Origin of the sequence: Paenibacillus sabuli, from assembly GCF_014705605.1 — a bacterium.
In the GTDB taxonomy this organism is placed as follows: Bacteria; Bacillota; Bacilli; order Paenibacillales; family Paenibacillaceae; genus Paenibacillus_D; species Paenibacillus_D sabuli.
Genome location: NZ_JACXIZ010000012.1, coordinates 111956 through 169626, shown reverse-complemented (window position 1 = coordinate 169626; position 57671 = coordinate 111956). Strand labels below are relative to the sequence as shown.

Sequence of the window (57671 nt, the reverse complement as noted above, 5' to 3'; positions counted from 1 at the left end):
ACGGCGATGCGCGTGCAGCCGCCCTCGGTCTCGATCTTCACCTTGATGCGGCCAGGCCCCTCCTTCTCCTTGATGCCGTGATACAGACTGTTCTCGATCAGCGGCTGCAGCACCAGCTTGACGATGCTGTGCACCCGGACCGCCTCCTCGTCGTAAGCCCAGACGACGTCGAATTTGTCCTCATAGCGCGTCTTCTGAATCGCGATGTAGCTGCGCGTTCTCGCAATTTCCTTGTCCAGCGTGACGATTCGGCCCGGTGTGTCGAGCGAGTAGCGCAGCAGATCCGACAGATCCTCGAGCATTCGGTTCGCCTCGTTGGGCCGCCGCGTCAGCCCCATCACCTTCCAATTGATCGTCTCCAGCGTGTTGAACAGGAAGTGCGGATTCATCTGCGACTGCAGCGCCAGCAGCTCGGCGGCCTGCAGCCGGTACTTTTTCTCCGAGAGCTGGACGTTCAGGTAGCTCTGTTCGATGAAGTTGCGCGTCATCGTCTGAATGATGTAATTGTACTCGTCGTCGCGCGCACTTGGCGCGGATGGCCCCTGCGGCAGCGGCAGTCCTTTCTCCGCGGCCTTGATGATGCCGATCATCTCCCGGATATGGCGCAGCGAGCGGCGTGTCAGGTAATACGTCAGCGCCAGCCCGAGCAGGAACGACAGCAGCACGACGTAGATGGTGAATTCGCTCAGCCGGAAGGTGACCGGGTTCATCGCCTGCTCCGGCACCAGCGAGACATAGCGCCAGCCCTCGTACCGTGCGGAGGCGAGCTGCGCGCCGGCATAGGCGCCGTCTCCCTGACGCAGCGCGAACGAGGCGTCGCCGCCATCGACAAGGCGCTGCAGCGCCTCGCCGTCCACGCCGTCCAGCGGTCGATTCTGGAACATCACTTGCCCGCGCTCGTCCAGCACGAGCAGCAGCTGCCCCGGGTACGTCTCGTAGGCGCGCAGCAGCCGTTCGATATATTCGGTATAGATATTGAGCACGATGACGCCGAACGGCTCGCGCATCACGCTCGAATAGAGCGGCTTATAGATCGTCGTCACCGCGATCGGTTCCTCGAACGAATAGCGTCGAATCTGCCGCGCCTCGGTCCAGATCGCGGCGTCCGCGCCCTGGTGCGCCTCGAAGCTCGCCAGCCACGACATGTCGTGGAATTCGACGAAATTTGCCAGTCCGGTGCCGCTGGCGAGCAGTTGGTCGTACGGATTGCGCACGTACACATAGATCGATTCGATGTACGGTCTGGCATTGGCCGGCGCGTCGAGGTAATTTTGCGTCGCCTGCAGCACCCGCTTGTTCTCCAGCGTCACCTGCTGGGTGCGCAGGATATCCTCGAGCCGGTACAGCACCTCCACATTGTCGAAGCTGACGCCGAGCGCGTCGATCTCATTGAAGATCAGCTCGATATTGCGGTCCATCTGACTGAACAGTTGCATCTGGTTGCGGCTGATCTCGGCCTCGTTGTAGCGCTTGGTGACGACGATCGAGAGCGCGCCGAGCACGATCGTCGGGATGAGCAGCGGGATCAGGAAGAGGGCGAGGTTTTTCAGGAAAAATTTTTTGCGCATGCTAATTTCCGGACCCCTCGTAATTGTTTCGGTATTCGCGCGGACTGACGCCGTGCACCTTTTTGAAGGTGCGCGTGAAATTTTTGGCGTAGCTGTAGCCGACCATTTCGCTCACCTCGTATGTTTTGTAGCGAATGTCCCTTAGCAGCTCGGCCGCCTTGTTCATCTTGACCGCAGTGACATAGTCGGAGAAGTTCTCGCCAGTCTTGTCCTTGAAGTACTTGCTGACATAATGCGGATTCATATGCACGACTCGCGCCGCTTCCTCCAGCGTCGCCTTGGCATAATGGGTCTCGACATACTCGCGAATAGCCGCGATGACCTGTTCGTTGAAGCTCGCAGTCGGCGCCGCCGACGCCTCGCCCGCGCCGCGGGCCGCGGCTTCGTCCAGCTCCAGCTTGAGCGAGGAGAAGACGTCGAACAGCTCGCTATATTTGGTCGGCTTGACGATATAGCTCTTGACGCCGTAGGCCATCGCCTGCTTGGCGTACTCGAAGTCCTTGTAGCCGCTCAGGAAGACGACCTTTGCGCGACTTTTGCGTTCGTGCAGACGACGCGCGACGTCCAGCCCGGAGAGGACGGGCATGCGGATGTCGCACAGCAGCACGTCGACCTCGCGAGTTTCGAGGAAGTCCAGCGCCTGCTTGCCGTCCGCACACTGGCCGACCAGCTCGAAGCCGACCTCGTGCCACGGGAAGTATTGCGACAGCCCGCTTCGAATTTCTTTTTCGTCATCGACGAGCAGCAGCGTGTACACGCCCGACACCTCCGGATCGTAGCTTATTGACAGTGCAATCGTTTTCACCAGCATAAGGGATAACCTGACGTTTGTACAGGCGCGCAGATCCTCCGGTACGATCATTATGCCTCCAGTTTTGACATCGAGCGCAACTTCGGATACCTTTGTCCGAAAAGCCTGAATTTCGGATACCTTTCGTCATGCTGAATGCCTTTTCACGGCATGGAAGCGGATTTATAGTTAGAGACAATCACATACAAGGGGGTCATGGAGATGACACATCAACGAATTTGGGCGGGCGCGCTCGGCGCGGCGCTGCTGGCGGGCGCGCTGGCCGGTTGCTCCGGCGGCGGAAATGGCGGCAGCGGCGAAGCGGACGGGCCGGAAGAAGTAACGCTGCGCTTCTCCTGGTGGGGCTCGGAAGTACGGCACAAGGCGCTGCTGGAGGCCATTGATCTGTATATGGATAACAATCCGCATGTGACGATCGAGCCGGAATACGGCGGCTTCGACGGCTACTACCAGAAGCTGGTCACTCAATTTGCAGGCGGCACCGCGCCGGATCTGACACCGCTGTCGGTCGACTGGATCGACGAGCTGGCGGTGAAGAGCGAGCTCGTCGTCGATCTGTACACGCTGGACGAATACATCGAGTTGGACGCCTTTGACGCCGACTTTCTGGAACGCTACGCCGTATTTGACGGCAAGCTGGCCGGTCTGCCGATGGGCGCCAACGGCATGGTGACCCTGTATAACCGCGAGTTCCTCGAGCGCTTCGACATCCCCGAGGATACGAAGTGGGACTGGGAGACGATTCACGAGATCGGCCGGCGCGTGCACGAGGAGGATCCGAATGCGTACCTGCTCGGCATGTTCGACTACCGGACCTTCCTGCAGCCGTTCGTCAACCAGCGGACGGGCAACGACTGGATCGTGGACGATCAGACGCTCGGCTTCGACGCGGCCGTGGTAGAGGAGGCGTTCGCCTACTACCAGCAGCTGCTGGACGACGGCGTCATGCAGCCGGTCGAGGAGAGCAGTCTCTATCCCGATCTGGCGGAGAATCTGCAGTGGCAGGAGGGGAATATCGGCATGATGTTCACACTCGCCTCGACGATCGCCAAAGTCAAGTCGTATACACCGGACCTGGGCGTCAGCATGTATCCGGTGCCAGACGACGCCAAAACGTCAGCGGTGCTGGTCAACCCGAGCAATCCGCTGGCCGTCAACAAGGCCTCCAGGCATCCGGAGGAGGCGGCCAAGTTCGCGGGCTGGCTGCTGACCTCGCCGGAGGCCGCCGCGATCCTCAAGGACGTCTATAGCGTACCGGTCGTGCAGGCCAATGCGGATCAGCTCGTCGCAGACGGCGCGATCGATCCGACGGTCGCCGAGGCAGTCGAGATCGCGATGAGCAATCCCGGCAATCCCGTGAAGGGGCTGAGCAACAATCAGGAGCTCAATCAGATTGCCCAGGATCTCCTCGAGCGCGTCGCCTTCAAGCAATTGTCGCCGGAGGAAGCGGCGGCGGAGATGACGGCGCGACTGAACGAGAAGCTCGGCAGCATGCAGTAAGCAGCGAAGGATGTGAAAGAAAATGAACAACCAACCGGCAGCAGGCGCCTCCGCGTCGCCGCGGCTGCGGCTGCCGCGGAAGCGGCGCGCGAAGGGACAGCGCATCGGTCTCCTCTATATTAGCCCGTGGATACTGGGCTTCATCGTGCTGACGCTCGTGCCGTTCGTCGCCTCGCTGATCTATTCCTTCACGGATTACAGCATGGTGCGGGAGCAGCGGTTCGTCGGGCTGGCTAACTACATCGAGATGTTCACCAAGGACCCGGATTTCTATCAGTCGCTGCGCGTGACGCTGCTGTACGTCGTGATGGCCGTGCCGGCCAAGCTCGTCGTGGCGCTGCTGGTCGCGATGCTGCTCAACCGCACGATGCGCGGCATGGGCATCTACCGCACGATCTACTACTTGCCGTCGATCCTCGGCGGCAGCGTAGCGGTCTCGGTGCTGTGGCGCTTCCTGTTCATGCGCGAGGGCATGGTCAACGAGGTGCTGTCCTACTTGTCGATTCCGGCGCTCAATTGGCTCGGCGATCCGCAGCTTGCGCTGTTCACAATTACGCTGCTGCCGGTGTGGGAATTCGGCTCCTCGATGGTGCTATTCCTGGCCGGGCTCAAGCAGGTGCCCAGGGAATTGTACGAGGCCTCGCGTGTGGACGGCGCGGGCAAGGCGCGGGCGTTCTTCTCGATTACGCTGCCGATGCTGACGCCGATCGTGCTGTTTAACCTGATCATGCAGATGATCAACGCCTTCCAGCAGTTCACGGCGGCCTTCGTCATTACGGACGGCGGGCCGACCAAGGCCACCTATCTGTACGGGCTGATGCTGTACGACAACGCCTTTCAATTTTTCAAGATGGGCTACGCCTCCGCGCAGTCGTGGGTGCTGTTCGTCATCATTTTGGCGTTTACGCTGATTCTGTTCAAGACGTCGAACCGCTGGGCGCACTATGAGGACGGGGGGGACGGACGATGACGCTCAAAAAAGCCGGATTTTTTCTCCTGCTGTCGATGCTCGGCCTGCTCTTCCTGTACCCGCTGCTCTGGCTCGTATCCGCCTCCTTCAAGCCCAATAACGAAATTTTTTCGTCAATCGGGCTGATCCCGTCGGAGATCGTGTGGGGCGCTTATGAGCGCGGCTGGGAGGGGGTGGGGCGCACGAGTTTCGGCCGCTTTTTCACCAATACGTTCGTGCTCGTCGTCCCGGTCGTGCTGATGACGATGTTCTCCAGCCTGATCGTCGCCTACGGCTTCGCCCGGTTCAACTTTCCGTTCAAGAAGCTGTTTTTTGCGCTCATGATCTCGACGTTGATGCTGCCGGATGCGGTCGTCATGATCCCGCGCTACATCCTGTTCCGCAATTTCGGCTGGCTTAATTCGTATCTGCCGTTCTACGCGCCGGCGCTGCTCGCCGTCAACGCCTTCTTCGTCTTCCTGATCGTCCAGTTCCTGCGCGGCATTCCGCGCGATCTTGACGAGGCTGCGGTGATCGACGGGTGCAATTCGTTCGGTATCCTCACGCGGGTGCTGCTGCCGCTGGCGACGCCGGCGCTGATCTCGGTCTGCATTTTTCAGTTCATCTGGACGTGGAATGAATTTTTTACCGCGCTAATCTACATCAACAGCGTCTCGAAATACACGGTCGCGCTCGGTCTGCGGATGGTGCTGGACAACGAGGGCGCGGTCAACTGGAATCAGGTCATGGCGATGTCCGTCGTCACGATCGTTCCTTGCATCGCCGTGTTTTTCATGGCCCAGAAATACTTCGTGGAAGGGATTTCAACGACCGGTCTAAAAGGGTAAAATGGAAGGGAGACAAGTCCGCTCGCATGCGCGCCGGTAAGGCGCCCGACATGCGAGCGGACTGCGGCGTTCTAGATGAAAACGAAACGTGGTGCCCAAAGGCGGACCCGCCGGTTCGCCTTGGCACAATCGAGCAGGGAAAGGGAGAGGATGCATGGAGGCAACACGCAAGCAACCGAATGTGATCGTATTCTTCACCGATCAGCAGCGCTGGGACACGACGGGGGTTCACGGCAATCCGCTCGGGCTGACGCCGAACTTCGACCGGATGGCGCAGATGGGGACGCATCTGGAGCACGCCTTCACCTGTCAGCCGGTCTGCGGGCCGGCCCGCTCCTGCCTGCAGACCGGTCTGTACGCCACGGAGACCGGCTGCTTCACCAACGGCATTCCGCTGCGCCGGGACCTGCCGACGCTGGCCGGCTACTATAATGAAGCCGGATATGAGACCGGTTACATCGGCAAGTGGCACCTGGCCTGCACGCGCACCGAGCCGGTGCCGGAGGAGCTGCGCGGCGGGTACAAGCACTGGCTCGCCGCCGACGCGCTGGAGCATACGTCCGACGCCTATGAGACGAGGCTGTACAATGAAGCGAACGAGGCGGTGCAACTGCCGGGCTACCGCGTCGACGCCTTGACCGATGCGGCGATCCGCTTCATCGACGGGCAGCAGGACAATCCGTTCTTCCTGTTTCTGTCGTTCCTGGAGCCGCATCATCAGAATCACCGCGACGATTACCCGGCGCCGGACGTCTACCGCGACACCTACACGTCGCGTTGGACGCCGCCCGACCTGGCGGCGCTGGGCGGCACCGCCCCGCAGCATCTGGGCGGCTACTACGGCATGGTGAAGCGGCTCGACGAGGCGCTCGGCCGCGTGCTCGACGCGCTGCGCAGCCTGCAGCTCGATCAGGACACGATCATCTTGTTCACCTCCGACCACGCCTCGCACTTCAAGACGCGCAACGGCGAGTACAAGCGCTCCTGCCACGAGAGCTCGATCCGCGTGCCGACCGCGCTGTACGGGCCGGGCTTCACCGGGCGCGGCCGCGTCAGCGAGCTGGTCAGCCTCGTCGACCTCGTGCCGACGCTGCTGGACGCCTCCGGCATCGAGGTGCCGGACCACATGCAGGGCCGCTCGATGCTGCCGCTCTTGCGCGGGGGGGATGCGGATTGGCCGCAGGAGGTATTCGTGCAGATCAGCGAATCCCAGGTCGGGCGGGCGATCCGCACGAAGCGCTGGAAGTACAGCGTCAGCGCCCCGGATGCCGATCCGGTGCGGGATGCGTCTGCGCCGCGCTACGTGGAGGAATTCCTGTACGACCTGTATGCCGACCCGTACGAGCTGACCAATCTGGCGGGCTACGCCTCGCATCGCGAGGTGGCGGACGTGCTGCGCGAGACGCTGATCCGGCGCATGACCGAGGCTGGCGAGGCCGCGCCGGCCATCGAGTCGGCTCCGCCTGTGGCGGCGGGCCAGCGCAAGGTGCCCCCGCACGAAGTGCGGGGGTAGGGGAGGGCTGGAGCATTCCGGAAGAGATCGGGGCCACCTGCAGCATTGCGCTTCCTCGATCCCGATGGCATTCATCGCTTCTTGGCCCCGTTTGGCATGAATCAGATGGATAAAGATTTAGCGTATACTAGTTCTGGCTGATTCATTAGAGGTGGGAAAGGTTTCCCACGCGCTTGCCCAGAAGCAAGTTAACAGAGATCAGGATACGCCGCCCTGCTATGATTCAGCCACCTGAAGGATTCCCGAGAGGGAATCCTTTTTGCTGTGGCGGCCCCCCATCCCGCCACAGCTTGACACGCTCCTTCATGTAGGCCGAGGGCAGGGAGCCGGTCACTTCCTTGAATACCTTGTTGAAATACGACTGCTCGCAAAAGCCGAGAAACTCCGATACCTCGCCGACGTTCATCTGCGAATTGCTGAGCAGGTCGCAGGCGGCGGCGATGCGAATCTGCCGAATGTAGGCGGTGACGGTCTGGCCCGTCGCCTGGCGGAACATCCGGCTGATGTGATTGGGCGTGCGGTCGGCGAGCCGCGCCAGCTCCGCCATCGGGATCGCCCGCCGGTAGTTGGCCGCGATATGGCTCTGCAGCTGCGAGACAAGGCGGTACGCCTTGTCCGGCTGCTGCGCCTGCGGATCGGTCTCCTCGCAGACGATCGCCAGCATCTCCAGCAGGATCGCATGGCACAGCGCCTTCGCATAGGGCGGCTTGCGCAGCCAGTGCTGGGCGAGCAGGGAGAAGCGCTGCTTCATGTAGTCGGCTTGCAGCAGACGGCTGTACCGAGGCGCATCGCCGGGGGCGAGCAGGGGCAGCGTCTCACCATCCCCCGCGTACGTATAATGCGCCACATACATCTCATGCGCCGCAGTTGACGGCGGCGCCGCGCGCATGACCCCGACGGGCACATGCAGCAGGTCGCCCTTCTCCAGGCGGTAATCGCGCCCGCCCGCGCAATACAGCATCGTTCCTTTGGTCACGAGCAGCAGGATCGCATTGGGCGCCCGTCCCTCGGGGACGTGCCAGCCCGGCTCGCACTGTTCATAATAGATGGCCACCGGCTCGATCATTCCGCGCACCTCCATTTTTCTCCGACGATATTTTCTGACGATAGATTTTCTCTAATGATAGAATCCTTCAAAAACTAATAGTGAGGCTCATTGAGCCATACTCCGCTATTCTCTAAGATTAGTATAGAATACGACGGAGGGAGATGCATCTACAATATGTCATCTATATTCCAATTACGAAAGGCCAGGGTCGGGGTCGTCCATATCGGCCACGCGCCGTACTGGCCGCAATTCCCCGGTCTCAAGGAGGAGCTGCAGGGCTATGGCCGCATCTTCGAGGATATGCTCGGCGAGCAGGAGGTCGAGCTCGTCTCCGGCGGCTTCGTGGACAGCGTCGAAAGCGCATTCGCGGCGGCCGCGCGGCTGAAGGGCGAGGATCTCGACCTGCTCTTCTGCTTCCTCACGACCTACGTCACGTCGTCGTCGGCTGCCACGGTCATCCTGAATGCGGGCGGGGTGCCCGCCGTGCTGGTCGCGCTACAGCCGCTGGATAAGCTGGACTACAGCCGCACCACGACCTATATGCAGCTCGCCAACGACAACATCTGCGCCCTGCCGGAGATCGGCGGCGTGCTGCGGCGCGCCGGCCGGCCGGCGGCGGGGATGATCGTCGGCACGCTGCGCGGCGATGAGCGCGCGACCGCACAGATCGCCGCCTGGTGCCGTGTCGCCCGCGCGACTGCGGCCTTCAAGCGCGCCACGATCGGCTACCTCGGGCACACGTACGAGGGCATGTACGACATGAATTCCGACCCGACGGCGTTCACGGCGACCTTCGGCAGCCATGTGCGGATGCTGGAGATGGACGATCTGGCCCAGCGCGTCCATGCCGCCTCCGAGCAGGAGATCCAGGCCAAGCTGGAGCAGATTCACAGCGTCTTCACCATCGCCGATCCATTCATCGACCCGGTGACACGCCCGGTTGCGCCGGAGCATCTGGCATGGGCGGCCAAGGTCGCGGTCGGGCTCGACCGGCTGGTCGCCGATTACGGGCTGACCGGGCTCGCGTACTATTACAAGGGACTGGACGGCAATGCATTCGAGCGCATCGGGGCGAATATGGTGCTCGGCAACTCGCTGCTGACCGGCAAGGGCGTGCCGCTGTCCGGCGAGGCCGACCTGAAGACCTGTGCGGCGATGCTGATCATGGACCGGCTCGGCGCGGGCGGCTCGTTCGCCGAGCTGCACCCGTGCGACTTCGCCGACAACGTCGTGCTGGTCGGTCATGACGGCCCGCACAACATCCAGATCAGCGAGGGCCGGCCGATCATCCGCGGGCTGGAGCTGTTCCACGGCAAGGCCGGCTCCGGGCTCGGCGTCGAATTCAGCATCAAGACGGGGCCGGTGACGCTGCTGAGCCTGTCGCAGAACGAGCACGGCCGCTACCGCATGGTCGTCACGGAGGGCGAATCGGTGGCGGGAGCGATCCCGCAGACCGGCAATACGAACACGCGCTGCAGCTTCGGTCGTCCGGTGGCCGAGTTCGTCGAGCAATGGTGCGCAGCAGGACCGACGCATCACTTCGCGCTCGGCACAGGGCATGTCGCGGCGCAGATCGCCAGTGTGGCTAATATTATGGGAATCGAGGTGTGTCACGTATGAATAGGAACGGGGAAGTCGACGTCACCAGGCCGGGCAGCCGGGCCGGACGCGACCGGGCGGCAGATCGGCGGCTGCGGCGGGTGACGCTGGAGATGAGCCTCAAGCCGTTCCGCAGCCTGACGGACGAGGCGATCGAGGCGGTATGCGAGGAGGCGTTCCGCCAGTGGGCGCCTTTGCTGGACATGGCGGATACGGCATCCGTGCTGCTGTGGACGGCCGACGGCAGCGAGATTCTCGTCTGGGACGGCGAGCTCGGCCGCGAGCTGGAGTGGGGTCGCTACATCGGCTTCGCCAACGAGTGGACCTTCGACCATATCACGGATGGCAAGCGCGACCGCAAGACGGCGATCCTGTACACGCCGGAGCCGGCGCGCTTCACGTATCGCGACCTGCAGCGCGTGATCGCCGCGCTCAAGCGGGTCGGCCGCGCGCGTTGCGGCATCCCGGTGGAGGTCGGCGCGACATTCGACGCGGGCCCGGAATTCGCCTATTCCGACTTCAAGTACAAGGACCACCCCGAGATCAACCGGGCCGAGCTCGGCGGCCGCCCGATCGGCCTGCGGGCCAGCTACACCGTCGTCTGCCCGTGGGCGACGCTGCATGCGGACGATGTCCGCTACGCTGCCTATCCGGACGGCATTCCCGAGGGGACGCCGTTCGGGGAGTTCCTCGGCGGCCAGTGCGCGAGCTTCCTGCCTGCGCTCGGCTTCGACTATATCTGGTTCTCCAACGGCTTCGGGCTGTCGTACTTCCCCTGGACGTATCTGGGGGCTAACTATGACGGCACGAACATGCCGCTGGCCGATCGCGCGGAGCTCTCGGGCAAGGTGCTCGGCTTCTGGGATGCCTTCCACGCCGCCTGTCCGGACACGCGCATCGAGGTGCGCGGCACGAACTACGGCACCGGCATGGACCTGGCCAAGGACTGCATCCCGATACGCGAGCTGTACGAGCGGGGCTACCTGGCCTATCCGCCGCCCAATTCGCCGTGGGGCGCGCTCAATCACGACTTCGGCCTGGAGCTGACCGGCTATCTGTCGCGCATCGCAGCGCTGCCGGGCGAGACGTATCCGTTCCGCTATTATCCGAACGACCCGTGGTTCTGGCAGAATCCGTGGACCGATCTGTATGACCGCCAGCCGCATGATATCTACCTGCCGCTAAGCGTGGCGCGGCTGGATGCGGAAGGGCAACCCCAGGCGCCGGGCATCGTCGAGCTGCTCACGATCGACACAGAGTACGGCGAGCTGCCCGAGGATACGGCGCTGGAGGTGTCGGCGCATGTGCGGCGGGCGCTGCGCGATTTTCCCGATGCGCCGGGGCTGATGACCTGGGTCTATCCGTTCGACGAACTGCATGATGCAGCGGCCGCTACGCCGCCGCAGACCGGGTCGATCTTCTTCCACGACTGGTTCATGCGCCATGCGATCAACGAAGGCTTGCCGGTATCCGGCTGTATCAGCTCGGTGCACGCCGCTCGCTTGCTGGAGGCGGGGATCATAGCCGGGCGAGACGCAGGCACGAGGGATTCGGAAGGCGCGGAAGGTATGGGGGGCGCCGCGCTCGCGGAGACGATCCTCGTCGTCGCCACCAGCTGGCTGCGCGGCGACGACGCGCAGCGGATCGCCGACTGGGTGGCCTGCGGCGGACGTGTACTGCTGTACGGTCCGGTGCGGGATGCGGCGCTGGCCGAGCTGCTCAATGTGCGGCAGGTCGAGCCGCTGAGCGGCGAGGGCGAGCTGACGATCGACGCGCAGACCGACGAGATCGCGGGGGGATCGTCGCGCGAGATGCGCATCGACCATCGCCCGCTCGTCTCCGACGGCGGACTGGGCGAGCTGTGTGCCGATGCGGCTGATCCGCATACCCGCATCCGGGCGCGCGTCGCGGTGCAAGGGCAGGAGCGGCTGTTCGCGCTCAGTCGCTCGCTGCCGCAGTGGCAGGGAGGCGCCGTCTGCTGGCTGCGCGGCTCACTGCCGCTGCAGGACGGCATCGTCACGCATCTGCCGGTGCGCCAGGATGCCGCCCTCGGCGACAGCGCGGTCGTGGCGCGCTATTTGCTGCAGGACTTCGGCTACACGCTGCTGCAGACCAAGGCGGACGCCGCTTCCCCGTCGGCGATGCTGCTGGCGCCGCGCCGGGCGGGCGCGCAGCGGCTCGTCGGCTCGAGGCGCGACACGTCCGTCTCCTTCCGGATGCGCTTCCCGGAGGGGGTGCCGCTGCCGACGGGTATGACCGCGCTGGCCGGTCCGGGCGCTGCCGAGCTGGCGCTGGACGGCGCCTTCGCCAAGGAATGCCGCGTGTTCGTCGATCAGCCGGAGCCCGCGCTCGTCACTTGTCGCGAGGCGGCGCCCGATCCGACGCGTGCCAAGCGCACGCTCGGCGAGCTGCCGCAGCGCAAGCTGGTCGTGAGCGGGCTGAGGGAGGCGCGGCTCACGGTGGCGTTGCCGCCGGAGGCTGCGAGCAGCGGACGCGTAGAGGTCGCGCATGGGGAGACGGAGCTTGATGTGGCGGGCTGTATTCGTCGCGGCTTCCTGCAGCTTGCGGCCATCAGCGGGACAATCGAGATCGTCTGGTAATCGGAATACGGCGCATTAGCAGACCAGAGCGCATGCAGGACATGATTGCAAGTCATGTCCTGCATGCTTTTTTGTCGATTTACTCATTCAAAACATGACACAAAATAATTGATTATAAAGACCCGGTTTCATTCGTATAACTTTAATTAAGTAGGTCTAAAGTTTTATTTTCGGGAATAAATTAAGCTAAATTTCAAATATATGGAATGTTATTTTCTCCATTAATGGAAGCTTGTATAGGGGATGTATAGTTGATCTATTTATCCTAGCGAATAGCATTGAAATTTGGCGAGTCCGGGAAGGAGCGATGTCAAGCAGAGCGGGCCGATCGAAGCAGCAAAGGAACAGAAACAAGGTGCAAACCCGTGAACTAAAGGGCAGGATGGGGCAGGGAATTAAATCTTTTTGTGTAAGGAGTTGTTGAGAAATAATGGAATCAAAAGTTTGGAAAAGCGGACTAATCGGGCTGTTGTCGTTTTTGCTCGTGTTCGGAGGCTTCCAGTCGCTCGTGCCGACGAAAATGGTCGAGGCGGCACCGCCATCGCTGACACTGCCGGATGTGAGCTACAGGGAAAGTGCAGGGCTGGTGCCGGTTGCGCCTAATTTCGCATTAAGCGGCGAGGGGGTATTCGCAGGCGGTTTCATGGAATTTGCCCTGCAGGACGCGCGTCCCGGCGAGTCGCTCTCGCTCGCTACGGTAGGCCAAGCCGTCTACACGAAGGGCGCGGTGTCAATCGTGAACACGACGGTCGGCGAGGCGGTCTATCTGGGCACCGGCAGCGGCGCCAAGCCAATCGGCACCGTATCGCCGTTAGGCGGCGGGGATGCCGGGTATCGCATCGATTTTCTATCGTTGGATGAGATTTCAAGTCCGCAGCTGATTGTCAACGGCGACTTTGCCAGCGGCACGGCGGACTGGACGATTCACGATACCGCGGTCGAACTGGGCGCGCTTGCGTCCAAGACGCTGGGCAATCCGGTGTCGATGGTGTCGGTCGGCTCGGAATATCGCATCAGCGGTACCGATGGCAACGGGCAGCCGTATTCGTTTATCTCCGACATTAATTATTCGAGGGAAGGCGTGGATCGGACATCGACCTTCACGGGGTCCCACACTACGCAAATTTCAGATGGTGCGCTGAAAATGGAATCGAACGGGAATGTTTCCGGCTCCAACAATGTGCAGCCTTACGGCAGCGCCTTCGGCCCGGAAGCGATCAGTCCGGTATTTACCGCCGGAGCGGGTGCCGCGCTTGCCTTCGATTGGAAAGCGGTTGGGGGAAGCGATAATTATGAAGTCTACGGCTTCCTGGTCGACGCAGGCGGTCAGCATACTGAGCTCATGTACGGTCGCGGCGATGTGCGCAGCGATTTCCTCACGGCATACGGTACAGTACCGTCGGATGGCAGCTACCAATTCCGCTTTGTAGCGGGCTCCTACGACGAGACCGGCGGCTTGGCGCTGGGGGCGGCGCTCTATGTGGACAATGTCCGCGTGTATGAGGACGTGCCGACCGACGCTGTGCTGGAGCAACTCGCCGCGCTGGTACGTTATGCTAACGTCGAGAGCTTCGACAACTTGACTGCGCCGGAGCGCTCGCGCACGGTGGCGGTCACGGTGCAAAATATCAACGGTCCTTCGGAACAGGACAGCCAGAGCTACGACATCGAACTGCTCGGTCGACTCAAGCTGATCGATGTAGCCGTCGATATGGCAAGCCCCGATCAAGCGCTGCTGACGTTCAATGCGTCTGTGGCAGGCGCGGGCTTGACGGTCGGTGAGCCGATTCCGGGCATGCTGATCGGAGGCCTGCCGGTGGTCGTGAATGCCGTGAACGGCGACCAGGTCAGCGTCACGCTGGGCGGCCCGCTCCAGCCCGGAGACGAGATTGCCTATACGGCAGACGGCGAAGTCGCCGAAGCGGGCGACCCAGCGAACACGCTGGGCGACATTGACGGCAATTCGCAGCCGACCTTCACAGTAACGGAGGACCCGCTGCAACTGGTCGAGGTCGAAGTGGAAGGCTCGACCCCGGACGAAGTGACTCTGGTCTTCAACCGCCCGATTGACGGCGACAGCCTGGATCTGTCCGGATTCGCCATCAATGGACTGACGCCGCTGGGCGCCCCGATCAATCCGCTGTCGGTGGACGGCAATCGCGTCGTGCTCAAGCTGGATCAGCCGTTGGGCGCGGGTGAGCTGGATGTGCGTTATGACAGCGGCGACGGTCAGGTCGGCTCGGCGTTCAATCCGGCTACGAATCTGCTGGGCGATATCGGCGCGGGCGATCAAGCCGGCATCGGCAAGAGCAATACGATCGAACCGCTCGAACTGATCAAGGTGTCGACTGATCCGACGGACGATGCGCAGCTCAAGCTGACGTTCAACAAGTCGCTGGCTGCTGGCGGTCTGACGCCGGGCGAGGCGCTGGACGGCTTCACGGTGGGTGGCAAGCCGGTAACGCTGGTCGGCGTCAATGAAGCAGGAGACGAGCTGATCGTCCGTCTGGACGAGCCGTACCAAGCCGGCGATCAACTGGCCTATGATGCGGACGCCGGCGATGCGACGGATGCGGCGAATCCGAACAATAAGCTGGGCCCGATCACGGCGACGGACATCCCGATGGTCAGCGGCAAGCTGACGGGCTTCGGACTCAGTCAGGGCGGCGAGGCGCTGCCGCTGGAGCCAGGTTTCGAACCCAATACGAACGACGGCTACGAGACGGCTGTGCCGAACGGCGTAACGGATGTAGCGATTGCCCCGACGCCTTATAACTCGGACGATACGGTCACCGAGGTGCTGCTGAACGGGGTGGCGGTTGATCCTGCGGACGGCGGCTGGGACAATGTCGGCGAGCTGCAGGAAGGTCCGAATGCGATTACGGTCAACGTATACGACAAGGATGATCCTGCGATCGTACTCGACAGCTACACTGTAACCGTATGGCGCGCTACGGGCAGGTTGGTCGACCTGGAGCCGTCCGAAGGCACGCTGAGCCCGGCATTCGACGCCGATACGATGGAATATACGGTCTATGTGGGTGAGGACGACAGCAAAATGACATTCACGCCGACCGCGCTGGACCCGGAGGCGACGATTACGATCAGTGTCAACGGTGACGTCGAGACGACGGTCGACGATGCGTCCGCCAGTCGGGAATTGCCGCTGCGCGAGGGCCGCAATACGGTTGTCGTGACAGTGACAGATCGCTTCGGCGAGATTGTCGAGACCTACACCGTCGCAGTCTTCCGTGACAGCCCGTATGTGGCGCCAGTCGGTCCGCGCACGGAGACCATTACCGTGGATGTCGTGATCGGGGGCGATGATGCGGCAGATATTGCGAAGGTCGACATTACCCGCACGACGCACCCCGGCGGACGGATTACCGATGAAGTGACATTCACGCCTGAGAAGGCGCAGGAGACGGTAGACAAGGCGGTCGATACCGGTCGGGACCTGGCGCGGATCGTCATTCCGGATCCGGCTGACAAGGTCGACGAGACGACGGTCGACGTGCCGAAGGCGGCTTTTGACATTCTGATCGAGCAACAGGTCGATCTGGAGATTTATAATGACAATGCTGTTATTCACATTCCGTACACGTCGTTGATTGGATTGGAAGAGGACTTCTACTTCCGCCTTGTACCGGTGAAGGATCCGCAGGAGCGCTCGGAGGCAGAGGAGCGTGCTCGTACGGAGCAGATCGTTCGCGATCTGGCACAGGATGAGCAAGTGGAGGTCGTGACGCGACCGATGACGATCGAGACGAACCTCAGCAGTCGCGCTGTCGTATTAACGTTGCCGCTGAAGGACGTCGAGCTGCCGGCGGATGCGGCGGAGCGCGAGGCGTATCTGGCGGAGCTGGCGGTGTTCATCGAACATTCCGACGGCGAACTGGAGATCGTGCGCGGCAAGGTCGTAACGATGGCGGACGGCGAGCTGGGCTTGCAATTCGACATCAACAAGTTCAGCACGTTCACAATCATTCATCTGGCCGTCGAGGCGGACGGTGTGCATGAGCCTTATATCAACGGCTACCCGGACGACAGCTTCCGTCCTGGCGGTCATGCAACGCGCGCCGAGATGGCGGCTATGCTGACGCGGTTGGGAGCGGCTGAGCGCGGAGCGGCGATCAGCTATCCGGATGTCGCAGTCTCGCATTGGGCGTCACTTGATATTGCCGCCGTCACTGAGGCCGATCTGATGAGTGGCTATCCGGACGGCAGCTTCCGTTCGGAAGGGGCAATCACGCGTGCCGAGATGGCAGCGATTGTCTACAATTATTTAGCGCTTCGCGAAGGCGGGGACGCTGGACGATTCTCGGATGTGCCGGACGCCCATTGGGCGAGCGGCATCATCGCGGCGGTCGAGGAGAGCGGCCTGATGAGTGGCTATCCGGACGGCAGCTTCCAGCCGGGTCGCGCGCTGACGCGTGCCGAAGCTGTCACGATCCTCAATCGGATGTTCGGACGCGGCCCGCTGCACGGCGTCGACACCTCGAGCTGGCAGGATGTGTCCACGACCCATTGGGCCTTCGCCGATATCGAGGAAGCCTCGCGCGATCATGCGTATCTGCTCCGTACTGAGGGCGGAGAGACGCTAGTGGCCGAATAATTCAAGGTTGGAGTAGCTAAGGGTGTCTTCCGTGCCGCATCATGCGGCGCGGAAGACGCCCTTTTTTGAAATTATAGAACGTATATGTTTTCGCCTATCCTTTTCTAAATTTCTCGGAACGAAACGGGTTGCGCCGTAAAAGGCGGCTTGCCCGTTTCACCTTGTCTAGTACGTGCCCGTCTTGCCCGGTACGAAGCGCGCCGCGCTGTCGAAGCGAGGTCGGATCAGGGGGCGTGACCGGGGCCGCGGGGCTGCTTGCGGGATATGGTACACTGGAGGCTGGGACCAGTCGAAGGGAGAGATCGGATAGATGACGAATATGGAAATGACGCCACGCGCCTATGAGGGCGATTATCAAGGGGAGAAAGCCGTCTGGCTGCAGGCCGGGGGTTACGAGGCGGTGCTGCTGCCGGAGATTGGCGCCAATCTGATCGCGCTGCGCGATCTTGCGCATGGCGCGCAGTTGCTGCGCGAGCCGGGCGCGGGCGAGATGACGGCCTTCAGGGAGAAGCCGTTTGTGCACGGCATCCCTGTGCTTTTTCCGCCCAATCGGTTCGAGAACGGCAAGTTCCCGTGGAACAAGGCGACGTACAGCTTCCCGGTGAATGAGGAGGCGACGGGCAATCATCTGCACGGCTTCCTGTACGATCAGGCATGGACGGTGGAGGGGTATGGCACGACGCCGCAGGAGAGCTACGTGACCGTGAACCTCCGCGTCGATGAGGCGCACCCGGTCTACCGCCACTGGCCGCACCGCTTCACGATGCGGCTGCGATATGCGCTAAGCGCCGACGGATTGGCGCAGCAGGTGTTCATTCGCAACGAGGGCGAGGCGCCGATGCCGTGCCTGTTCGCCTTTCACACGACTATCAACGCGCCCTTCGCCTCAGGCAGCACGGCCCGCGACTGCCGCGTCAAGCTGACGATCGGCGAGCGCTGGGCGCTGAATGAGCGGATGCTGCCGACCGGCATCAAGCAGCCGCTGACGGCCGAGGAGCAGGCGCTGCAGGGAGAGGGCGTCTATCCGTTCTTCGCGGCGATGGACAATCATTACACGGCCCGCCCGCAGAATGGCCGCAATCGCATGGAGCTGACCGATACCCGGGTCGGCCGCACGCTCGTCTACGATGTCGGCACGTCGTACAAGCAGTGGATGATCTGGAACAACTTCGCGACTGAGGGCTTCTTCTGCCCGGAGCCTCAGGTCAGCCTCGTCAATGCGCCGCATGTCGATCTGCCGGCCGAGGAGATCGGGTTGTTCAGCCTGGCGCAAGGCGAGATCTGGGAGGAATCGGCGCGTCTGTATATGAAGTGAGCGGCGGAAGCGAGTGAAGGGAGTAAGAGGGAGCGTCAAGTCGAAAAGAAGCCCATGCGGGAGCGGCCTGGACGAAAGGCACCCGTATGGAAGGAAGCAAGGAGGCTGACATGCAGCGATTAAGAGACACGCTCAGACGCATACATGGCAAAGGCTACAAGGCGTACAAGGACATCGCCGGCACGTACCGCGGCGACGGATGGCTGCTGCACATCGACCATGTGCAGGGCGACCCGTTCGCGGCGCCGTCGCGCGTGCGCCTCGAGCTGACCGGCGCAGGGGCGGGCGTGGAGGCGGCGTGGCTGTCGACGCCGGAGCGGCGCGTGGCGGCGAGCGACTACGCCGCGCGCTGCGTGGCCGATGCGCTGCGCGGCGGCGTTCGCCGTACCGGCGGGCACGGCCGCAGCGGCGAGGTGACGATCGATCGTCCGGGCCAGGAGGCGCTGGAGCGGACGGCGGTCGTGATCGCGACGGATCGCATCGACGTGCGGCTCGCGGTCGGGCTGCCGGCCGCCGGGCGCTCGGTGCTCGGCTCGGCTGCCGCTCGGCTGCTATGCGACGAGCTGCCGGCCGCCGTCGCGGGCGCGCTGCGGGGGCTCGATCGGCGGCGCATGACGGAGCGGCTGCAGCTCGCGGACCAGCAAGCGGCGATCCGCGCCTGGCTGCGGGAGCAGGACTGCGTCGCCTTCGTCGCCGACGGCGCGGTGCTGCCGCGCGAGAGCGGCGCGGGCAATCGGCCGCTGCGCGGCGCGGAGGTCGTGCCGTTCCGTGCGCCGGACGAGCTGGCGGTCCGGATCGAGCTGCCGCACCGGCAGGATCCGCTGCGCGGCATGGCGATCCGGCGCGGCGTGACCTTGATCGTCGGCGGTGGCTATCATGGCAAGAGCACGCTGTTGCAGGCAATCGAGCGCGGCGTGTACAATCATGTGCCCGGCGACGGACGCGAGTATGTCATCACCGACGAGACGGCGGTCAAGATCCGCGCCGAGGACGGGCGGCGCGTGGAGTGTGTCGACATCTCGCCGTTCATCGGCCAGCTGCCGCTGGGCAAGGACACGCGCCGCTTCCGCTCCGAAGACGCGAGCGGAAGCACCTCGCAGGCCGCGGGCATCGTCGAGGCGCTCGAGGTCGGCGCGCGCACGCTGCTGATCGACGAGGACACGAGCGCGACCAACTTCATGATCCGCGACGCCCGCATGCAGGCGCTCGTCGCCAAGGACAAGGAGCCGATCACGCCGTTCGTGGACAAGGTGCGTCAGCTCTACGCCGATCAAGGCGTCTCCACGATCCTCGTGCTCGGCGGCTCGGGCGACTACTTCGGGGTCGCGGACACGGTCCTGATGCTGGACGCCTACCGGGCGCGCGATGTGACGCTTGAAGCGCGGCGCATCGCGGAGACGATGGACAGCGGCCGCGCCGCAGAGGGCGGCGACCGCTTCGCGGCGCCGACGCCGCGTGCGATCGATCCGGCGAGCTTCGACGCCTCGCGCGGGAGGCGGGAGAAGGTGGATGCGCGCGGGCGGGCGAGCGTGCGCTACGGCGAGGCGGAGATCGACCTGTCGCTCGTGGCGCAGCTCGTCGATCCGAGCCAGACGCGGGCGATCGCGGAGATGATGCGCTATGCGGCGCAGCGGCTGGCAGACGGCCGCCGCACGCTGGCCGGGCTGTGCGAGCTGTTGGAGGCGCAGGTGGCGGCGCACGGGCTGGACGCGATATCGCCGCACTACGGCAAGCATCCCGGCGACCTCGCGCGGCCGCGCCGCTATGAGCTGGCTGCGGCGATCAACCGGCTGCGGACCTTGCGCGTGCAGGAGTGAAGCGGGCGGGTGGGCTAGCGCTCCCACGCACGCAAGTTGCGCGCGCGGGTTGCAGGAGGCGCTCGATCCGCTAAGTGAGCGCCCGCTGCAGGGCAAGGGCTTGCCTCGCAGACGTCGCACGGCAAGTCGAGTGAACAGCCACGAAGAAAGGTGAAGTCGAACTGTAAAAATACAGTTCGTGTGCTGCGATATCGCTGGCTGCCGTGTCCGAACTGCAAATGTGCAGTTTAAAACCGACAATCGGCTGTTTTTACGGGTACTGGGTCGATTTAAACTGCACTTTTACATTTCAAGAGGCCAGTTGGCGCCGTTATCGTCAAAACAACTGCACTTTTACAGTTGGTGTCTGGTGTGATCGCCACATCGAGGCCTCTGCAGCCAGAGCAGCGCGGGCCCCGCCGAGTGAGCGCGTCAGCCAGAGCAGCGCGGGCCTCGCCGAGTGAGCGCGTCAGCTAGTCCAGAGCCGGATCTGCTGAATTGCCCAAGTCAGCCAGGCTGGTGCTGGTGCCCCCCGGGTCGCGTGTCAGCTGGACTAGGGATCGATTACTTCAGGCGCGAACGGCACGAAGCCGGCCATGGCGCGTCCCTGGCAGTGGATCGGCCGATCGCTGGCGGCGAGCACGAGGTTGACGATATCGCCCCTGCCGGCGGCCGGCAGCACATAGGCTTGCGCGTGCGCAAACTGTGCGGCCATCGCGGCGTAGGCGGCTGCAGCCGGGCGATCGCGCCGGCCGCGTCCGGCCAGATTGGCGATCAGCAGGCCGCCCTCGGCCAGCTTGGCCCGGGCCAGACGCATGAAGTCGCGCGACAGCAGATGAGCCGGCGTCCCGCGGGCGTCGAAGGCATCCAGCAGCACGCCGTCCAGCGACTGTTCAGGTTCATTGGCGAGTAGCTCGCGGCCGTCGCCGATCCGCACATTGTCCTGATCGTAGCCGAACCATTCGCGGCTTACCTCCAGGACGCGCGGGTCCAGCTCGGCTGTTGTGACGCGCGTCTCGGGCAGCTGCGCAGCAATTGTTCCGATGCCGTGTCCGATCATGAAGACCCGTTCGGAGGGCTGCCGATTGTGGGTCAGCAGATGCAGCATTGCGCGTGTGTATTCGAATACGACGCGCTGCGGATCGTCCAGATCGAGCGCGCCCTGCACCGCAGTCTTGGAGAATTGAAGGACTCGGAATCGGCCGCGCTCGCCGTACAGTTCCTCCGTGTCGTACACGACCAGCTCATCCGCGCCTTCTCCCAGCTTCATGCGCAGCTCCATTCGTCGAGCCTCCTTCCCGGTGGCGTTTAGCCAGTTGTGTTGGGGCAAGTATATTGGGGCAAGTATAGCACGCTCCGGGAGGGATTGACAAAACACCTCGAATGATATATCTTAAATTTAAGATTTTTAAATAAAAGATGGTTGGAGGGGATGGCATGGGCAAGGAATCTGGAACAACAGGCCCCGTTGCGGATACGATCGCAGCCGCTCCGACGGAGCAGGATGCGGCGCTCAAGCTGCTGGTGGTACTGTCCAAGGCCTACAAGACCGTGATGGACAAGGCGGTGAAGGATATGAAGCAGCGCGGGCTGTCCCCGTCCGAATTTACAATATTGGAGCTGTTGTATAACAAGGGGCGGGTGCCGTTGCAGCAGATCGGGCAGAAGATCCTGGTTACCAGCGGCAGCGTGACCTACAACATTGACAAGCTGGAAGGCAAAAGCCTGATTCGCCGCGTGCCTTCTCCGGACGATCGCAGGGTCGTGTTTGCAGAGCTAACGGACCAGGGTCTGGCTCTGCTGCGCCGGATCTTCCCCGAGCATGCCGCTGCGGTGCAGGCCATCATGGCCGGTCTCGGATATGAGGAGCAACTGCAGGCGACGAAGCTGCTGAAGCAGCTCGGCAAGACGGCGGAGCAGCCATAGCCTGGATGTGCCGGTAGAAGAGGCTTCCTGATATTCCGATAGAAATTTCCTGATGTTTAAGCAGAATTTGCTCCGATTGCGCGCTTTGCCTGATTGGGCCGATCCAAAAACACGACGCGGCATTCATGCTGCAGAGCTGAAGGCTGCTTTTGCCGAGTTAATATCTTAATGTAAAGATAGATGGTGCGACTGAACAACGCCAATTGGCTGCAAAATAATTCGGGATGTAAAAAATAAACGGTATAAAGGAGTGCAGGAACATGTCCGCAATTAATCCAGCGACACTGAAAACGACGGGGATTCATCATATTACGGCCTTCGCGCGGGACCCGCAGGCCAATGTCGATTTTTACGCCGGGGTGCTCGGCCTGCGGCTGGTGAAACAGACGATCAACTTCGACGCGCCGGAGGTGTACCATCTGTACTTCGGCGACGAGGTCGGCAGCCCGGGTACGATCCTGACGCTGTTCCCCTGGCCGCATGCAAGGGGCGGCGTCGTCGGCGGGGGGCAGGTCGCCGCGACCGTATTCGCCGTGCCGACAGGCGCGCTTGGGTACTGGGAGAAGCGGCTGGCCGAGCACGGCGTGTCGGTCACGAGAGGACAGCGCTTCGGGGCCAATAATCTGAATCTGGCCGACGTCGACGGGCTGCGGCTGCAGCTGACCGAGCGCGAGGCGAACGCCGTAAGCGTCTGGACCGGCGGAGGCGTGCCGGCAGCATATGCGATCCGCGGCTTCGACGGCGCGGTGCTGTATAGCCTGGACGCGCCGCGTACGATGGAGACAATGGAGACGCTGCTCGGCATGACGCGGATCGGCGAGGACGCGGGATACGCCCGCTTCGCGGCGCCGGGCGAGCTGGGCGGCCGCGTCGATGTGCTGCTGACCAGCCGCGAGCCCGGGCGCGGCGGGGCCGGCACGGTGCATCACATCGCCTGGCGGGCTGTGGACGACGAGCAGCATGCCGCCTGGCGCAGACAGGTGGCGGACCAGGGCTACCGGCCGACGCCGATCGTCGATCGGCAGTACTTCCAGGCGCTCTACTTCCGCGAGCATGGCGGGATCCTGTTCGAGATCGCGACCGATCCGCCGGGCTTCGCCCGCGACGAGCCGGTGGAGACGCTGGGCGAGCAGCTGATGCTGCCGGAATGGTTCGAGTCGCAGCGCGCCGAGATCGCAGCAGAGCTGCCGCCGATCCGGCTGCCTTACGGGAGAGGGGAGGAGCAAGCATGACGATGAAGCATCTATACGAAGCAGGGGACGATCCGCAGGCGCCGATCCTGGTGGCGCTGCACGGGACAGGCGGCACGGAGCGGGATCTGATCCCGCTTGCCCGCCGTCTCTCGAGCGGCTCGGCGATTCTCTCGCCGCGGGGCAACGTGCTGGAGCGGGGCATGCCGCGCTTCTTCCGTCGGCTCGCGGAGGGTGTATTCGACGAGGAGGACCTGGTGCTGCGCACGCGCGAGCTGCATGCTTTCCTGAATGAGGCGGCGGCGCAGTACGGCTTGGACCGCTCGCGCATGGTCGCCGTCGGATACTCCAACGGGGCCAACATCGCGGCCAGTCTGCTGATGCACGACCGGGCTGCGTTGCGCGGCGCGATCCTGCATCATCCGATGGTGCCGCTGCGCGGCCTCGCGCTGCCCGACCTGAGCGGCATCCCGGTATTCATCGGGGCCGGCACCAATGATCCGATCGCCTCGCGTGCGGAGACCGAGGAACTGGCCGGGCTGCTTCGCGGCGCCGGTGCCGAAGTCACCGTGCATTGGGAGGACGCCGGTCATCAATTGACGACCAGCGAGGCGGAGGCCGCCGCAGCGTGGCTCGCGGAACGGAGCGGCGGACTGATGTAGTCCGCATGCACCTGCAATGAGAGCAGGGTAGTACGTGGAGAGTCGTGGAGAGTAATAATGGGGGACGGAGTGAGGCGAGATTCAAGTATCCAAGCCAAGGGGGTGTGTTCGATGTATGGATTGGCCGCATGCATCCAGGCCACATGCGGTGTCCGGCCGTTAAGGGAGCGGCTTGCGACTTACTCGCCGCGCTCTTTTTTGCCTCTGGCGATCTCCAGCTCGATGGCGTCCAGCGCAGGCTCCCAGAAGGCGCGGAAGCGGCTCAGCCAGGCGTCCACCTCTTGTAATGGAGCGGCGTCCACCGTGTAGATGCGCCGGGGCCCGTCGACTCGCACGCGGGCAAAGCCGTTCTCCCGCAGCACCCGCAAGTGCTGCGAGACGGCAGCCTGGGTAATGCCGAACTCCCCTCGAATGACGTCTACGAGCGCGCCTGAGCGTTGTTCGCCGGTACCGAGCAATTCCAGGATGCGGCGCCGGACCGGATCGCCGAGCACATCGAATGCGTGCATCGCCTAGTCCTCCTGCCGCTCCCCGGCAGCACCGCCGGTGTAGAAGGCGGTCGTGCGTGCGGCGGCCGCTTCGGCCTGTTCAGCGGGCTCGCCCGCAGCAGCCGCGGCCTGTCCCCACTGCTGGCAAGCGCCGACGATGAAGGCCATGCCCGCTTCCGACATCAGCATGGCTTGTCCTTCGGAAGGCTCGAACGCCGTGTCCGCCAGATAGGCTCCCAGACCGAGCAGGCTCAGGTCCCAGCCTACCCCGGTCGCGCCAGGACCAAATTGCGCCCAGTGCGCATTGATTGGACAGATGTGAGACAGCGCAATCCGGCAGCGTGCCTCGCCTTCGGGCGCGATTCGCACCTCGATCCAGCTCACGTCGCCGGCGAACTCCCACGTGGCAGCGAAATACTGCGTCGGTTCGCATGTCGTAACCGTGCCGGCTGCATTGCCCTCGATCTGAAAGCGTCCGCCCAGCTTGAGTTCGCCGGTCACCGGCGCGAAAAACCGCTTTAATCGTTCGGGGTTCGTCACCACGTCCCACAGATCGTTTGCCGTCGTGGCGTAGGTTCGCTCCAGCGTAACGCGGCGCACCGGCTTCCCTTCTCTTTGCTGCTCCTCCGATACGGTGCGCGTCACGGCGCCCAGACTTTTTTCGAAATCAATGGACATTCCAGTCGCTCCCTTATATAAGATTCAGTTTATATAAGTAATAACTTATATAAAGATGGGCAAGTTGTCAATATACAAAAGCAAACCAAGTGTCAATTTATAAAATGGGCAAGTTGTCCGTATATAAAACTGGTCAGCAAATATAAAAATCAATAAAAAGTCAAAGAAAGTCAAAGTCAAAGATTGAGGGCGATAAGGTTAATGAAATCGCTGATTTTGGCCAATTTCGGGTAAATATCGCGCTTTATGAGGTTTGAGCAGCTGAGCAGAAGCGCCGTATAATAAAGCCAACGAACGATGTGATCGACGCAGGATGGCGGTCGGATCGTTTCCGAAATCTCAATTCTACTTAATATTAGGAGGAATGACGTATGTTTAATCTGGTCACTTATCGCAAGCGGAACGACGTGCCACTCGGGGACATGCTCAGCTCCTTTACCCCTATATTCGAGCGTCCCTTCGGCGCGCTGACGACGGGCCGCACGCGCTCGCTGTCCACGGATATTCGCGAGACCGAAGGCGCATATTTCATTGAAGCCGAGCTGCCGGGTTTTGCGAAGGAAGACATTAAGGTAACCTACGAGGACGGCTATCTGACGATCCGGGCCGAGCGTAAGGTCAGCGAGGAAGCGAAGGACGATCAGGATCGCGTGCTGCGCTCGGAGCGCTACCACGGCCAGTATATGCGCCGCTTTTATGCGGACAACATTGACGAGGATCGCATTGCCGCCAAGCTGGAGAACGGCGTACTGAAGCTTGAGGTACCGAAGGTGGCCGAGGCGGTCAAGCAGGCGCGGCAGATTGACATCCAGTAAAGGTTGCTTGGACTGCGCGAAGCCGCCTGATGCTCAAGCTGCGCGCGAAGCCGAACTGGCGCGGATCCAGCGCCGGCGTGAAGCGGTGTTGACGTCGGATTGCGAGGATCGCAATACTGCGCTCGCGCTGCCGGACATTTTTGTCCGTTAGCATCTGAATATCGAGAACTATTTGCTGTAGCGGACATTTTTGTCCATTAGCCAGCAAAACGCGAGGCGCGGCGGTGTGATCATCCGGCTAGCGGACAAAAGCGTCCGTTAGCCGGATTTTTTTACGTGAATAGCCGCGCTAGCGGACAAAAATGTCCGATAGAGCCAGCCGCTGCCGCGCGTGACCGGCTGCCCAGATCACCCAGCCGCCGCCGCGCATGACCGCGATCTCAGATCGCCCAATTGCCGCTGCGCATGACCGGTTCGGTCGTGCCGTCGGGACGCACGCCGTCGATATCGAGCTCGGCCGAGCCGATCATGAAGTCGACGTGAACGATGCTCTCGTTGAGCCCGCGCTCGGCGAGCTGCTCCTGCGTCATTTCCTTGCCGCCCTCCAGGCAGAAGGCGTACGCGTTGCCGACCGCGAGGTGGCAGGAGGCATTCTCGTCGAACAGCGTGTTGTAGAACACCAGGTTCGTGTCCGAGATCGGCGAGCGGTGTGGCACGAGCGCGACTTCGCCGAGCCGGGCGGCGCCCTCGTCGGTCTCGACGAGCCGCTTCAGCACCTCAGCGCCCTCCGCCGCTTCCACATCGACAACCTTGCCGTCCTTGAAGACAAGCGTGAAGTCGCGGATCAGCGTGCCGCCGTAGCTGAGCGGCTTGGTGCTGTGTACCTTGCCGTTCACCTTGTCCTTGTGCGGCGCGGTGAATACTTCCTCGGTCGGCATATTGGCGACGAAGCGCGTGCCTTCCTTGTTCTCGCTGCCCGCGCTGATCCAGTAGTGACCGTCCGGGAGGCCGACCGTTAGATCGGTGCCGGGCGCGGTGTAGCGCAGCGCCGTATACTTGCGCGCGTTGAGGTACTCTGCCTTGGCGTCCAGCGTGCCCAGATGCGACTCCCAGGCCTCGACCGGATCGCCGGCGGTGACGCGCGTGGCGGCGAAGATCGCATCCCACAGCGCATCCTCCTGCTGTCCCTCCGGCAGGTCGGGGAATACCTTCGCCGCCCATGCGGGCGACGGCACGGCGACGACGGTCCAGCTTACCTTGTCGGACATCGGATACGTGCGCCATTTTTTGAGCGCTTCGCCGGCTGTCTTGTTGGCGCTCGCGATGCGCTGCGGATCGATGCCCTTGAGCAGGTCCGGGTCGGAGGCGACGACGGACAGGAAGGCTGCTCCGGCCTCGGCCATCTCCTCCCAGCCCTGCGCCCGCCAGCGCGGGTACTCCAGGAACGCTTCGTCCGGCGCGAGCTCGTACTTGAGGCGCGTCACCTGGTCGTCGTTCCATTCGATATGTACGTTTTTGGCGCCGCCTTCGTAGGCGGTGCGGGCGGCGAGCCGGACGAACGGCGCGGCTGCGATCGGGGCGGTGACGACGAGCGTCTGTCCGGGCTGAATGTTGATGCCGACCTTGACCGCCAGCTCGGCGTATTTCGCTAACTGTTTTTCATGCTTGCTCATAGCGGGAATTCCCTCCTTTTGGACTTATATTACCACAGCTGTTCCCAAAAAATCCGCACGGCTCGTCAACCGCACCTTGGTCGGCGCAGCGCCGTACGGGACTACCCGCAACTACCCGCATTCCGATTGATTCAGCGCCGCACGAGGCGGGCCAGCGGGTATACGATCACGCTCTGCAGCACGAGCGAGCACAGCACGACGCCGAAGGCCAGCGACAGCAACCCGCTCAGCCGCTCGGGCAATTCGGTCGTCAGCGTCAGCAGCAGCACGACCGACATCGTGCCCCGCACATCCGCCATCGTCAGCACGGTGAAGCCGCGCCAGCTGAGCTCCCGCCGCCAGGCGCCGACCGGACCGAGCAGCAGCAAGAGGACGATATAGCGGACGAGCAGCGAGGCGGCGAAGATGCCCAGCATGGCCGGCCATTGCGTCCATTCGATGTACTGGACGGAGACGATGCCGATGATCAGAAAGACGAGCGAGGTCAGGCTCGGATCGACCACGCTCCAGAAGCCCTCGAGACTGTCGCGGTACCGCGCCTCCGTGCGCGAGCGCTGGAACTCCCAGGCGAGCATGATGCCTGCCGCGACGGTGGCGAGCACGCCGGAGGCGCCGAGCGCCTCGGCCAGATAAAAGCTGCCGTAGCTAATGATAATGCTAAGCATTACCTGGTACTCCTTGCGCGGTGTGAGGTAGATGCTCTTCGCCAGCAGCCAGCCGACGACGAGCCCGATCGCCGCGCCGCCCAGCGACACCGTCGCGAACTGCCACGCGAACCCGCCGACGGTGAAGGTCGCCCCCTCCAGCATGAGCCGGGAGGCGATGGCGAACACGACGACGCTCGTGCCGTCGTTGATCATCGATTCGCCTTCGATGACGGAAACGAGCATCGGATTGACGTCCGAATTGCGCAGCACGCCGACGACGGACACCGGATCGGTGGGGGTGAGGACGGCGGCGAGCGTTAGCGCGGCGGCGAAGGAGAGCGACACCGCGAGCGGCTGCACGAGCCAGATCAGACCGCCGAGCAGCAGCGCGGTGAGCAGCAGGCCGGCCGTGCTCAGCAGGCCGATCATGGCGCCGTGGCGGCGCAGCGCGGAGAAGGACAAGCGATACGCCGAGACGAACAGCAGCGCAGGGAGCAAGCCTTCGAACAGCAGCTCGCGCGTGATCTCCACTTCGGCGAAGACCGGCACATACGCGCAGCCCATGCCGATCAGCACGAGCAGCAGCGGCACGGGGATGCGGCTTTGGATGCGATCCGCGACATAGAGCACGTAGCCGATCGCCAGCAGAATCAGGATGTGATGAGCGGACAAGTCGCACCCTCCTTTAAAACAAAATCAGATTGAGCCCGCCGAGCGTCGCCAGCACGAGCACGATGACCTGAAAGTGCTTTTGCGGGATGAGCGGCAGCACCTTGAAGCCGCTGAACGCGCCGATGACGACCGCCGGGATCATCCAGGCGTTGAGCAGCAGCGATTCGGTGTTGACGAGGCCGAGATGGACGTTGAACGGCACCTTGATCAGATTGACGCTAAAAAAGAAAAACGCGCCGGTGCCGACAAACGCCGTTTTGTCCATCCGCTTGGCGAGCAGATAGATCGACATGATGCTGCCCGCCGCATTGCCGATCATCGTAGTGAAGCCGGCTAGCACGCCGAGCCCGCCGCTCCAGGCGCGTGTCTTGGAGAAGGCGAATTTCAGCGACGTCTCCAGCCGCTCGCGGAACACGTGCAGCACGATCAGCGCGAGCACGATCGAGCCGATCAGCGTAGATAGCCCGTCGTTGTCGATCCGGCCGAGGACGAGGTAGCCGGCGACCAGGCCGATCAGTACCCACGGCATCAGCGTGAGCAGATGCTTCCAGACGACGGCGCGGCGATAATAGACGATCGCGATGATGTCGCCGACGATCAGGATTGGCAGCATCAGGCCGACCGATTCGCGCGCGGGGAAGACCGTCGCCATGATGGCCGCGACGAACAGGCCGAGCGTCGGCACGCCCGTCTTGGAGAAGCCGATCAGCACGGCGCAGGCGGCCAATACGCTAAGTTGTACATACGTGATGTCCATGGTGACTCCTTTATAATGGGGAATGAATGCGCTATGGCCCAGTATAGCATGAATGCGCCGGGAAAGTGGGGACGGGCCGCGTCGATCACCGGCGCTTCACCGATTTGCCACCATATAGAACAGCTGAAGCGGTCCAACCAAGAATCAGGTAGAGCGGGATCCTGAAGATCATTCCTGCGTCTCCCCGTCCGCCCGCGATTGAATCCGCCGCTTCGTATCCGCAATTGGCGGCAGGCCGAACAGGCGCGCGTACTCGCGGCTGAATTGAGAGGGACTTTCGTAGCCGACTCGAAAGGCGGCCTCGGCGGCGTCGGTCGGCTCGGTCAGCAGCAGGCGGCGCGCCTCCTGCAGCCGCAGTTGCTTCTGATACTGCAGCGGACTCATCGCCGTCAGCGCCTTGAAGTGACGGTGCAGCGAGGACGTCCCCATATGGGCCAGCTGTGCGAGCTGATCGACATGCAGCGATTCCGTGAAACGTCTGCGAATCTCCTGCATGACGGCGGAGATTCGCTGCGCGGCCGTCCCCGACAGGGCCATCGCGCGGAGCCGCTTGCCCTGCGGGCCGTACATCACCCGATACAGGAGCTCGCGGACGACGAGCGGTGCCAGGTAGACGATGTCCTCGGGCTGATCCAGTAGCCGCACCAGTCGCAGCGCGGCATCGAGCAGCTCCGGCGAAGCGCGGTCGACGTACAGGCCTCGCGTCGATTCGCGGGCCGCGCCTGCGGTGCGGTCGGGCTCGCGCAGCGCTTCCCAGAGGAGACGCGGCTCGAGCTTCAGCTTGACCGCCAGATACGGCGCCTCCGTCGAGGCCTCGACCAGCCGCGAGGAGACCGGCAGCTCGACGGAGACGACCGCGTAGTCGGCGGGGCCGTACGTATACGCCTCCTCGCCGAGGGTGACCTGCTTGGCGCCTTGGGCGACGAGGCAGACCGCCGGCTGATAGAGCGTGAACGTGGTGGCGCGGACATCGGTATTGCGTATCAGCTCGAGCTGCGGAATCGCGGTCGGGTGCGTGCCGTCGCGTCCGGTACGACGCTCGAGGCGCTGCGCCAGCTCCGCCAATTGCGCGGCGGCAGAGACGGCCTCAGGGACAGCTACAGCCGCGGGGCCAGATACAGCCGCAGGGGCAGAGACGGCTGCGGTCTGAGACGGCTGCGTCCGGGCGACCGCGCGGCTCGCGCCAGGTGGAGTCGGATGCTGGGCTAAGGAATCGGGCAATTCGGTTCCCTCCGTTCGAAGTAGTCGGTCATTCTAGTATAAGGCATCGCGCGCGCTCGTGTAAGCAAGCTGAGAGAATCAGGCAAGAACATGCGACGAATCGACTACCGTCCGACACGCGATTGCGGGATAATAGAAGGCGAGGACATTATGCGGAAAGGCGGGATAGACGATGCAATACAGAACATTGGGCGACCAATTGGAGGTCTCCGCGCTCGGGCTCGGCTGCATGGGGATGTCGGACTTCTACAGCGGACGCGACGAAGCGCAGGCGCTGCGTACGATCGACCGGGCGCTGGAGCTCGGCGTCACCTTCCTGGACACGGCGGACATGTACGGCCCTTGGCACAACGAGGAGCTGCTCGGCAAGGCGCTCAAGGGCAGGCGGGAGCGCGTCGTGCTGGCGACCAAGTTCGGCAATGTGCGCGGCGCGGACGGCGCCTTCCTGCGCGTGGACGGCCGGCCGGCATACGTCAAGTCGGCCTGCGAGGCCAGTCTGCGCCGGCTCGGCGTGGACCATATCGACCTTTATTACCAGCACCGCGTCGATCCGAATACGCCGATCGAGGAGACGGTCGGCGCGATGGCCGAGCTCGTCAAGGAGGGCAAGGTTCGCCATCTCGGGCTGTCCGAGGCCGCGCCGGCGACGATCCGTCGGGCGCATGCGGTCCATCCGATTACGGCGCTGCAGACGGAATATTCCCTGTGGAGCCGTGATGTCGAGGACGAGGTGTTGCCGCTCTGCCGCGAGCTGGGCATCGGCTTCGTACCGTATAGCCCGCTTGGTCGCGGCTTCCTGACGGGCCAGATCCGCCGTTTCGAGGACCTGGCGGAGGACGACTACCGCCGGCATTCGCCGCGCTTCCAGGGCGCCAATTTCCAGAAAAATCTCGAGCTGGTCCGGCGCGTCGAGGAGATCGCCTCAGCCAAGGGTGTCAAGCCGTCGCAGCTGGCGCTGGCCTGGCTGCTGGCGCAGGGCGAGGACCTCGTGCCGATTCCGGGGACGAAGCGCGCCGCCTACCTTGAGGAGAATGTCGGCGCGCTGGAGATCGCGCTGACTGCGGACGAGCTCGCCCGGATCAATGCGGCTGCCCCGCAGGGCGCCGCCGCCGGCCAGCGCTACGCGGAGGCGTCGATGAAGGGCGTCCATTTGTAAGCGGTAGCTGCAAGCACCTTCAGCTGCATGCCCGGCGGCGTGCGGCTGAAGGTATTTTTCGTTAGCAGGTTCACACGGCGCGCACGCTCCGGAGCATAGGGGCGTGGAATCGCCGACGTACTTCGACCGTGGGGCGCGATCACCAAGGACCTCAACGACAATCGCGTCAAGGTCGTCATGGGGGAAATGTCGATCGAGCAGTGGGACGACTATGTCGCCGGCGTGGTCGGCTCCAGGGACTACCAGGCGATCGTGACGGAAATGAAGGCGAGCGCGGAAGCCTGGCAGCGCTAGCCTGCGCCTCCCGCGCGCTGCCACGCTTCCGCATTCAGCGCGAACGTGATGCCGGCGCCGGCCATCGAGCCGCTGGCGGCGGCCGCGATGGCCTGATGGCTGGCGGAGGCGGCGTCGCCGGCGCTGTAGATGCCGGGCACGCTCGTCTGGCCCGTGGCATCGGCCTCGACGGCGCCGTGCTCGGTATGCGCGCAGCCCGCCGCCTCCGCCAGTCCGGCGCCCGGCACCAGCTGCGAGCGGAAGAAGATGCCCTTACATGCGACCTCGGTCCCGTCCGCCAGCGCGATGCCCCGGGCCTGCCCGTCCCGGGAGTCGATGCGCGCGATCGGGGCCTCGTAGACGGGGATTCCGCGTTGCGCCAGCTCGCCTTTTTGCTCATCGGTCAGCTCGGACGGCCCGTTCGTACAGAGCGCGAGCGTCTCCGACCAGCCCTTTAGCAGCTTGAGCAGATGCATGGCGTCCCCGCCCTTGGCGAGGACGGCCAGCGGCCGCTCGCGCAGCTCCCAGCCGTCGCAGAACGGACAGACGAACGCGCTTCGCCCGTACACCTCGGCCAGGCCGGGGATGGGCAGGGGCGCGTCCTTCATTCCGGCGGCGAGCAGCACCTTGCGCGCCCGATACGTCTGACCCTGGGCAGTCGTGACTGCGAAGGCGCCGTCGCTGCCGGTCAGCGCGGACACGGTATCTGCGACGAGGCGCACCGACGGGTACTGGCCGAGCTGCTCGGCGGCGATCCGCCGCAGCTCCTGCGGAGGGATCGGATCGCGGGTGAGGAAGCCGTGCGTCGAGCCGGTTACCGCATTGCGCGGCTTGCCCTCGTCGATGACGGCGACGTGCTTGCGGGCGCGGCCGAGCACGAGCGCGGCGCTCAGGCCGGCCGGTCCTCCGCCGACGATGACGGCGTCGAGCACGTTTTCAGGGTGGTGGTTAGGCATGGTTCAACATCTCCTTTTTGGATCGTTTTTGTCTATAATTCAGCCAATAAAGCAACTGCCGCGGGGGAATACGGCAGTGCGATTGCCAGGGCATGCAAGCCATCTCCGTAGAGAGCAAATCATCTTACACGCCCTACGCCTGTGTCCGGCGCGAAGAGCATTCTTCACTCCGAACAGCGGCCGCCTCATCCAGCACAGTCTGAATCGTGTGCCCGCGCAGGTAGCGGTCCATTTGCTGCTGCGCGCCATCCATCACCCTTTTGACGAGACACTGATCATGGCGCTGCGGCGGCGCCTCGTCGGGACCGGCGAAGTAGGTGCGATGCTGCTTGGAGTCCAGATTCGAGCAGACATACAGCTCCTGCCGTCCCTCGATCACCTGGATGACGTCCAGGAAGGTGATATCGCGCGGCGGGCGCGCCAGCTCGTAACCGCCCTTGACGCCGGTGACCGAGCGGACCAGTCCGTCCTGGCGCAGCTTGGACATGATTTTGGACAGATAGCTTTCGGAGACGCCGAGGCTGTGCGCGAGCGGCTTGATGCCGATATTCTCGCGGCCCTCGGCTTGCGCCAGATGGATCAACGCATGCAGGGCGTAGTCGGTGCTTTTGGAATATTGCATCTGAACGGCAACCTCCTCTTTGGTATTCTATCCGGCATGTCCCGCGACCATGCGGCCCGGCATGTCCCGCAACCCTATACGGTTTGAATTGTGGATTGTTAGTATCCATAATAACCGAAGGGCAGAAATTGTGCAACCCATTGTTTTTTTGCGCCGTCAAGGACGGGATGACCGGGCCGACCGGGATGATTGGGAGGATCGGCTCCATGCCCCCTATCTAGCCGGAAGGAGACATGCGTGCGCTGGCCAGCGGCCTATTGGCGGGCACGATGTAGTCCAGCGGAATACCGAGCTGCAGGGCGGCCAGCTGCAGGCCGAGCAACAGAGCGTTCCACTCCGGATCGTCGAAGGCGTAATTTTTGGTCTTGCGGATTTGCCGCCGGCCTTCCGTGAGATGGAAGACGAGCTCGCGGCCGCCCCCGTTGGCGCGCGTCGCGGTACAGTCCACGGCGATGCGCGCGAGCTCGCCGAGTCCAATGCGCGTGCGCGAGGACAAGCGCAGCTCGCCGCGCGCAAAGTCGAACTCCAGCTGCCTGCGGCGGTTCCGCCTGTAGGGAATCGGCAGATCATCCAGACGCTGACCGTCTCGAGTGTGGGGCGCATGCCCCGCCAAGACGCCCGTCTGGCCCGCGCGCTGTCTGGCCTCGCGTCGCAGTGCCTCGATAGCCTGTGCGGTCAGTCGCTCATTGCGGCGGCGCAGCCGCTGCTCGAGCAGATGCGCATCCCGCAGGTAGGTGAGATCGAGCCGAACGACGCCCTCCGGTGTGTGCAGCCGGTAGTCATGGAGCCAGACCAGACTGTTGTATCGCGGAATCTTGAAGCGCTGTACGACGCCGGTCAATTCGGCGAAGTTCACGGTAATCTCGCGCTTCCCCCGGGAGTAGCGCAGCTGCGCCGAAGTCAGGCAGAGGCGCGCTGGCGTGCGGAGGAAGCGGTAGAGAGCCGTCGACCACAGCACAATCGCGGACAGCACGAACACGGTCGCGGTAATGAGATGCACCGTCGATCGGCCGCCCCTGTTCAAGATGTGCCGGCCGTCCGCAATGGGCCCGGCCAGTATGAGCGCCATCATCGCCAGATAGAAGATCAGTGCAATAGCCGCGGCCCAGATCAGCATAGGGCCGAGCGCGCGGATCAGCGAACGACGCTTCAAAATCACCGTTCCATGCGCAGCCTGAGGCCGCGGAAGCGTCGCAGAGGTTTTCGAAGTAGTCATATCCAAATTATAGCACAAAGCGCGCTGCGCGACGAAGCATCCGCTCTTGCAAGTTGATCAGGCGAGCCAGATGTCGAGCACTTCGACGGTCGTACACCCACTCGGGTACTGCCTGAGGCCAGCAGAGCGGCAGAGAGCGGGGGGATTCGGCGGTCGGGGGGAGCGGTTAAGGTCAGCGCCCGGGGTTCGTCGTCTCGTCTTCTCCCAGCCACAGCAGCGCTTGAAGCAGCCAGGCGTCGCCAAAGCGCTCGGGATTGTAGCCGAGCTGCCGGCGGCATTGCTCGAGTCGGTAAAGCACCGTATTGCGATGCACGCCGAGCGCTCTGGAGGCTTGGGCGGCGTTGAGATCCGCTGCGAAATAGGCGGCTAACGTCAGCCGCAGCTCCTCGGACCACGCCGCCGGATCTGCAAATCTGGCGGCCAGCCGGCTGCGGTGCGCAGCGGGGATAAGGCGAAGCATTGCCGGGCCCTCGACCTCGCGGTAGAAGACGACGCCGGGCTCGCCGGTGCGGGCCTGTGCGGCGCGATCCGACTCCTGGTCGCCCGGCGGCTTGGCGCCGCGCGCCAAGGCGAGGGAAGATGCGCCGGAAGTGTGCGCCTCGGCATGCGCGGATACTGCCAGCGCGGCGCGCGCCTCGTCACTGCCGATCGGCAGCTGCGCCAGGTCGCGCACCGGTGCGCTGACGCCCGCGCGACAGCGCGCATCGGCTCCGGCCCGGCGCAGCAGCTCCGTCAGCCGTCGTCGCACTGTCGCGACGACGGCCGTCTCGGCGCCCTCCGCCTCGAGATCGGCATACGCGTTGCCCCCGCCTTCTTCAAGCGCCGCCGGCAGCAGCAGCGTCAGCCGCTGCGGCGCGGGCTCGCCGCATAGTGCGTCCGCGAGCTCGGGCAGCCGCTCCAGCCGCGTCCGCAGCTCGTCCGTCGCGCGCGCCTCGCCGCTCAGCGCCAGCTCGACGACGCGGCTCGGCAGCGGCACGCGCACGCCGAGCGCGGCGGCCTGCTCGGCCGCAACCACGCGATCCGGGGCCTCGCGCAGCAGCTCTGCGAGCAGCCGGTCCAGACCGCGGCGCCGGCTCTCGAGCTGTCGCGCCAGCTGCGCCTGGCGCAGCATCAGCTCGGCGGTCATGCGTACGAGCGCACTCACGGGCTCGATCGTCTCCGGCGCGCCCGTGATCCCGACCGCGCCGACGATGCGGCCGCCGCAAGCGACCGGCAGATTGATCCCCGCCTGCGACTTGCCCCATTGCGCGGCCGGCAGGTCGATCCGCACCGCTTCGCCGCTGCGTACGGCGAGCGCCGCCCCGGGGTGGCACTCGCCGATCCGCTCCGGCGTGCCGCTGGCGATGATCGTGCCCGAGACGTCCATCATATTAATATTCCACTGCACGCGCTCCATCGTCTCGCGTACGATCTCGCGGGCCAGCTCCGGTGTCAGCATCACGGCTGCTCGGGCGTAGCCGATTGCGAGGTTGGTTGTGAGGCCCGCTTGATAAGGCGTGCGATCGATCGGGCGGTGCGATCGACATTCACCTGCGCCTCGCGCATGCAGGTCGCGAGCTCCGCCGGACGGGCCACTGCCGCGAAGCAGCCGTCGAACCGGGCGAGCAGCGCGTCCGCGTCCGCGCCGATCGCCCCGGAGAGCAGCAGGCAGCCGGCTCCCGCGTCGCGGGCGACCTCCGCCACATGGGCGGGCAGCTTGCCCTGCAGCGTCTGCGCATCGCTCATCCCCTCGCCGGTCAGCACCCAGTCGGCGCCCCGCACATGCTCGGCCAGCCTTACCGCTTCGCCGACGAGCTGTGCGCCCGGCACGAGCTCGGCGCCGAGCGTGCGCAGCCCGAAGCCGAGCCCCCCGGCTGCGCCGCTGCCGGGCTGTGCGGCGTACGTATGGCCCAGATGCGCCTCGACCAGCGCAGCGTAGCCGCGCATCGCCTCGTCCAGCGCCGCCACGGTGGCAGGATCGGCGCCCTTCTGCGGGCCGAATACATGGGCGCAGCCGTCCGGGCCGCACAGCGGATTGGTGACGTCGGAGGCGGCGATCAGGCGGCATTCGCGCAGCCGCGGATCGAGTCCGGCGTAGTCGACTGCGGCTACGCGGCCGAGCTCGCGGCCGTAGCCCGCGAGCGCTTTGCCTTGCGCATCCGTGAAGCGCGCCCCGAGCGCGGTCAGCATGCCCATGCCGCCGTCATTGGTCGCGCTGCCGCCGAGCCCGACGATGAAGGTGCGCATGCCGCTGTCCAGCGCGTCCAGCATCAGCTCGCCCAGTCCGCGCGAGGTCGTATGCAGCGGATTGCGGCGATCCTCCGGCACCATCGGCAGCCCGGCCGCGCTCGCGGTCTCCAGCACGGCAGTTGCTGGTTCCGCGCCGCTCCGGCCCCAGCCGGCGTCGACCGGCTCGCCGAGCGGTCCGCACACGCGGACCGGCATGTACGTGCCGCCGGTCGCATGCACGATCGACGCGACAGTGCCCTCGCCGCCGTCCGCCATCGGCACGACGACGATCTCCGCCGCCGGCAGCTCCTCGCGGATCGCATCGGCCATCGTCTCGCCGGCTTCGATGGACGTCAGGCTTCCTTTATAAGAATCGGTGGCAATTACGAATTTCATTGCAGTGTCCTCCTTTGTATGTTGCATGCGATCACCCATGGTATGTGCCAGCAAATAGTATGCGCATGCGAATCGTATTGCGCATGCGAATAATATTACAATTGCGAATCACATGCGACTGAAAATAGTAGTGCGATTGCGAAAAATATACGCTTTTGAATAGTATGGTTTGCGAATAGCATGGGTTACCTCCATTCTAGAGGATCGCGCGCGTTATGTCTTTATTCATTTCAAATAAATAATTCGTGATAAAAACGAATGATTTTGTGCATTATGACCAATAAGATAATTCGCGATGCGGGACAATCGGCTGTAACGGACAAGGGAGACGCTTAGCGCCGTTATTTGACTTCATACACGCTCTAATGGACTTAGGGAACGCTTAGCGGGAATTATGGGCTGTGTCAGTGGTGAAAATGGCCGCTAAGCGTCGCTGGTGACCGTTAAAACGGGGCGCGCGTTCGATTGATGCTCTAAGCGTCGCTGATGTCCGTTACAGCCGTCGCCAGTAGTGGCGTTGCCCCGCGCCCAGCGGCATGCCCCGAGCTCGGCGGCTCGGCCCCGCGCCCAGCGGGCTGCATCCGAGCCACGCTGCTCCCTGCGACAGCCGTCACCATGAGGGTGGGGCATCTTCAGGCCTATTAGCCACTGTGGCAACGGTACGCTCAATCTAAGTGTCCATGACAGAATAACCTGGTGCGATTGAAACCGTCCTTATCCCTTCACCATCGGCCAACGAACCTAACGGTTGCCACAGCGGCTATTGCGCCCAAAAAAGCGCCGATTGAATTGTAACGGTTGCCACAGGTCTTATTTTCTTGAAATCCATTGAAAAGACGCGATCTTGGCCAAATAAGCGCTGTGGCAACCGCTAGCCTGGAAATCGCCTGAAATTGATCGAAATAAGCGCGCTGGCAACCGTTAGCTGGGGTGCGTCCGTTTGCCCGCCTGAAGGATCCTAAGCCGACACGGACGCCGGACCTTCGACGGCAGGTCGTGTGGACAAAAACGCCGCTGTGTAATTTGTATCCGGAGGCTCATAGCGGGACCGGCGGGTTTCGGCCTATAATTGTAAGGCCGAAACGAACGGGCATCCGGCTGCGTATAAGAGAAGGGCAACAGGCCGCGCCGCGAGGCCGGCAGAGCAAGCAAGAGCAGGTGATAAGGATGAAGATCAGATGGGCCGAGGAGTCGGATATCGAGGCGTTGATCCTGATGCGCTGGGAATTCACCGTGGAGGACAAGCCGGAGACGCGCGACGAATTTGAGCTGTTTGCGACGGAATGCCGGGCCTTCCTAAAAGAAGCGATTCACGGCGGTCGCTGGCTGATCTGGGTAGCCGATCAGGACGGCCTTCTGGCTGCGCATGTCTACGTCCAGCTCGTGGACAAGGTGCCGCGACCGGGGCGCACGACGTATCCGTACGGATATTTGACCAATGTGTATACTGATCCGGATTTTCGCTCGCGCGGCATCGGCGGCTATTTGGTCGAGGCGGTCAAGCAGTGGGCCAAGGAAAATCATATTGAATTTTTGGTGGTGTGGCCGAGCAAGCGGGCCCGCGATTTTTACGCCCGTCACGGCTTTGAGCCGGCGGGCGAAGCGATGGAGCTGCACCCGCCCGCCGGACGCTAGCCCCGGGCAAGGCGATGGGAGCTGCATCTCAGCCCAGAGGCGGGTGAGCCAATGGAATCTGCGGCCATACGCTAATGCCGGGCTGCGAGGCACGCACCATCGCGCTGATTCACCAGGCAGGCCCCGAATGTCGCGAACGCTTCGCGAGCTTCGGAGCCTGCTTTGGCATGTCCGGACCCTACTCCGGACACGCTACCAGTTGGAGCCGCCGGAGGAATTTTTGTCGGAGGAGCCGCCGCCGAACGAAGAGCCGCCACTCGAGCTGGAGCCGGAGGAGCCGCCCGACCAGTTGGAACCGCCGGAAGAGTGCGTAGAGGAGCCGGACGAGCGGGAGGAGCCGGATGACCGGCCGCTCCAAAAACCTCCGCCTCCGCCCGAAGCGCCGCGCTTGCCGGAGGAGAACCAGCCGCCGCCGGAATGGTGATGATGGTGATGGCTCCGAATCTCGATGATGCGAGCTCGCTCTGCGGCACGGGCAGCGCGTTCCTGCGTGCGCGCGATTGCTTCCTGCCTGCGAAGCGCCGCTTCTTGCCGCGCCTGCTCCTCACCCGCCTCGTAGGCTTCGGTTAACATCTCGAGCAATTCTTCAATTTGCCGGATCAGCGCTGCGGTCTCTTCGTAGCGTCCGTTGTCTACGGCGAAGACGAGCTCCTGCCGCAGCTGGCGAAACTGTTTTTTGACCGAGGAGGCCGAGGCGATATACCGGCGCGCACGCCGGTAGGCGGTGCGGAACGCGTCATTGATGCGCTCCAGCGCCTGAATCGCTTCCTGTCGCAAGACATCCAGATCGGCTAACTGATCGAGGAAGCTGTTCATCCGATCGTGACCGCGCAGCTCCAGATCCTCCAGCTGGTCGAGGTCCGCCGGCCTGATCGCCAATCTGGTCTCGAGCGTCTGATTGTCTTGCTCGATGCGCGCATGCAGCCTCTCCAGCTGCGGGCGCTGCCGCCAGAGCAGACGTTCCTTGTCCGCATCGGCGAGATAGCCGGCACAGCGCGCGGTGTCCTCGCGGAACCGGGTCGTCAGCGTCTCCAGCCGCCCGTCCAGACGGGCGATGGCATCGGTGCAGTCCTGGAGTGTGTCGGCCAGCTCTCCCAGCGTCACCGTCAAGGCCTCGAGCGCGTCTCGCGCCTGCTCGAACAGCTGACGCTCGTCGCTTGTCCAGGACTTGCTCTCCGCCAGGCGTTCGCGCCAGCGCTCCAACTCGGCGCAGGCGTTTTTGTAGGTTCGCTCGATCGGCTCCCACTGTTCGCGCACATACGTCCTGGCGACGCGCCTCAGATCGTCTTCCAGCAGCGTCAGGCGGTCCTGCGTCTGCGCGCCGCCGAGCTCCAGCGTCTCCACGGCTGCGCGATTGCGCGTACGCAGCTCGGCTTGCCGCTCGATCAGGTAGACGGCTTGCTCCAGCAGACTTTCGGCTTCGCGCCACTGGGCGGCCGTTTCGCTCAGATTGCCTGCCCGCAGCGCACGCTGCATCCGCTCCATCGCCTCCCGGCTGTCAGCTATCATCGCGTGCGGATCGACGGCAATGCGATGCAGATAATAGCGGTCGATCGTCGCCGTAAAGGTGCGAATCGCGAGCTCGGCTTGCTGCGGATAGGCCTCGGCGCGTATCCGGTACTGCTCCAGCTCTTCGAGACGTGCGATGAGGGCCGCTGCTTCCGTCTTGGCATTCGCGCCCCCGGTCAGCGCCTGCACAGGGTCGAATACGGCCTTGGCCTTGATGCGCTCGAGCGCCGCGGCGAATCGTTCGACCTCGCGGGACGGCTGTGCGAGCGGACTGTCCAGCCTGGCGGCCAGCGCTTCGAGCAGGCGCCGGGCAGCGGCGACGGTCTCGGCGAGCTCGGCGAGCAGCGGACCGATCAGTTGCTCGGCGTCGCGCAGGTCGGCGGCGGCACGGAGCAGCTCCGCGCCGCGCGCAGCGAGCTGCTCGGTTGCTTCCGCGTAGGTCGTCCGCGCTTGCTGCAGCGCGCCCATGCGCAGGATGAAGATGCGCAGCTCACCCAGCTCGCGCGATCGGGCCTCGGCCTCGATGAGCAGCTCGGCCAGCGCCTGCTTCGTCTGGCGCGCCTGTCCGGCCGTCAGGCCCTTGCTGAGCTCGGTCAGCGGCGAGACTCCGTCCAGCGCCTGCGCCAGCTCGGCCATCTGCGCGCGCAGCTTGCCCTGCAGCGCGGCGAGACGGCGCTTGTAGTAGAGGCCGCGCAGCAGCCGGTAGCCGAGCCACAGGACGAGCCAGCCGGCCAGCACCTTGAGGATCGTACGCCCCAGCCAGCCGAGGAATGCAGCGATCTTGGCCTTGAAGCCGGCCCACACTGCCGGGATGTTCATGGTCTCCCGCTCGGCAGGCGCGGCTTCGCTCGCTGCTTTTTGGCCGTCTTCCCGGGCGTCGGGTACAGGCGGCGCTGCGGCCGCTTCGGTGGCAGCCGGCTCGGCCAGCGCGCCGCCGATCGTATTGACGGCGTCCATCAGCGCCAGACTGGCCGCGGCAAAGTCGCCTTCGCGGGCGTGCGGGATGAAGTGGCGGTCCACGACTTCCGTGATGCCGGACTCCGACCGGTCGCCGTCCCGGTCATAGTCGTCCGGCAGCTGATCGATGGCAGCCTGCAGCTCGGCGTTGGCGAAGTTCAGCTCGATCCGGCGTTCGGTCTCGGCGATGACGATCAGCACGTCGCGCGCTTCCAGTCCCCAGGCATTGTAGACCGCTGTGGCGTAGGCATCCGGCTCGCGGCCGTCCAGGCTGGCGATAGTCAGGATATAGTAGTGGAGCGGTCCTTCGACTGCTGCTTTTTTGAGCGCTTGCTTCGACTCGGCGGTGAGCAGCCAGGCCCGGTCCTGGACGCGCCCCAGATTATTCGGCAGATCCTGGGCGGCTGCGCCGGCGGCCCATCCCAGCACAAGAGCGGCGACGAGCAAGAGCGCTGCCGTGCTGGCCCGCAACCGGGTGATGCTTGTTGTCATGGTCGATGTCTCCCTTACCGTTGTCCAGCAGCACTGATTTTCTATTAGTATAGCTCAGAATTTTCCATCCGACTATCCTTTTAGAATGAGTCGCAGGGCTGGCGCCTGCAGCTGGATTATGGTATATAAGTGGAATGGATTCATCCTATTCATTCTTTGCTTATCAGGCACAAGGAGCGGGAGGAGCGAACGCATGCACTGGAAGACGCGTATTCATACGACGGCTACGGAGATTGCAAGGACGTACGCGGCAGACCCGCGTGTGCTCGGCGTTGCGATCGGCGGCAGCATCGGACGCAATCGGACGTGGCGGCATTCCGATCTGGAGCTGATCGTGCTCGTGGAGGCGCAGCTTGCGGACTTTTCGTATTTTAATTATGTAAGCGGTATCGGCGTCGAGGTGATCCAGCTTACCGTCGAGCAGACGACGCAGTATGCCCGCACCGCGCCCGGCTCGGAGGAAGCGGCGCGGGAGGCGGCGGCCTTCCCGATCCAGGCTTACAAGTGCAAGATCGTGTCCGATCGCAGCGGACAGCTTGCGGCATTCAAGGCGCGTTTCGACGAGGCGCTGATGCACCCTGTGCACACGGCGCTGCGCTGCGAGGCAGCCGTGCAGCGCTCCGACGCGCGGCTGGAGGCTGCGCGTGCCGCCCTGGCGGTAGGAGCGCCGCACACGACAATCGCCCATCTGCGGCTCGGGATGAACGAACTGCTGCTGGCGTATTACTGGCGACATGGCATTCTGCCGCGCAGTCAGAATCGCGCGTATCAGCAGCTGCGCCGCAACACCGAGCAGCGGCTAGGCGACACTCGCCTGCTCGAGGCGTATACGGCCGTGTACGGCCTGGATGTGCCGATGCGCACGCTGCGGGCGCGCTTTTTCCGGGCACGGGAGGATATTCTGCTCACCTCGGCGAAGCATTGGGGCGAACGCGCGGCGGATTTTATGGAGAAGGCGGTCGACAGCCGGCTCGAGTGGGGGCATGCGCCGAGCATGCTCTGCGTCTACACGCTCTGCCTGCACGCGATGCAGTGCAAGATCCAGGATCGCGATGTCTACGATCGGCCGGAGACGGCGGAGGCCGCGCCGGCGCTGCATGCCTTCTTCGGCTTTGCCGAGCCGGGGGCGACAGCCCGGGCAGCAGCATTGACGCAGCAGTACATACGCGCGCGCGACGGACTGGACGAGGCCGTGGCTGCCGCTGCGCCGGGCCGGTCTTGATCCCGCTTGAACGGGGCCCCGCCATCTGATACAGTGGGTGGGACGTTGATCAGGATGGAGAACGAGAGGAGGGCGGCACATGTCCAAAAAGCACTACGTCGTGTGGGCGGGCAAGACGCCCGGCGTCTACGACAGCTGGCCGGCCTGCCAGGCGCAGGTGACGGGCTACCCCGAGGCCAAGTACAAGTCGTACGCCACGAGGGCGCTGGCCGAGGCCGCCTACAAGGACGGCTGGAAGAAGCATTGGGGACGCGGGGGCAAGGCGGCTGCTCCCGCAGGTGAGGGCAAGGCGGCGGGCGCCCGGGCAGGCGCCGGTGCTGCGCGGCGTCCAGGAAGCAAGCCGGCGGTTTCGCCCGCGAGCATTGATTACGATAGCGTCTCGGTCGATGTCGGCACGCACGGTAACCCCGGACCGATTGAATACAAGGGAGTGGATACGGCCACGGGCGAGCTGCTGTTCCAGGTCGGACCGATCCCCAACGGGACCAACAACCTCGGAGAGTTCATCGCGATCGTCCACGCCCTCTCTTACTTGAAGGCGCGCGGCAGCGCGCGGACGGTGTACACCGACTCCCGCACGGCGCTGGCCTGGATCCGCAACAAAAAAATTGCCTCCACGCTCAGGCGCGACGCCTCGACGGCGCAGGTGTGGGCGCTGGCCGACCGGGCGATGCGCTGGCTGCACGAGAACGATTATCCCAACAAGATCGTCAAGTGGGAGACCGAGTCATGGGGAGAGATCAAGGCCGACTTCGGGCGCAAGTAGGCGGCGAACCTGGACCCGGGTCGGGGTTGGTTTCGTTCGGCGGACGGTAGGAGTTCGCGGCCTCTTGCTGCTATACTGATCTCATCAAGGCAAGACGCTGCGTCCGAGACGCAGGCGGTGAGAGAGGGAGAATGCAGATGAAACGATTGATGGGCGTGGTGCTCATAGTGGCCGGTATCGTCGGACTGGTCTTCTTGTTTAACGGCGGCAAGCTGTCGCTGGGCAGTCTGGGCGGGATTTCCGAGTCCTTCGACATGGGCAAGAGCGTCGCTTCGGATGAGGCGGATCGGCTGCACATTGAGGCAGGGTCGGCCGAAGTGCGGCTCGTCCCAGTGTCGGAAGAGCGCGTGAGCGCCGAGCTGCGCGGCAGCCAGTCGGGTCTGGCGATCGGACGCAAGCTGCCGGAGCTCACCGTACAGAGCCGCTCCGGTACGATCGAGGTGAACGTCGGAAGCTCGCGCGGCTTCGGCATCACATTCGGCCGCACGACGCTGACCGTCGAGGTGCCGAGCCGTATGTGGGAGGAGCTGCGGGCCGAGGCCGGCAGCGGCGATCTTGTCGCAACCGGGCTCGAGGCGAATGTCCTGGAGATAAAGACCGGTAGCGGCGATATTGAGCTAACGGATATCAGTGCGGAGCAAGGCAGCGTCAGTGCCGGCAGCGGCGACGTGAGCGTCGAGCAGATGACGGCCCGCTTGCTCGCCGTCGAGACCGGCAGCGGCAAGATCGAGCTGACGCGGCTGTACGGCGGCGATGCCCAGGTGAAGACCGGCAGCGGCGGCATCGAGGTGGACGGCTACGAGCTGCTCACGTTGACGGTGGACGCCAGCAGCGGCAACATCGAGTTAGAGGACGGTCTGGCGGAGTTGAACGGCCGTGCGGGCAGCGGGAATATCGATCTCGCCACGGACGAGCTGCGCCGCGACACGATGCTGGAGACCGGCAGCGGCAACGTCGAGGTCGAGCTTGCGCGGGAGCCGGCTTCGCTGGAGGTGCGCTACGACGGCGGCTCGGGCCGGGGACGGATCGAGTGGGACGGCTTCGCGTACGATACGGACGAGCGCGACCACGATCGCATCCGGGGCGCATTCGGCAGCGGCGACGTACTGCTCGATGTCCGGACCGGCTCGGGCAACTTCAGACTGGATTGACGAGGGCGGCTGCGTTCCAGCTTAGGCCTGTTCATACGCACGAGCATGCCAACACAGGCATGCCCATATGAGCACGCCAACATGAGCACGCCAACATGAGCATACCTGCATGAGCATGCGAGAGCCGCAAAAGACCCTTTGCCTTCCCGTCAAGGGAACGCAAGGGTCTTTTGCGCGGAACGAAACGTGCGTCGCAGCGCCAGCGGACGATTCCGGTGAAGAATGCGCGCGCCATGCGAGCCTTCGTGCGAGTCTTTGTGCGAGCCGAGAGAGCCGTCGTGTGGAAAATGCGGTTACATCCACGTCTGGAGACAAGATTTCACTGTGCAGCCTCGGAATGTGAGCTTAATTCCGCCGCTGGAGCCCATTGCGCCGAGTAGGCTCACATATTGCGCTTAATTCCGCCGTTGGGGCCCGTTGCGCCGAGTAGGCTCACATATTGCACTTAATTTCGCCGCCGGGGCCCGTTGCGCCGAGTAGGCTCACATATTGCGCTTAATTCCGCCGCTGGAGCCCATTGCGCCGAGTAGGCTCACATATTGTGCTTAATTCCGCCGCTGGAGCCCATTGCGCCGAGTAGGCTCACATATTGCGCTTAATTCCGCCACTGGGGCCCATTGTGCTGAGTAGCCTCACATATTGCGCTTAATTCCGCCGCTGGAGCCCGTTGCGCCGAGTAGGCTCACATATTGCGCTTAATTCCGCCGCTGGAGCCCAATGCGCCGAGTAGGCTCACATATTGCGCTTATTTCCACCACTGGAGCCCCTTGCGCCGAGTAGCCTCGCAATATGCGCTTCTCTCGAAACGCAAGTCGCGGCACCGCCAAAGGACGGTGCCGCGACATATGCCTGAGGGATTGATCAGGCCAGTTTTTTTTGGTGAATCCGGCTCAATATCAGCATGGAAAACCGCTGGAGGCATTGCTGCCCAACGGCGGGCACCGTCAATGTACGTATTATTGCAAAAAACCAGAACGTTTGTTCCAATAAAGTCGGATATGACTCTACCTACACCTTACCAAAAAGTAAATTATAAGTCTATTGTTTTTTTGGCGGCTGTGCCAAAATGGGTGAAGGCTTGGAGAAACGGTCAAGGAGGAGAAGGAACATGACGCAAGAGGCTTTTCAAGAGGAGCGCCGCAGGCTAGAGGAAGCAAGCGCCGAAATCAAGCGCCAGCTCGGCGGCGTGCAGGAGCGGTATTACGGCGACGACTTCCTGGAGCAGGTGCTCGACGCCAGACGGGCGGAAGCCCGCGAGCGGCTGCAGCTGCTGGAATCGGAGCCGTATTTCGGACGGCTCGATTGGCAGGAGTCCGGAGCGGCGCAGACGGTGCCGCTGTACATCGGCAAGCGCGGCCTCTCGCGCACCGAGACGGAGGAGCCGTACATTATCGATTGGCGGGCGCCGGTGGCGAGCTTGTTCTACACCTTCACCGGCGGCGAGGCGCGGGTCAGCTACGAGGCGCCGGAAGGGACGCTGACGGGCGAGGTGCACCTCAAGCGCAATCTGCTCGTCAGGGGCGGCGCGCTCGAGCGCGTCGTGGACAGCTACGCGCGGGGCGGCGACAATCTCGGCCTCAGCGACGAGTTCCTCTTGTACCGGCTCGGCGAGCGCAAGGACAATCGGCTGCGCGACATCGTCTCGACGATCCAGGCCGAGCAGGACCGGATCATCCGGGCGCCGCGCGAGCAGGCGCTGCTCATTCAGGGGGCCGCGGGGTCGGGCAAGACGACCGTGGCGCTGCATCGGCTGGCCTTCCTGCTGTATCAGTATCAGGACCAGATACGAGCGGAGCGGATGATCATCTTCGCGCCCAATGCGATGTTCCTGGATTATATCTCCGGCGTGCTGCCGGAGCTGGGCGTCGGCGACGTGCGTCAGACGACCTTCGCCGACTGGGCGCTGGAGCGGCTCGGCGGCGAGGTCCGCCTGCTCGACGAGCGCGAGGAGACGAGACGCTGGTTCGCCGTTGGCGCAGACATCGAAGCTCAGACCGAGCCGCCGGGCCGGCTCAAGGGCGCGCTCGCCTTCCGGGATTGGCTGGACGAGACGCTGCGCCGCTACGAAGCGGACTTCCTGCCGCAGCTGGACTGGGAGGCCTGGGACGGTCAGGTGCTGCCGCATGCGACGATCCGCGCCTGGTTCGAGACCGAATACCGCAACTATCCGCTTGCCCCGCGCAAGGAGCGGCTGCTGGCCCGCATGAATCGCTGGCTGGAGATGGCGCTCGGCGAGATCGGCGACCCGAAGCGGCGCAAGGCCAGCGCCAAGACAGGGCGGCAGCGGCTGCGCGCCTACGGCAAAAAGCTGCCCGCCACGAGCGCGCCGCTCGTCTACGCGGCGCTGCTCGGGGGCAAGGACGCGAGCGCCGCGGACGCAGCGGCAGCGGCGCCGCTGCCGGAGCAGCTGGCGCGGCGCACGGCGAGCGATGCGGCCAAAGGGCGGGCACAGCGCGAGGATCTGGCGGCGCTGCTATGGATTCACACGGCCTACCATGGGCGCGATGCGGCTGCGCGCTTCGACCATGTCGTCATCGACGAGGCGCAGGACAGCTCGCCCTTCGAGGCGGCGCTGCTGCGCGGCTGCATGCACGAGCCGTCCTTCACGATCCTCGGCGACCTCGCGCAGGGCATCCACGACTACCGCGGCATTCGCCGCTGGGAGGAGCTCGGTGCCGCACTCGGCGAGGGCGGCCAAGGCTATCACGAGCTGCGGCAGAGCTACCGCTCGACGCTGGAGATCATCGAATTCGCCAATCGCATCCTGCCGTTCACCGCGACCGGGCTGGCGCCTGCGCAGCCGGTCTTCCGCAGCGGGGAGCCGGTCGAGGTGCGCCCGGTCGCCGCTGCGGAGCGGGCCGCCTGGATCGCCGAGTGGCTGCTGGCGAGCGCGGCGGGCGGTATGCGCACCGTCGCCCTGATCGCCCGCACGGCCGAGCGGTGCGAGGCGCTGCACCGGGAGCTCGCTGCAGCGGGTGTGGAGACGCGGCTGCTCAGCGAGGAGCAGTCGGCCTATGCCGGCGGCGTCTCGGTCGTGCCTGCGCAGCTGGCCAAGGGGCTGGAGTTCGACGCGGTGCTGCTGCCGGACGCGGACGCGGTCAGCTACGCGCGCACGCCGCGCGACGCCAAGCTGCTGTACGTCGCCTGCACGCGCGCGCTGCATCGGCTGACGCTGCTGCACGACGGGCCGGTCACGGCGCTGATCGGGGGGACGGGCGAAGGCGAGGATGCTTTTGCTGAGAGGTGATGCTGTTCCGGCATCGTGCAGGGCATGGCTCCAGCTCGGCGTACTGCTGGCAAGCAGACTGCGCGCGTCCCAGCGCGCCCCAATGTTGTAACGACCCTGCCTCAATAGCTGCGCCACTTCTTGCGGTACTGCAGCGGGCTGATGCCTTCGGCCCGGCGGAAGGCCCGGCTGAAGTGGCTCTGGCTCTCGTATCCGGTCTGACGTGCGATGTCCTGCAGCGACACAGCGGAATCGATGAGCCGCTGCTTGGCCTTGGTCAGCCGGACGCGCCGCACGAATTCCATCGGAGGGACGCCTGCCGCCTGCACGAACAGGTGGCTGAGATAGCTGGGACTGAGATGCGCCTCCCGAGCCAGCTGCTGCAGTGTGAGCGGCTGATGATAGTGAAGCTCCACATAATAGCACACCTGGAGGATGCGCGAATCCAGGCTTCGCTCGGAATCGTAGGCACCGGCATCCAGATAGGAAAAGAGCAGACCGAGCCATTCGTAGAGGGCCGCCTTCATCTGGAAGTACCCGATCGCCCGCTCTTCCTCCTGCTGATGGCGCGCAGCCGACGCCTCGAAATGGGTTGTTATCTTCATCCACACTTCCGCGAGGGCCTCCCTCTCCTGCCGTCCCAGATGCAGAACGGTCGGGAATCCGTAATAGACGGGGAGCTCGAACGAAAAATAAGAAAGCTCGCAGCCGATGGACAGGTAGTGAAATGTGCGCTCGGACTCGGCCCCGGGCAGCAGCCGATAGCGGGTGTCGGCATGGAAAAACACGACGTCCCCGGCCGCGACACGCACGGGCTTGCCGTCGATCTCGAGCATGCGGGCGCCGCTGCGCACGAGCCAGCATACCGTGAACGGGTTCGTGACCGGCCCGAATTGGAAGTCGGCCGATTTTTTCATCTCGCGCACCCACTTGGTTCGAATCGTGAGATAGTCCCAGCGATTATGCGCAATGGACAACGGCAATTTAATCACCTCGCCCTGATTGTAGCACGCCGAATCAGAAGAAAGGTAAAAAAACGAGCGTTTCGTGTCATGGAAGCGGCTCGTTTTTTCGCTACAATAAAAGCATGCTGCAGCTCGTAGAGATTAAATAGCGGCTCATCTTACATGGAGGAGGCTGTACTTGTGGGACGAAAAAAATGCAAAAAACCAAACGTCGTGTTCATCATGGCCGACGACCTCGGGGAATGGGCGATGGGCTGCTCGGGGAACCAGGAGATTCACACCCCCAATCTGGATCGCATCGCCGCCGAGGGCATGCGGTTCACTCACTTTTTTTGCGCTTCGCCGGTCTGTTCGCCGGCGCGGGCCTCGCTGTTGACCGGGCGCATCCCCTCGCAGCACGGGATTCACGATTGGCTGCGGGACGGCAACGCGCCCGGCGCCGCCGCGATCGAGTATTTGCAGGGGCAGAAGGGGTACACGGAGGTGCTGGCAGCGGACGGTTACCGCTGCGGCTTGGCAGGCAAGTGGCATCTCGGCCATAGCGCCAGGCCGCAGCAGGGGCACCGGGACTGGTATGTCCACCAGGAGGGGGGCGGACCGTACTATCGCGCGCCGATGCTCCGCGACGGGCGACCGTATACGGAGCCGAGGTACGTCACCGATGCCATTACGGAGCAAGCGCTGCAGTTTCTCGACGACTACTGCGCGCGCGATGCGCCATTTTATTTGGGCATTCACTATACGGCGCCCCATTCTCCCTGGGACCGGGACCAGCATCCGGAGTCTGTATGGTCGCGGTACGAGGCCTGTCCGTTCGACTCCGTGCCCGAGCAGCCGCTGCATCCGTGGCAGATCGACTCCGCGCCCCACGGGGAAGGCGAGGTGCGCAGGGCCTTGTTAAGCGGCTATTATACAGCGGTCACGGCGATGGATATCGGGATCGGAAAGGTGCTCGACCAACTGGAGCGCTCGGACTTGCGCGACGACACCTTATTGATCTTCACCAGCGACAACGGTATGAATATGGGGCACCACGGCATATGGGGCAAGGGCAACGGCACGTTCCCGCAAAATATGTTCGACACCTCGGTCAAGGTGCCGTTCCTGGTCCGTCACCCGGGGATTGTACCGGAAGGGACGGTCTGCGATGCGCTGGTCAGCGGGTATGACTTCATGCCGACGCTGCTGGATTACCTCGGTGTGAATCATCAGGCCGATGACAGCCTGCCAGGGGTATCGTTCGCTCCGCTGCTGGCGGGCCGGCCGGCTGATCCCGATTCGTGCGTGGTGGTCCATGATGAATACGGGCCGGTGCGGATGATCCGCACGCGGGCGTGGAAGTACGTGCATCGCTATCCGTACGGCCCGCATGAGCTGTACGACCTGGCTGCCGACCCCGGGGAACGGACGAATCGGATTGACGATCCGCAGCTTGAGGGCGTGCGCGCGAGTTTGACCGCACAGCTCGAGCAATGGTTCGTGCGGCATGCGGATCCGTCTCTGGACGGCGTGCGGATGCCTGTGACCGGCAAAGGCCAGCTGACGCGGGCGGGAACGGCCGGCAACGGCGCGAAGGCATTCGCCGATCTGAATTAGGGAGGCAGTCGGGGCGTGATGCAGGGCGCTATGCGGCGATGTGGTGCTGCAGTGCGGCGGCCCTGGCGCATGGCCGCTCATAGTGGCGCGTGCGGCTGGACCGGCTTTGCGACAGGCGGGCGGATTTTGCTACAATGGTAGCAAAGGAGGAGTGCCGTATGATCGTTGCCACGAACACGATTCGCATCAAATCCGGGCATGTCGAGGAGGTGGCCGAGCGCTTCAAAAGCCCCAAGGCCGTGCAGCATGCCCCGGGCTTTATTCGCATGGAGCTGCTGGCCGGCAAGGGCGAGGAGCACGACGAGCTGAAGGTGTGCACCACCTGGGAGAGTCGGGAGGCGTTCGACGGCTGGGTCAAGAGCGACGCCTTCCGGCAAGCGCATGGTCGCCCGCCTGCCGGAGGGGCCGCCGGAGGCGAGGCGCCGAGCGGACATTCGCACGGCGGGACGGCGGCGTCCTCGGCCGCGGCAGCGGAGCCATCGCATCAGGATGCAGCGGCATCGCCGCATCGGCAAGGTCCGAGTCACGGGGAGGGCGCCCGTCGGGCGCCCGGAGCGGGGATCATGCTGGGGGCCAAGCTGAGCGTGCACGAGGTGTTGTTCACGCACGGGCAGGAGCAGTAGCGGCGCGCCGCGCGGGAGGGAGGTGCGGGCCGTGATCGTGCTCGGCCTGGATATCGGGACGACGACACTGGCCGGCGTGGCGCTCGAGCTGAGCGCGGACGGCGGCCCGGCGCGTCTCGTCCAGACGGCGTCCGAGCCGGGCGGGGCGGCCGTCATGCGGCCCGGCTCGCCGCTGGACGAGCAGCAGCCGGAGCTCGTCCTCGCGGCCGCCGAGCGCCTGATCGCCCGGCTGTCGGCCGGCGCGCCGGAGCCGCCGGCTGCGATCGGGCTGACCGGCCAGATGCATGGCATCGTCTACACGGATGCCGCCGGCGCGGCATGCAGTCCGCTGTATACATGGCAGCATCGCAGCGGGCTGGCCCCGGCGAGCGAGGCCGATGCGGCCGGTTCACCCGACGCCGGCGGCGAGACCCTGGCCGCGCGGCTGTCGCGGCTGAGCGGCTATCCGCTCGCCACCGGCTACGGCGTCGTCACGCATGCCGCGCTCGAGCGTGCGGATGCGGTGCCGCGCGAGGCCGTGGCGATGGGCACGATCGCCGACTATGTGGCGATGCGGCTCTGCGGCCGCCGCATGCCGGTGCTGGAGCCGTCGCAGGCAGCCGGACTGGGCGGCTACGATCTGGATGCCGGGGCCTATGATCGGGCGGCGCTCGCGCGGGCGGGCATCGGGACTGCGCTGCTGCCCCCGGTCAGCGCGGCGCCCGAGCCGATCGGCTATACGCCCGGCGGAGCCGCGGTCTGCGCCGCCATCGGCGACAATCAGGCGAGCGTGCTCGGCGCGCTGCGCGAGCTCGAGACCGAGCTGCTGCTCAATATCGGCACCGGCAGTCAGCTCTCCATGTACGCCGCTCGTCCGCTGCGGGTGCCCGGCCTGGAGACGCGGCCCTTCCCCGGCGGGGGCTGTCTGCTGGTCGGCGCCGCACTGGCGGGCGGCCAGGCGTATGCGCTGCTGGAGCGCTTCCTGCGCGGCGTCGTCGAGGAGCTCGGCTCCGGCCGCGACGCCGGCGCGTCGGTGCTGCCGGAAGGCGCGCTGTATGCTCGCATGGAGGACTTGCTCGACCGCGAGGAGCGGGCGGGTCGCGCGGCGGCCGGCACCGTGCCGGACACGCAGCTGCGCGTACATACGCAATTCTATGGCACGCGCCAAGACCCGCACGCGCGCGGCGCCGTAGCGGGCATCGGTCCGGACAACTGGACCCCCGGGCAGCTGATCACCGGCGTGCTGGACGGGATTGCGGACGAGCTGCACGGCTATTGGGAGGCGCTCCCGCCGGCCGTGCGCGGCAGGGTCAGCACGCTGGCGGGCGCGGGCGGCGCCTTGCGCCGCAGCCGCCATCTGGCCCTAGCCTGCGCGCGCCGCTTTGGTCTGCCGCTGCGGCGGCCGGCGCTGGCGGAGGAGGCGGCGGTCGGCGCGGCGCTACATGCGGCGGTATGCGTCGGTGCGATTGACGGGTATGCCGCCGCAGGCGGGCGGCTGCCCGATGGCGAATCGGAAGAAAGGGAGATCAGGGGATGAAGATTGTCGTTTTGGATGGACATGCGTTGAACCCCGGCGATCTGAGCTGGTCGGCGCTGGAAGCGCTGGGCGAGCTCACGGTCTACGACCGCACGCCGTCGGCCGCGGCCGCCCAGCGCGCCGCCGGCGCGGAGATCGTGCTGACGAACAAGACGCCGCTGCGCGCAGAGACCCTGGAGCAGCTGCCGGAGCTCCGGTACATCGGCGTGCTCGCCACCGGCTACGATGTCGTCGACGTGCAGGCGGCTGCCGAGCAGGGCGTCGCGGTGACCAATGTGCCCGACTATGGCACCGACTCGGTGGCGCAGTATGTCATCGCGCTGCTGCTGGAGCTGTGCTCGGGCGTCGGCGTTCACAGCGCGTCGGTGCGCGCGGGCGATTGGAGCGGAGGCGAGGATTGGTGCTACTGGCGCACGCCGCTGCGCGAGCTGACAGGCAAGACGATGGGCATCATCGGTCTCGGCCGGATCGGCTTGCGCACGGCGCAGCTGGCGCAGGCGCTGGGCATGCGGGTCATCGCGACCACGCGCCGCATGGACCGCGAGGCGCCGCCGGGCATCGTCTGGCGGACGCAGGACCAGCTGCTGCAGGAGGCCGATGCGATCAGCCTGCATTGCCCGCTCACGCCCCAGACCGAGGGCTTGATCGGACGCGAAGCGCTGCGCATGATGAAGCATGAGGCGCTGCTGATCAATACGGCGCGCGGCGGGCTGGTCGACGCGCAGGCGCTGGCCGCGGCGCTGCATGCGGGCACCATCGGCGGAGCGGCGCTGGACGTGCTCGCGCCGGAGCCCCCGCATCCGGACAATCCGCTGCTGCGCGCGCCGCGCTGCATCGTGACGCCGCATGTCGCCTGGGCGAGCCTGGAGGCGCGCGGCCGGCTGCTGGACACGGCGGTGCGCAATGTGCGCGCCTTTTTGGACGGCACGCCTGCCAATCGGGTGGACGGCGTCAAGGGATAAGCGAGCAGTCTGGTTGGAGCAGAAGTAACGGAACAGACAGGGAGGCCAGTACAGATGACGGAGCGGGTAATCGACCTCGAGGCGGTCAGCTGGCGGACGGGTCGCGAGCTGCTGCTCGATCGCGTGAGCTGGCAGGTGGAGCGCGGGCAGCACTGGGCGCTGTATGGGCTCAACGGCTCCGGCAAAACGACGCTGCTCAATCTGATCAACGGCTATATCTGGCCGAGCGCAGGCGCGGCCAGCGTGCTCGGTCATCGCTTCGGCGAGATCGATCTGCGCGTGCTGCGGCGCTCGATCGGCTGGGTCAGCGCCTCGCTGCAGGACAAGCTGTATGCCTCGGACAAGACGCAGCATGTCGTCATCAGCGGCAAGCACGCGACGATCGGATTGTACGACAAGGTGGAGCAGGACGATCTGGCGCGTGCGGAAGCCCTCATGGCGACGCTCGGCTGCGCCAAGCTATGGGACCGCGAGCTGCGCACCTGCTCGCAAGGCGAGAAGCAGAAGGTCGTCATCGCGCGGGCGCTGATGGCCGAGCCGGAGCTGCTCATCCTCGACGAGCCTTGCAACGGACTCGACCTGTTCGCGCGCGAGACGCTGCTCGCCGGCATCGAAGGGCTGACGCGCCAGCCGAGCGCGCCGACGCTGCTGTATGTGACGCACCACACCGAGGAGATCCTGCCCGTTTTTGGGCACACGCTGCTGCTGCGCGGCGGTCGCGTATTCGATCGCGGCGAGACGCAGCGCATGCTGGAGCCGAGCCGGCTCGGCGCTTTTTTCGAGGCGCCGGTCGCGCTGGAGCGGCATGACGGCCGCGTCTATGTACGGCCGGGCGCCGGCGCCTAGCCGCGCCGGCCCGCCGGGACCATCTTATGCACCGGAGGACGGGACGCTATGAAGGATATACCGAACATTGAGGACGTATTCGCGCTGGCGCGGCCGCTCATTCGGGCGATCGCCGGCGCGCTCGGTCCGCAGTGCGAGATCGTGCTCCATGACATGCGCACGCTGGAGCATTCGATCATCGCCATTGAGAATGGCCACATCACCGGACGCCAGGTCGGCGATTCGAGCACCAATCTCGGCCTGCAGGTCGTCAGCGAACCCGAGCAGGACGGCGACATCCTCAATTACAGAGCCAAGTCGCGGGACGGCAAGACACTGAAGAGCTCCTCGCTCTACCTGTACGACCAGACGGGGCAAGCCGTCGGGGCGATCTGCATCAATTGCGACATCACCGAGCTCGAGCTGGCGGCCAATGTGCTGAACCGGTTCGTGCGGACCGAGCGCCAGGTCGAGGAGACCTTCTCCGGCGACATCGGCGATGTCATCGAAGCGCTGCTGGAGCAGGGTCTGGCCCTCGTCGACAAGCCGGTCGCCTATATGCACAAGGCGGACAAGCTCAAGCTGCTGCAGTTTTTGGACAGCAAGGGGACGTTCAACGTCAAGCGCTCGATGGACCGGGTGGCGCAGTTCCTCGGGGTCTCCAAATTCACGGTGTACAATTATCTGGAGGAGGTCCGCGGCCAAAAAGACGGCTTGCCGTAGGGCACAGCAGGCTGGCGTCAACAGAGCACGGACCCGGATGGCACAGCCACGCTCGCATGAAAGGGCCTCTTGCCGCAGGTATACGCCAGCCCGGCGCGGCCCTGCGTGGCAAGAGCAAGAGCCGCTCGCATGGGCATACCCCAGCACGGAGCATCCCTGGGGGGGGCCAGACCGCCTGTGGCGAGTCCGGCGGTCAGTGGCGACGCGGGCTTTTTGTTTTGACGGCGATCTGATTTTATTTTTAACGAATTGACAAAAATTTTATGGATCGATACAATAATTTTGTAATACGTATCGCAGTCCTGCGAATCGGTCATACCAATCGTAGGCAGATCGGACGAAAAAAAGGAGTGAGCGACAATGGGAAAAATCGAAGCGCGCTTGAAGGAGCTCGGCATTGAGCTGGAAGAGGTCCAGCCGCCGAAGTATCAATATGTGCCGGCCAAAGTGTTTGGCGGCAATCTCGTCTACACCTCCGGCCAGGACTGCCGCATCAATGGCGAGCTGATGTACACCGGCAAGGTCGGCAAGGACCTGACGCTGGAGCAAGCCCGCGAAGCGGCGCGTCGGACGGCAATCAATTGCATCAAGGTCATCAAGTACGCCGCAGGCGATCTGGATCGCGTCAAGCAGGTCGTGAAGGTGCTTGGCTGGGTCAATTCGGCGGACGGATTCGTCGAGCAGCCGCTCGTCATCGACGCTTGCTCGGAGCTGATGTACGAAGTGTTCGGCGAGAAGGGGCGCCATGCGCGCTCGGCCGTCTCGGCGAATGAGCTTCCCTTCGACACGCCGGTCGAGATCGAGATGATCGTGGAGCTCGAGGACTGACCGAGCGAGGCGACGTCAATCGGATGAGTCGCTGACCAACTCGGAAGAGCCCGGTGCGGGATATCCGCACCGGGCTCTTTGGGCTAGACAAGACGAAGGCAATGGATGTGTAACTAAAGACTAGATCAAGTTCGATTGCTGCAACAGCCTCGTTACAATGACAGCAACCTCCGCACGGGTCATATTGTCCTTTGGAGCCAAGACATGGACGTCACGTCCTTGAATGATTCCGGCCTTCACGCTGGATGCAATACTTTGCGCGGCATAGCCGGAAGCCTCGCCTGCATCCGCGAACATGGACAGCAACTGCTCCGCTTCATGCTCGGCAAGCGCTACTTTCAAGCCGGTTACTTTCATCGCTCTGGCTGTCATCGTCATGGCTTGCTCACGTGTGATTTTGTTCGCAGGCCTGAAGGTACCGTCTTCAAATCCGTCTATGATGCCATACTCATGCGCGATAGCAACGGCATCATAATACCAGTTGTCTTTGGTTACATCACTGAAAATATCCTTGCCGGTACCGGGTCGCATAACCCCGAGTCCCCGAATGATAATCGCGGCGAATTCCGCGCGGGTAATATCCCTTGCAGGCTCAAAGTTGCCTGCTCCGCTGCCATCAATGACAAGTCGGGAGCCTAAGTCATTGATCTCCTCCATGGCCCAATGCGCATGCACGTCCGCAAAGGTTTTGGGGTTTGAAATCACCAGATAGATGCTATTGGTCAAGCTTTCGATTTGCGCATAAGGCTTTCCGTCGACGATCACCACTTTCGTGGGCACATGGGAGAAGGAGCCGTCAGCACCGAGGACGACGCCTGTCGCGGTTGTGCCCGACTGGAATTCCTCGGGAAGCGCAATGCTTCTTTGCACATAACCGTCGAAGTTGGATATCTCCACCTCGCCGCTGTCGCTGCTGGCGATGATCTTGAATTCTACTGGCTGTGCAACAACCTCGTAGCCTTGACGCTGCGCGGTGTCCTGCACCTGATTTACCGTATCCGCTGCAGGCGTTGCGAT

44 protein-coding genes (2 of these 44 running past the window's edge) are annotated in these 57671 nt (G+C 64.0%); 26 read left to right on the top strand and 18 right to left on the bottom strand.

Annotated elements, in window-relative coordinates; translation table 11 throughout:
* Positions 1–1568, bottom strand: the 5' portion of a protein-coding gene (locus tag IDH44_RS06545; protein WP_190915883.1) for a cache domain-containing sensor histidine kinase. Its footprint begins 202 nt before the window's first position; only the first 1568 of its 1770 coding nucleotides appear in the window; its start codon is at positions 1566–1568; its stop codon lies off the left edge, out of view.
* Position 1569: 1 nt separating this feature from the next.
* The gene (locus tag IDH44_RS06540; protein WP_317890127.1) at positions 1570–2373 is read right to left on the bottom strand and encodes a response regulator transcription factor; all 804 of its coding nucleotides are present in this window, start codon (positions 2371–2373) and stop codon (positions 1570–1572) included.
* A 207-nt stretch (positions 2374–2580) separates the two neighbouring features.
* Here IDH44_RS06540 and IDH44_RS06535 point away from each other — a divergent pair, with 207 nt between their 5' ends.
* From IDH44_RS06535 to IDH44_RS06520, 4 genes are all read left to right on the top strand, one after another.
* A complete protein-coding gene (locus tag IDH44_RS06535; protein WP_190915882.1) occupies positions 2581–3879 on the top strand; it encodes an ABC transporter substrate-binding protein in 1299 nt (432 codons plus the stop codon).
* Positions 3880–3901: 22 nt separating this feature from the next.
* A complete protein-coding gene (locus IDH44_RS06530) occupies positions 3902–4849 on the top strand; it encodes a carbohydrate ABC transporter permease (protein WP_190915880.1) in 948 nt (315 codons plus the stop codon).
* On the top strand, positions 4846–5676 hold the full coding sequence (locus IDH44_RS06525) for a carbohydrate ABC transporter permease (protein ID WP_190915878.1): 831 nt from the start codon (positions 4846–4848) through the stop codon (positions 5674–5676). Before IDH44_RS06530 ends, IDH44_RS06525 begins: the two co-directional genes overlap by 4 nt.
* Positions 5677–5830: 154 nt before the next feature.
* Entirely contained in the window at positions 5831–7189 is a 1359-nt protein-coding gene (locus tag IDH44_RS06520) for a sulfatase-like hydrolase/transferase (RefSeq protein ID WP_190915876.1), read from the top strand.
* 223 nt (positions 7190–7412) lie between these two features.
* Here IDH44_RS06520 and IDH44_RS06515 read toward each other — a convergent pair whose 3' ends face one another.
* Positions 7413–8255, bottom strand: a complete 843-nt coding sequence (locus IDH44_RS06515; protein WP_190915874.1) for a helix-turn-helix domain-containing protein — start codon at positions 8253–8255, stop codon at positions 7413–7415.
* 156 nt (positions 8256–8411) lie between these two features.
* On the opposite strand from IDH44_RS06515, the gene IDH44_RS06510 reads away from it, so the two are divergent.
* From IDH44_RS06510 to IDH44_RS06490, 5 genes are all read left to right on the top strand, one after another.
* Complete coding sequence (locus tag IDH44_RS06510; RefSeq protein ID WP_190915872.1) at positions 8412–9857, top strand: L-fucose/L-arabinose isomerase family protein; 1446 nt, start codon at positions 8412–8414, stop codon at positions 9855–9857.
* Entirely contained in the window at positions 9854–12436 is a 2583-nt protein-coding gene (locus IDH44_RS06505) for a hypothetical protein (protein ID WP_190915870.1), read from the top strand. Before IDH44_RS06510 ends, IDH44_RS06505 begins: the two co-directional genes overlap by 4 nt.
* A gap of 430 nt (positions 12437–12866) precedes the next feature.
* On the top strand, positions 12867–17051 hold the full coding sequence (locus IDH44_RS06500) for an S-layer homology domain-containing protein (RefSeq protein WP_190915867.1): 4185 nt from the start codon (positions 12867–12869) through the stop codon (positions 17049–17051).
* 325 nt (positions 17052–17376) lie between these two features.
* Entirely contained in the window at positions 17377–18366 is a 990-nt protein-coding gene (locus tag IDH44_RS06495) for an aldose 1-epimerase (protein ID WP_190915972.1), read from the top strand.
* Positions 18367–18476: 110 nt separating this feature from the next.
* The gene (locus tag IDH44_RS06490; protein WP_190915865.1) at positions 18477–20183 is read left to right on the top strand and encodes an ABC-ATPase domain-containing protein; all 1707 of its coding nucleotides are present in this window, start codon (positions 18477–18479) and stop codon (positions 20181–20183) included.
* A gap of 532 nt (positions 20184–20715) precedes the next feature.
* Here IDH44_RS06490 and IDH44_RS06485 read toward each other — a convergent pair.
* Positions 20716–21444 carry a spermidine synthase gene (locus tag IDH44_RS06485; protein WP_190915864.1) on the bottom strand — a complete coding sequence of 243 codons (729 nt, stop codon included), beginning with the start codon at positions 21442–21444 and terminating at the stop codon, positions 20716–20718.
* A 155-nt stretch (positions 21445–21599) separates the two neighbouring features.
* Between IDH44_RS06485 and IDH44_RS06480 the strand changes: the two genes are divergently transcribed.
* The 3 genes from IDH44_RS06480 (at position 21600) to IDH44_RS06470 (ending at position 23940) form a co-directional block, all read left to right on the top strand.
* Complete coding sequence (locus IDH44_RS06480) at positions 21600–22088, top strand: MarR family winged helix-turn-helix transcriptional regulator (RefSeq protein WP_190915862.1); 489 nt, start codon at positions 21600–21602, stop codon at positions 22086–22088.
* 260 nt (positions 22089–22348) lie between these two features.
* Complete coding sequence (locus IDH44_RS06475) at positions 22349–23320, top strand: ring-cleaving dioxygenase (RefSeq protein ID WP_190915860.1); 972 nt, start codon at positions 22349–22351, stop codon at positions 23318–23320.
* A gap of 2 nt (positions 23321–23322) precedes the next feature.
* Entirely contained in the window at positions 23323–23940 is a 618-nt protein-coding gene (locus IDH44_RS06470; RefSeq protein WP_190915970.1) for an alpha/beta hydrolase, read from the top strand.
* Between the two features lie 179 nt (positions 23941–24119).
* Here the strand turns inward: IDH44_RS06470 and IDH44_RS06465 are convergent, their stop codons facing one another.
* A complete protein-coding gene (locus IDH44_RS06465) occupies positions 24120–24449 on the bottom strand; it encodes an ArsR/SmtB family transcription factor (RefSeq protein ID WP_190915858.1) in 330 nt (109 codons plus the stop codon).
* 3 nt (positions 24450–24452) lie between these two features.
* The gene (locus IDH44_RS06460) at positions 24453–25106 is read right to left on the bottom strand and encodes an SRPBCC family protein (protein WP_190915856.1); all 654 of its coding nucleotides are present in this window, start codon (positions 25104–25106) and stop codon (positions 24453–24455) included.
* Positions 25107–25477: 371 nt separating this feature from the next.
* On the opposite strand from IDH44_RS06460, the gene IDH44_RS06455 reads away from it, so the two are divergent.
* Positions 25478–25921 carry an Hsp20/alpha crystallin family protein gene (locus tag IDH44_RS06455; protein WP_190915854.1) on the top strand — a complete coding sequence of 148 codons (444 nt, stop codon included), beginning with the start codon at positions 25478–25480 and terminating at the stop codon, positions 25919–25921.
* A 380-nt stretch (positions 25922–26301) separates the two neighbouring features.
* Here IDH44_RS06455 and IDH44_RS06450 read toward each other — a convergent pair whose 3' ends face one another.
* The 4 genes from IDH44_RS06450 to IDH44_RS06435 all read right to left on the bottom strand — a co-directional run bounded on the left by IDH44_RS06450 (position 26302) and on the right by IDH44_RS06435 (position 30831).
* Positions 26302–27534 (bottom strand): aminopeptidase, encoded by a 1233-nt coding sequence (locus IDH44_RS06450; protein ID WP_190915852.1) that lies wholly within the window; start codon positions 27532–27534, stop codon positions 26302–26304.
* 131 nt (positions 27535–27665) lie between these two features.
* Entirely contained in the window at positions 27666–28853 is a 1188-nt protein-coding gene (locus IDH44_RS06445) for a cation:proton antiporter (protein ID WP_190915850.1), read from the bottom strand.
* Between the two features lie 13 nt (positions 28854–28866).
* Positions 28867–29610, bottom strand: a complete 744-nt coding sequence (locus tag IDH44_RS06440; protein WP_190915848.1) for a sulfite exporter TauE/SafE family protein — start codon at positions 29608–29610, stop codon at positions 28867–28869.
* A 168-nt stretch (positions 29611–29778) separates the two neighbouring features.
* The gene (locus IDH44_RS06435) at positions 29779–30831 is read right to left on the bottom strand and encodes an AraC family transcriptional regulator (protein WP_317890126.1); all 1053 of its coding nucleotides are present in this window, start codon (positions 30829–30831) and stop codon (positions 29779–29781) included.
* Positions 30832–31003: 172 nt separating this feature from the next.
* Here IDH44_RS06435 and IDH44_RS06430 point away from each other — a divergent pair, with 172 nt between their 5' ends.
* Positions 31004–31987: an aldo/keto reductase gene (locus IDH44_RS06430; RefSeq protein ID WP_190915846.1), complete on the top strand. Its 984-nt coding sequence runs from the start codon at positions 31004–31006 to the stop codon at positions 31985–31987.
* Between the two features lie 290 nt (positions 31988–32277).
* Here the strand turns inward: IDH44_RS06430 and IDH44_RS06425 are convergent, their stop codons facing one another.
* The 5 genes from IDH44_RS06425 to IDH44_RS06405 form a co-directional block, all read right to left on the bottom strand.
* Entirely contained in the window at positions 32278–33216 is a 939-nt protein-coding gene (locus tag IDH44_RS06425; protein ID WP_190915844.1) for an NAD(P)/FAD-dependent oxidoreductase, read from the bottom strand.
* 133 nt (positions 33217–33349) lie between these two features.
* The gene (locus IDH44_RS06420; RefSeq protein WP_190915842.1) at positions 33350–33838 is read right to left on the bottom strand and encodes an RrF2 family transcriptional regulator; all 489 of its coding nucleotides are present in this window, start codon (positions 33836–33838) and stop codon (positions 33350–33352) included.
* 217 nt (positions 33839–34055) lie between these two features.
* Entirely contained in the window at positions 34056–34991 is a 936-nt protein-coding gene (locus IDH44_RS06415) for an MHYT domain-containing protein (protein WP_190915840.1), read from the bottom strand.
* Between the two features lie 235 nt (positions 34992–35226).
* On the bottom strand, positions 35227–36492 hold the full coding sequence (locus IDH44_RS06410; protein ID WP_190915838.1) for a CdaR family transcriptional regulator: 1266 nt from the start codon (positions 36490–36492) through the stop codon (positions 35227–35229).
* Positions 36492–37658 (bottom strand): glycerate kinase, encoded by a 1167-nt coding sequence (locus IDH44_RS06405; protein WP_190915836.1) that lies wholly within the window; start codon positions 37656–37658, stop codon positions 36492–36494. The genes IDH44_RS06410 and IDH44_RS06405 overlap by 1 nt, the downstream gene beginning before the upstream one ends.
* Before the next feature lie 1167 nt (positions 37659–38825).
* Between IDH44_RS06405 and IDH44_RS06400 the strand changes: the two genes are divergently transcribed.
* Positions 38826–39293, top strand: coding sequence for a GNAT family N-acetyltransferase (locus IDH44_RS06400; protein WP_190915834.1), 468 nt, complete (start codon positions 38826–38828; stop codon positions 39291–39293).
* Positions 39294–39485: 192 nt separating this feature from the next.
* On the opposite strand, the gene IDH44_RS06395 is transcribed toward IDH44_RS06400, so the two are convergent.
* A complete protein-coding gene (locus IDH44_RS06395; protein ID WP_190915832.1) occupies positions 39486–42251 on the bottom strand; it encodes a TPM domain-containing protein in 2766 nt (921 codons plus the stop codon).
* Between the two features lie 193 nt (positions 42252–42444).
* Between IDH44_RS06395 and IDH44_RS06390 the strand changes: the two genes are divergently transcribed.
* The 4 genes from IDH44_RS06390 to IDH44_RS06375 all read left to right on the top strand — a co-directional run bounded on the left by IDH44_RS06390 (position 42445) and on the right by IDH44_RS06375 (position 48637).
* On the top strand, positions 42445–43473 hold the full coding sequence (locus IDH44_RS06390) for a hypothetical protein (protein WP_190915830.1): 1029 nt from the start codon (positions 42445–42447) through the stop codon (positions 43471–43473).
* Between the two features lie 79 nt (positions 43474–43552).
* Positions 43553–44239: a ribonuclease H1 domain-containing protein gene (locus tag IDH44_RS06385; RefSeq protein ID WP_190915828.1), complete on the top strand. Its 687-nt coding sequence runs from the start codon at positions 43553–43555 to the stop codon at positions 44237–44239.
* A gap of 137 nt (positions 44240–44376) precedes the next feature.
* Positions 44377–45390, top strand: coding sequence for a DUF4097 family beta strand repeat-containing protein (locus IDH44_RS06380; protein ID WP_190915826.1), 1014 nt, complete (start codon positions 44377–44379; stop codon positions 45388–45390).
* Between the two features lie 1108 nt (positions 45391–46498).
* Positions 46499–48637 carry a HelD family protein gene (locus IDH44_RS06375; RefSeq protein WP_190915825.1) on the top strand — a complete coding sequence of 713 codons (2139 nt, stop codon included), beginning with the start codon at positions 46499–46501 and terminating at the stop codon, positions 48635–48637.
* Positions 48638–48738: 101 nt separating this feature from the next.
* Here the strand turns inward: IDH44_RS06375 and IDH44_RS06370 are convergent, their stop codons facing one another.
* A complete protein-coding gene (locus IDH44_RS06370; RefSeq protein ID WP_190915823.1) occupies positions 48739–49599 on the bottom strand; it encodes an AraC family transcriptional regulator in 861 nt (286 codons plus the stop codon).
* Between the two features lie 162 nt (positions 49600–49761).
* Between IDH44_RS06370 and IDH44_RS06365 the strand changes: the two genes are divergently transcribed.
* The 7 genes from IDH44_RS06365 (at position 49762) to IDH44_RS06335 (ending at position 56654) form a co-directional block, all read left to right on the top strand.
* Positions 49762–51177, top strand: coding sequence for a sulfatase-like hydrolase/transferase (locus IDH44_RS06365; protein WP_317890125.1), 1416 nt, complete (start codon positions 49762–49764; stop codon positions 51175–51177).
* A 158-nt stretch (positions 51178–51335) separates the two neighbouring features.
* Complete coding sequence (locus tag IDH44_RS06360) at positions 51336–51800, top strand: antibiotic biosynthesis monooxygenase (protein WP_190915819.1); 465 nt, start codon at positions 51336–51338, stop codon at positions 51798–51800.
* A 31-nt stretch (positions 51801–51831) separates the two neighbouring features.
* Positions 51832–53316: a sedoheptulokinase gene (locus IDH44_RS06355; RefSeq protein WP_190915817.1), complete on the top strand. Its 1485-nt coding sequence runs from the start codon at positions 51832–51834 to the stop codon at positions 53314–53316.
* Positions 53313–54278: a D-2-hydroxyacid dehydrogenase gene (locus IDH44_RS06350; RefSeq protein ID WP_190915815.1), complete on the top strand. Its 966-nt coding sequence runs from the start codon at positions 53313–53315 to the stop codon at positions 54276–54278. Before IDH44_RS06355 ends, IDH44_RS06350 begins: the two co-directional genes overlap by 4 nt.
* 54 nt (positions 54279–54332) lie before the next feature.
* Positions 54333–55124, top strand: coding sequence for an ABC transporter ATP-binding protein (locus tag IDH44_RS06345; protein WP_190915814.1), 792 nt, complete (start codon positions 54333–54335; stop codon positions 55122–55124).
* A 48-nt stretch (positions 55125–55172) separates the two neighbouring features.
* Positions 55173–55826, top strand: a complete 654-nt coding sequence (locus IDH44_RS06340) for a helix-turn-helix transcriptional regulator (RefSeq protein ID WP_190915812.1) — start codon at positions 55173–55175, stop codon at positions 55824–55826.
* A gap of 360 nt (positions 55827–56186) precedes the next feature.
* A complete protein-coding gene (locus IDH44_RS06335; RefSeq protein ID WP_190915810.1) occupies positions 56187–56654 on the top strand; it encodes a RidA family protein in 468 nt (155 codons plus the stop codon).
* Positions 56655–56774: 120 nt separating this feature from the next.
* On the opposite strand, the gene IDH44_RS06330 is transcribed toward IDH44_RS06335, so the two are convergent.
* Positions 56775–57671, bottom strand: partial view of a family 16 glycoside hydrolase gene (locus IDH44_RS06330; RefSeq protein WP_190915808.1) — the 3' portion only. It continues 4266 nt past the right edge of the window; the window shows 897 of its 5163 coding nt (coding positions 4267–5163); its start codon lies off the right edge, out of view — the gene reads right to left on this strand; the stop codon is at positions 56775–56777.

Bases quoted from the DNA above. Each gene is read 5' to 3' on its own strand.
- IDH44_RS06410 (WP_190915838.1), bottom strand. From the start codon at position 36,492: ATGCTGACACCGGAGCTGGCCCGCGAGATCGTACGCGAGACGATGGAG.
- IDH44_RS06490 (WP_190915865.1), top strand. From the start codon at position 18,477: ATGCAGCGATTAAGAGACACGCTCAGACGCATACATGGCAAAGGCTAC.
- IDH44_RS06530 (WP_190915880.1), top strand. From the start codon at position 3,902: ATGAACAACCAACCGGCAGCAGGCGCCTCCGCGTCGCCGCGGCTGCGG.
- IDH44_RS06425 (WP_190915844.1), bottom strand. From the start codon at position 33,216: ATGCCTAACCACCACCCTGAAAACGTGCTCGACGCCGTCATCGTCGGC.
- IDH44_RS06440 (WP_190915848.1), bottom strand. From the start codon at position 29,610: ATGGACATCACGTATGTACAACTTAGCGTATTGGCCGCCTGCGCCGTG.
- IDH44_RS06515 (WP_190915874.1), bottom strand. From the start codon at position 8,255: ATGATCGAGCCGGTGGCCATCTATTATGAACAGTGCGAGCCGGGCTGG.
- IDH44_RS06350 (WP_190915815.1), top strand. From the start codon at position 53,313: ATGAAGATTGTCGTTTTGGATGGACATGCGTTGAACCCCGGCGATCTG.
- IDH44_RS06535 (WP_190915882.1), top strand. From the start codon at position 2,581: ATGACACATCAACGAATTTGGGCGGGCGCGCTCGGCGCGGCGCTGCTG.
- IDH44_RS06380 (WP_190915826.1), top strand. From the start codon at position 44,377: ATGAAACGATTGATGGGCGTGGTGCTCATAGTGGCCGGTATCGTCGGA.
- IDH44_RS06520 (WP_190915876.1), top strand. From the start codon at position 5,831: ATGGAGGCAACACGCAAGCAACCGAATGTGATCGTATTCTTCACCGAT.
- IDH44_RS06495 (WP_190915972.1), top strand. From the start codon at position 17,377: ATGACGCCACGCGCCTATGAGGGCGATTATCAAGGGGAGAAAGCCGTC.
- IDH44_RS06475 (WP_190915860.1), top strand. From the start codon at position 22,349: ATGTCCGCAATTAATCCAGCGACACTGAAAACGACGGGGATTCATCAT.
- IDH44_RS06395 (WP_190915832.1), bottom strand. From the start codon at position 42,251: ATGACAACAAGCATCACCCGGTTGCGGGCCAGCACGGCAGCGCTCTTG.
- IDH44_RS06460 (WP_190915856.1), bottom strand. From the start codon at position 25,106: ATGTCCATTGATTTCGAAAAAAGTCTGGGCGCCGTGACGCGCACCGTA.
- IDH44_RS06420 (WP_190915842.1), bottom strand. From the start codon at position 33,838: ATGCAATATTCCAAAAGCACCGACTACGCCCTGCATGCGTTGATCCAT.
- IDH44_RS06360 (WP_190915819.1), top strand. From the start codon at position 51,336: ATGATCGTTGCCACGAACACGATTCGCATCAAATCCGGGCATGTCGAG.
- IDH44_RS06390 (WP_190915830.1), top strand. From the start codon at position 42,445: ATGCACTGGAAGACGCGTATTCATACGACGGCTACGGAGATTGCAAGG.
- IDH44_RS06470 (WP_190915970.1), top strand. From the start codon at position 23,323: ATGAAGCATCTATACGAAGCAGGGGACGATCCGCAGGCGCCGATCCTG.
- IDH44_RS06480 (WP_190915862.1), top strand. From the start codon at position 21,600: ATGGGCAAGGAATCTGGAACAACAGGCCCCGTTGCGGATACGATCGCA.
- IDH44_RS06525 (WP_190915878.1), top strand. From the start codon at position 4,846: ATGACGCTCAAAAAAGCCGGATTTTTTCTCCTGCTGTCGATGCTCGGC.
- IDH44_RS06510 (WP_190915872.1), top strand. From the start codon at position 8,412: ATGTCATCTATATTCCAATTACGAAAGGCCAGGGTCGGGGTCGTCCAT.
- IDH44_RS06375 (WP_190915825.1), top strand. From the start codon at position 46,499: ATGACGCAAGAGGCTTTTCAAGAGGAGCGCCGCAGGCTAGAGGAAGCA.
- IDH44_RS06405 (WP_190915836.1), bottom strand. From the start codon at position 37,658: ATGAAATTCGTAATTGCCACCGATTCTTATAAAGGAAGCCTGACGTCC.
- IDH44_RS06340 (WP_190915812.1), top strand. From the start codon at position 55,173: ATGAAGGATATACCGAACATTGAGGACGTATTCGCGCTGGCGCGGCCG.
- IDH44_RS06485 (WP_190915864.1), bottom strand. From the start codon at position 21,444: ATGGAGCTGCGCATGAAGCTGGGAGAAGGCGCGGATGAGCTGGTCGTG.
- IDH44_RS06465 (WP_190915858.1), bottom strand. From the start codon at position 24,449: ATGCACGCATTCGATGTGCTCGGCGATCCGGTCCGGCGCCGCATCCTG.
- IDH44_RS06505 (WP_190915870.1), top strand. From the start codon at position 9,854: ATGAATAGGAACGGGGAAGTCGACGTCACCAGGCCGGGCAGCCGGGCC.
- IDH44_RS06500 (WP_190915867.1), top strand. From the start codon at position 12,867: ATGGAATCAAAAGTTTGGAAAAGCGGACTAATCGGGCTGTTGTCGTTT.
- IDH44_RS06385 (WP_190915828.1), top strand. From the start codon at position 43,553: ATGTCCAAAAAGCACTACGTCGTGTGGGCGGGCAAGACGCCCGGCGTC.
- IDH44_RS06335 (WP_190915810.1), top strand. From the start codon at position 56,187: ATGGGAAAAATCGAAGCGCGCTTGAAGGAGCTCGGCATTGAGCTGGAA.
- IDH44_RS06450 (WP_190915852.1), bottom strand. From the start codon at position 27,534: ATGAGCAAGCATGAAAAACAGTTAGCGAAATACGCCGAGCTGGCGGTC.
- IDH44_RS06455 (WP_190915854.1), top strand. From the start codon at position 25,478: ATGTTTAATCTGGTCACTTATCGCAAGCGGAACGACGTGCCACTCGGG.
- IDH44_RS06400 (WP_190915834.1), top strand. From the start codon at position 38,826: ATGAAGATCAGATGGGCCGAGGAGTCGGATATCGAGGCGTTGATCCTG.
- IDH44_RS06345 (WP_190915814.1), top strand. From the start codon at position 54,333: ATGACGGAGCGGGTAATCGACCTCGAGGCGGTCAGCTGGCGGACGGGT.
- IDH44_RS06430 (WP_190915846.1), top strand. From the start codon at position 31,004: ATGCAATACAGAACATTGGGCGACCAATTGGAGGTCTCCGCGCTCGGG.